Origin of the sequence: Paenibacillus sp. ACRRX, assembly GCF_022346885.1 — a bacterium.
GTDB lineage: Bacteria > Bacillota > Bacilli > Paenibacillales > Paenibacillaceae > Paenibacillus_B.
The window spans coordinates 346,028-403,698 of sequence record NZ_JAKRNK010000005.1; the positions used below are offsets into that span (position 1 = coordinate 346,028).

General features: G+C 45.8%; 49 protein-coding genes and 1 other annotated feature (2 of these 50 running past the window's edge). Of the genes, 6 read left to right on the top strand and 43 right to left on the bottom strand.

The features are described from left to right. The 4 genes from MH117_RS17070 to MH117_RS17085 form a co-directional block, all read right to left on the bottom strand. Nucleotides 1-2,615, bottom strand: the beginning of a protein-coding gene (locus MH117_RS17070) for a type I polyketide synthase (protein ID WP_239330435.1). The gene continues 3,619 nt to the left of window position 1, outside the view; 2,615 of the gene's 6,234 nt are visible here — the first part of the coding sequence; its start codon is at nt 2,613-2,615; its stop codon lies off the left edge, out of view. Between the two features lie 154 nt (nt 2,616-2,769). Further along, nucleotides 2,770-3,834: a histidinol-phosphate transaminase gene (gene hisC / locus MH117_RS17075; protein WP_239330436.1), complete on the bottom strand. Its 1,065-nt coding sequence runs from the start codon at nt 3,832-3,834 to the stop codon at nt 2,770-2,772. An 82-nt stretch (nt 3,835-3,916) separates the two neighbouring features. Beyond that, entirely contained in the window at nt 3,917-7,276 is a 3,360-nt protein-coding gene (gene fabD, locus MH117_RS17080; protein WP_239330437.1) for an ACP S-malonyltransferase, read from the bottom strand. 51 nt (nt 7,277-7,327) lie between these two features. After that, on the bottom strand, nt 7,328-8,140 hold the full coding sequence (locus tag MH117_RS17085) for a 4'-phosphopantetheinyl transferase family protein (RefSeq protein ID WP_239330438.1): 813 nt from the start codon (nt 8,138-8,140) through the stop codon (nt 7,328-7,330). Nucleotides 8,141-8,526: 386 nt separating this feature from the next. Here MH117_RS17085 and loaP point away from each other — a divergent pair, with 386 nt between their 5' ends. Continuing rightward, a complete protein-coding gene (gene loaP, locus MH117_RS17090) occupies nt 8,527-9,084 on the top strand; it encodes an antiterminator LoaP (RefSeq protein WP_239330439.1) in 558 nt (185 codons plus the stop codon). Nucleotides 9,085-9,103: 19 nt separating this feature from the next. Here the strand turns inward: loaP and MH117_RS17095 are convergent, their stop codons facing one another. The 9 genes from MH117_RS17095 to MH117_RS17135 are packed head-to-tail and all read right to left on the bottom strand — an operon-like array spanning nt 9,104 to nt 17,862. Continuing rightward, on the bottom strand, nt 9,104-10,708 hold the full coding sequence (locus MH117_RS17095) for an amino acid adenylation domain-containing protein (RefSeq protein WP_239330440.1): 1,605 nt from the start codon (nt 10,706-10,708) through the stop codon (nt 9,104-9,106). Between the two features lie 41 nt (nt 10,709-10,749). Continuing rightward, nucleotides 10,750-11,712 carry a hypothetical protein gene (locus MH117_RS17100; protein ID WP_239330441.1) on the bottom strand — a complete coding sequence of 321 codons (963 nt, stop codon included), beginning with the start codon at nt 11,710-11,712 and terminating at the stop codon, nt 10,750-10,752. A 20-nt stretch (nt 11,713-11,732) separates the two neighbouring features. Then, nucleotides 11,733-11,996 carry an acyl carrier protein gene (locus tag MH117_RS17105; protein WP_239330442.1) on the bottom strand — a complete coding sequence of 88 codons (264 nt, stop codon included), beginning with the start codon at nt 11,994-11,996 and terminating at the stop codon, nt 11,733-11,735. Between the two features lie 44 nt (nt 11,997-12,040). Beyond that, nucleotides 12,041-13,267 carry a DUF6421 family protein gene (locus MH117_RS17110; protein WP_239330445.1) on the bottom strand — a complete coding sequence of 409 codons (1,227 nt, stop codon included), beginning with the start codon at nt 13,265-13,267 and terminating at the stop codon, nt 12,041-12,043. Nucleotides 13,268-13,297: 30 nt separating this feature from the next. Continuing rightward, complete coding sequence (locus MH117_RS17115) at nt 13,298-14,095, bottom strand: ABC transporter permease (RefSeq protein ID WP_239330447.1); 798 nt, start codon at nt 14,093-14,095, stop codon at nt 13,298-13,300. A gap of 3 nt (nt 14,096-14,098) precedes the next feature. Continuing rightward, nucleotides 14,099-14,893, bottom strand: a complete 795-nt coding sequence (locus tag MH117_RS17120) for an ABC transporter permease (RefSeq protein ID WP_239330449.1) — start codon at nt 14,891-14,893, stop codon at nt 14,099-14,101. Next, entirely contained in the window at nt 14,865-15,884 is a 1,020-nt protein-coding gene (locus MH117_RS17125) for an ABC transporter ATP-binding protein (protein ID WP_239330451.1), read from the bottom strand. Before MH117_RS17125 ends, MH117_RS17120 begins: the two co-directional genes overlap by 29 nt. Before the next feature lie 55 nt (nt 15,885-15,939). Next, complete coding sequence (locus MH117_RS17130) at nt 15,940-17,226, bottom strand: valine--pyruvate transaminase (protein WP_239330453.1); 1,287 nt, start codon at nt 17,224-17,226, stop codon at nt 15,940-15,942. A 15-nt stretch (nt 17,227-17,241) separates the two neighbouring features. Further along, nucleotides 17,242-17,862 carry a type 2 periplasmic-binding domain-containing protein gene (locus MH117_RS17135; RefSeq protein WP_239330455.1) on the bottom strand — a complete coding sequence of 207 codons (621 nt, stop codon included), beginning with the start codon at nt 17,860-17,862 and terminating at the stop codon, nt 17,242-17,244. A 285-nt stretch (nt 17,863-18,147) separates the two neighbouring features. Then, nucleotides 18,148-18,363 (top strand) — a binding site (T-box leader). A gap of 89 nt (nt 18,364-18,452) precedes the next feature. Between MH117_RS17135 and MH117_RS17140 the strand changes: the two genes are divergently transcribed. After that, nucleotides 18,453-19,625: an aminotransferase class I/II-fold pyridoxal phosphate-dependent enzyme gene (locus MH117_RS17140; RefSeq protein ID WP_239330457.1), complete on the top strand. Its 1,173-nt coding sequence runs from the start codon at nt 18,453-18,455 to the stop codon at nt 19,623-19,625. Nucleotides 19,626-19,820: 195 nt separating this feature from the next. Here MH117_RS17140 and MH117_RS17145 read toward each other — a convergent pair whose 3' ends face one another. Further along, the gene (locus tag MH117_RS17145; RefSeq protein ID WP_239330459.1) at nt 19,821-20,690 is read right to left on the bottom strand and encodes an AraC family transcriptional regulator; all 870 of its coding nucleotides are present in this window, start codon (nt 20,688-20,690) and stop codon (nt 19,821-19,823) included. Nucleotides 20,691-21,015: 325 nt separating this feature from the next. On the opposite strand from MH117_RS17145, the gene MH117_RS17150 reads away from it, so the two are divergent. After that, nucleotides 21,016-23,223 carry a GH92 family glycosyl hydrolase gene (locus MH117_RS17150; protein WP_239330461.1) on the top strand — a complete coding sequence of 736 codons (2,208 nt, stop codon included), beginning with the start codon at nt 21,016-21,018 and terminating at the stop codon, nt 23,221-23,223. Nucleotides 23,224-23,402: 179 nt separating this feature from the next. On the opposite strand, the gene MH117_RS17155 is transcribed toward MH117_RS17150, so the two are convergent. Further along, the gene (locus MH117_RS17155; protein WP_239330463.1) at nt 23,403-23,600 is read right to left on the bottom strand and encodes a hypothetical protein; all 198 of its coding nucleotides are present in this window, start codon (nt 23,598-23,600) and stop codon (nt 23,403-23,405) included. Between the two features lie 169 nt (nt 23,601-23,769). Between MH117_RS17155 and MH117_RS17160 the strand changes: the two genes are divergently transcribed. Both MH117_RS17160 and MH117_RS17165 read left to right on the top strand, forming a co-directional pair. Continuing rightward, nucleotides 23,770-24,192, top strand: a complete 423-nt coding sequence (locus tag MH117_RS17160; protein WP_239330465.1) for an SRPBCC family protein — start codon at nt 23,770-23,772, stop codon at nt 24,190-24,192. Next, complete coding sequence (locus tag MH117_RS17165) at nt 24,192-24,548, top strand: ArsR/SmtB family transcription factor (RefSeq protein WP_239330468.1); 357 nt, start codon at nt 24,192-24,194, stop codon at nt 24,546-24,548. Before MH117_RS17160 ends, MH117_RS17165 begins: the two co-directional genes overlap by 1 nt. A 93-nt stretch (nt 24,549-24,641) precedes the next feature. Here MH117_RS17165 and MH117_RS17170 read toward each other — a convergent pair whose 3' ends face one another. The 25 genes from MH117_RS17170 to MH117_RS17290 all read right to left on the bottom strand — a co-directional run bounded on the left by MH117_RS17170 (nt 24,642) and on the right by MH117_RS17290 (nt 52,347). Next, entirely contained in the window at nt 24,642-27,974 is a 3,333-nt protein-coding gene (locus MH117_RS17170) for a DUF5704 domain-containing protein (protein ID WP_239330471.1), read from the bottom strand. A 252-nt stretch (nt 27,975-28,226) separates the two neighbouring features. After that, entirely contained in the window at nt 28,227-29,438 is a 1,212-nt protein-coding gene (locus MH117_RS17175) for an S-layer homology domain-containing protein (RefSeq protein ID WP_239330473.1), read from the bottom strand. A 168-nt stretch (nt 29,439-29,606) separates the two neighbouring features. Next, nucleotides 29,607-30,116 carry an S-layer homology domain-containing protein gene (locus tag MH117_RS17180; RefSeq protein ID WP_239330475.1) on the bottom strand — a complete coding sequence of 170 codons (510 nt, stop codon included), beginning with the start codon at nt 30,114-30,116 and terminating at the stop codon, nt 29,607-29,609. A gap of 2 nt (nt 30,117-30,118) precedes the next feature. Beyond that, complete coding sequence (locus MH117_RS17185; protein ID WP_239330477.1) at nt 30,119-30,793, bottom strand: hypothetical protein; 675 nt, start codon at nt 30,791-30,793, stop codon at nt 30,119-30,121. 34 nt (nt 30,794-30,827) lie between these two features. Continuing rightward, nucleotides 30,828-32,318 (bottom strand): protein kinase domain-containing protein, encoded by a 1,491-nt coding sequence (locus MH117_RS17190; RefSeq protein ID WP_239330479.1) that lies wholly within the window; start codon nt 32,316-32,318, stop codon nt 30,828-30,830. Nucleotides 32,319-32,344: 26 nt separating this feature from the next. Further along, complete coding sequence (locus MH117_RS17195) at nt 32,345-32,971, bottom strand: TadE/TadG family type IV pilus assembly protein (RefSeq protein ID WP_239330481.1); 627 nt, start codon at nt 32,969-32,971, stop codon at nt 32,345-32,347. A gap of 31 nt (nt 32,972-33,002) precedes the next feature. Further along, nucleotides 33,003-35,126: a hypothetical protein gene (locus tag MH117_RS17200; protein ID WP_239330483.1), complete on the bottom strand. Its 2,124-nt coding sequence runs from the start codon at nt 35,124-35,126 to the stop codon at nt 33,003-33,005. Nucleotides 35,127-35,156: 30 nt separating this feature from the next. Next, nucleotides 35,157-35,933: a TadE/TadG family type IV pilus assembly protein gene (locus tag MH117_RS17205; RefSeq protein ID WP_239330485.1), complete on the bottom strand. Its 777-nt coding sequence runs from the start codon at nt 35,931-35,933 to the stop codon at nt 35,157-35,159. Then, nucleotides 35,933-36,787, bottom strand: coding sequence for a PP2C family protein-serine/threonine phosphatase (locus tag MH117_RS17210; RefSeq protein ID WP_239330488.1), 855 nt, complete (start codon nt 36,785-36,787; stop codon nt 35,933-35,935). The genes MH117_RS17205 and MH117_RS17210 overlap by 1 nt, the downstream gene beginning before the upstream one ends. Nucleotide 36,788: 1 nt before the next feature. Next, nucleotides 36,789-38,282: a DUF6382 domain-containing protein gene (locus tag MH117_RS17215; RefSeq protein ID WP_239330491.1), complete on the bottom strand. Its 1,494-nt coding sequence runs from the start codon at nt 38,280-38,282 to the stop codon at nt 36,789-36,791. Between the two features lie 13 nt (nt 38,283-38,295). Beyond that, nucleotides 38,296-38,811, bottom strand: a complete 516-nt coding sequence (locus MH117_RS17220; RefSeq protein ID WP_239330493.1) for an A24 family peptidase — start codon at nt 38,809-38,811, stop codon at nt 38,296-38,298. A 32-nt stretch (nt 38,812-38,843) separates the two neighbouring features. Then, the gene (locus MH117_RS17225) at nt 38,844-39,020 is read right to left on the bottom strand and encodes a Flp1 family type IVb pilin (protein ID WP_239330495.1); all 177 of its coding nucleotides are present in this window, start codon (nt 39,018-39,020) and stop codon (nt 38,844-38,846) included. A gap of 44 nt (nt 39,021-39,064) precedes the next feature. Further along, nucleotides 39,065-39,928: a type II secretion system F family protein gene (locus MH117_RS17230; protein ID WP_239330497.1), complete on the bottom strand. Its 864-nt coding sequence runs from the start codon at nt 39,926-39,928 to the stop codon at nt 39,065-39,067. 5 nt (nt 39,929-39,933) lie between these two features. After that, complete coding sequence (locus MH117_RS17235; protein ID WP_239330499.1) at nt 39,934-40,887, bottom strand: type II secretion system F family protein; 954 nt, start codon at nt 40,885-40,887, stop codon at nt 39,934-39,936. Nucleotides 40,888-40,891: 4 nt separating this feature from the next. Next, the gene (locus MH117_RS17240) at nt 40,892-42,142 is read right to left on the bottom strand and encodes a TadA family conjugal transfer-associated ATPase (RefSeq protein WP_239330501.1); all 1,251 of its coding nucleotides are present in this window, start codon (nt 42,140-42,142) and stop codon (nt 40,892-40,894) included. After that, the gene (locus MH117_RS17245) at nt 42,139-43,248 is read right to left on the bottom strand and encodes a P-loop NTPase family protein (protein WP_239330503.1); all 1,110 of its coding nucleotides are present in this window, start codon (nt 43,246-43,248) and stop codon (nt 42,139-42,141) included. Before MH117_RS17245 ends, MH117_RS17240 begins: the two co-directional genes overlap by 4 nt. Nucleotides 43,249-43,389: 141 nt before the next feature. Further along, nucleotides 43,390-44,370 (bottom strand): hypothetical protein, encoded by a 981-nt coding sequence (locus MH117_RS17250; protein ID WP_239330505.1) that lies wholly within the window; start codon nt 44,368-44,370, stop codon nt 43,390-43,392. Beyond that, nucleotides 44,357-44,908: a hypothetical protein gene (locus tag MH117_RS17255; RefSeq protein ID WP_239330507.1), complete on the bottom strand. Its 552-nt coding sequence runs from the start codon at nt 44,906-44,908 to the stop codon at nt 44,357-44,359. The genes MH117_RS17250 and MH117_RS17255 overlap by 14 nt, the downstream gene beginning before the upstream one ends. A 13-nt stretch (nt 44,909-44,921) precedes the next feature. Then, complete coding sequence (locus MH117_RS17260; protein ID WP_239330510.1) at nt 44,922-45,215, bottom strand: hypothetical protein; 294 nt, start codon at nt 45,213-45,215, stop codon at nt 44,922-44,924. 98 nt (nt 45,216-45,313) lie between these two features. Beyond that, nucleotides 45,314-45,793, bottom strand: coding sequence for an ABC transporter permease (locus tag MH117_RS17265; RefSeq protein ID WP_239330513.1), 480 nt, complete (start codon nt 45,791-45,793; stop codon nt 45,314-45,316). 16 nt (nt 45,794-45,809) lie between these two features. Continuing rightward, nucleotides 45,810-47,876 (bottom strand): hypothetical protein, encoded by a 2,067-nt coding sequence (locus tag MH117_RS17270; RefSeq protein WP_239330516.1) that lies wholly within the window; start codon nt 47,874-47,876, stop codon nt 45,810-45,812. Continuing rightward, the gene (locus MH117_RS17275) at nt 47,866-49,758 is read right to left on the bottom strand and encodes an ATPase, T2SS/T4P/T4SS family (RefSeq protein WP_239330519.1); all 1,893 of its coding nucleotides are present in this window, start codon (nt 49,756-49,758) and stop codon (nt 47,866-47,868) included. The genes MH117_RS17270 and MH117_RS17275 overlap by 11 nt, the downstream gene beginning before the upstream one ends. Further along, nucleotides 49,759-50,601, bottom strand: a complete 843-nt coding sequence (locus MH117_RS17280; RefSeq protein ID WP_239330521.1) for a chromosome partitioning protein ParA — start codon at nt 50,599-50,601, stop codon at nt 49,759-49,761. It lies immediately after the preceding gene. Next, a complete protein-coding gene (locus MH117_RS17285; RefSeq protein WP_239330523.1) occupies nt 50,576-51,298 on the bottom strand; it encodes a hypothetical protein in 723 nt (240 codons plus the stop codon). Before MH117_RS17285 ends, MH117_RS17280 begins: the two co-directional genes overlap by 26 nt. After that, nucleotides 51,295-52,347 (bottom strand): SAF domain-containing protein, encoded by a 1,053-nt coding sequence (locus MH117_RS17290; RefSeq protein ID WP_239330525.1) that lies wholly within the window; start codon nt 52,345-52,347, stop codon nt 51,295-51,297. The genes MH117_RS17285 and MH117_RS17290 overlap by 4 nt, the downstream gene beginning before the upstream one ends. A 373-nt stretch (nt 52,348-52,720) precedes the next feature. On the opposite strand from MH117_RS17290, the gene MH117_RS17295 reads away from it, so the two are divergent. Then, on the top strand, nt 52,721-53,050 hold the full coding sequence (locus MH117_RS17295) for a helix-turn-helix domain-containing protein (protein WP_239330527.1): 330 nt from the start codon (nt 52,721-52,723) through the stop codon (nt 53,048-53,050). A gap of 174 nt (nt 53,051-53,224) precedes the next feature. Here MH117_RS17295 and MH117_RS17300 read toward each other — a convergent pair whose 3' ends face one another. The 3 genes from MH117_RS17300 to MH117_RS17310 form a co-directional block, all read right to left on the bottom strand. Continuing rightward, the gene (locus MH117_RS17300; protein WP_239330529.1) at nt 53,225-54,154 is read right to left on the bottom strand and encodes a manganese-dependent inorganic pyrophosphatase; all 930 of its coding nucleotides are present in this window, start codon (nt 54,152-54,154) and stop codon (nt 53,225-53,227) included. A gap of 128 nt (nt 54,155-54,282) precedes the next feature. Next, entirely contained in the window at nt 54,283-56,187 is a 1,905-nt protein-coding gene (locus MH117_RS17305) for an S-layer homology domain-containing protein (protein ID WP_239330531.1), read from the bottom strand. A gap of 313 nt (nt 56,188-56,500) precedes the next feature. Continuing rightward, nucleotides 56,501-57,671: the 3' portion of a glycosyl hydrolase family 18 protein gene (locus MH117_RS17310; RefSeq protein ID WP_239330533.1), read on the bottom strand. The gene runs 1,283 nt beyond the window's last position; the window shows 1,171 of its 2,454 coding nt (coding positions 1,284-2,454); its start codon lies off the right edge, out of view; it ends in the stop codon at nt 56,501-56,503.

Sequence of the window (57,671 nt, forward strand, 5' to 3'; positions counted from 1 at the left end):
AGTTCATGTAATGCCATGGGTAACCCGCCCCCACGCCAAGTGAATTGTCCGGATAGCGCAATATCACTTTCTACCGCGCTCTCAATCGCTGCCTCCAGCAATTCGGGATGGAGCATAATCGAGTCTTTTGTTGTGTTGATTGACGGTAATTGTATGCGAGCAAGATGCTTTCCGTCTTGATGATAAGCCGCCTTAATATAAGGCATGTGAGCAGGGATACTTAACACCTTCCAGCTTAGACCCAACTCCGTCACGACTAATGATGCTTCTTTCTCCGCCGCTGTATGAGACAGCCACTGCACCTGACCCTGACAGTAAATAGAATCCTGGCCATTCGCCGGAGCATCCCGATATATTTCGTATCCAATATCCCCGTCTGCGAGTGGCACTAGTGCAGTATGCACCTCATGCTGCTCTGTATCAGCGCTGATCGATTCAGGCCATATCACATCATGCAGCCGAATATAAAATGATTCGGCATTGCGCGCTGCCGTCGTGTCTGACAGCGACAGTGCAGCACGGGCCATTTCCAGGCACGACAGTGCAGAGAAGCTTGAGCCGGAGCTGGGACATTTTGATATGGCTGTCAGTAAACCGCCTTCCTGACCTGACCATATCGAGCTGTATCGATGCTCCTGCAGGTTGGAAGTGTTGCGATGCAAGTAGGGATGGAGAAAATCGTGTTTTGGAAGCTCAAGAAGCGTAGTGGAATGCTGCGCTTCGTTCGCCTGCACAGGTCGTGGCAGCCAGTATCTCTCTTTTGCGAATGGGTATGTCGGCAATGCCAGCCGTTTGTATGCAGTATGTTCAAACAGAGCAGCTGTGTCCCAATGTTCACCTTCTACATATCGCTCCGCAAGTTTAATCAGCTTATCTCTGTAGGCTGCACTGCTGTTCCCTTTGCTTGAGATCCCTTTGCGAACATGTATCGCGGTGCTGTCTTTCACCGTTGTATGTACATCTTCTTGTCCCACATAACAACCTTCCGCATCTTCTCCAGCGATGATTCGTGCTAACTTTTGCCTAAGCTCTTCGTTACTTGAAACAACAAGGGCTGATCTTACCCCGAAATGCTCTCTGCCGACGAGCAATGTCGCGCTTATATCCAGCAAACTTTCCTGCTCTTCATCCTGTTTCAGCCAAGCCGCTAATGCTATTTGCTTCGCCTTTAGCGCCTCAGCCGTCTTCGCCGACAAGCAAATCAAGTAATATGGATAACTGTTCTTTCGCCCTTTCTTACGCTGCTGTTCGGGGGCTTCTTCTAGTAAAATATGTGCATTGGTGCCACCAAACCCGAACGAGCTGACGCCTGCTCGCCGCGGTAACGCATTTCCTTCATTATCTCTGAGCGCTTTCCATGGCTTGTGTGTATCCAGCATATAAAAAGGGGTATGACGAAGCTTAATTCGATGATTCAGACGCTGAAAATGATGGAGCTTGGGCAGCTGCTTATGTTTAAAGGCGAGCAGTGTCTTCATAACCCCAGCCATACCAGCTGCCGCTTCCAGATGCCCGATGTTGGACTTCACCGCACCTAGTCCGCAATAGCCTTTCTTAAGTACAGCTCCTTCCTCTGTCGCAAGCTGCTGAAACGCCGTACACAGCCCCTGAAACTCAAGGGGGTCCCCTTTAGGTGTGCCTGTTCCATGAGCTTCGATGTAACTAACACTCAATGGGGATACGCCTGCTCGGCGATAAGCCTCACAAATGACCTCTGCTTGTGCTTCTGGATTTGGATACGTTAACGTATGCGTCTTGCCGTTATGATTTATGGCACTGCCTTTAACAATTCCATAAATTCGATCTCCGTCAGCGAGAGCCTGAGCTAATGGCTTGAGCACCACCATGCCTGCGCCTTCGCTGCGAACGTAGCCATCTGCGCTGTCGTCAAACGTCTTGCAGGAGCCTGTCGGAGACAGCATGCCTGTCTTGGCGAACGAGATATGGCGAGTCGGTGTCAGCAGCAGGTTGACGCCGCCGGCAAGCGCTACTTTACACTCGCCCGCTTGCAGCGACTGCACAGCTGCATGAATAGCATTCAATGAGCTGGAACAAGCAGTATCGATCGGAAGGCTTGGTCCTTTAAAATTAAAAAAGTAGGAGATTCGATTGGCGATAACTGCAGAAGCAGTTCCTGTGGAATGATACGTCTGAATGACTAACGAAGGATGTTCTTGAAGTTCTTTATAGTCGTAATTAAATACGCCGATGTACACGCCTACATTGGAGCCTGATAAGCGCGAGGGGGTAATTCCCGCATCCTCAAAGCTGTTCCAGGCCAGCTCCAACATGATGCGCTGTTGAGGATCCATCGTCTCCGCTTCCCGGGCCGACAGACCAAAGAATTGAGGATCGAAGGCATCCACATCGTCTATAAATCCCCCCCATTTGCTGTAACTTGTATTTCCTTCTCCATGCGTATCTCCCCAATAGGATGTCCAATCCCAACGATCATGCGGTATCTCATTTACACTGGAGCGGTCTTCTGCGAGCAGTTCCCAGAATGCATCGTAATGTGCGGCTCCCGGGAATCGACAAGCCATGCCAACGATGGCAATCTCCTTTCCCTCCACAACTTGCTCTGGCGCATCAACTTCGCCACTTGTATGGTCCATACTGTACATCCGCCTCCTGAACAGAATTAAGACACGCCAAACAGACTGAACAATAAAAACGTTCAGTCTGTGCTTATCCCTTGCTTGCGCATTTCGATGTGAATGTGACCTGCTCATCCGGTCTTATCTAAGACTCACGTCACCCACGGCTTCGTTATGTCGACCTTACTTGAGCGAACTCATGCAGATACTTCAACAGCACATCCATTTCTGCATCTGTACCGATGGTAATTCGCAGCTTGTCCGACAGTCGCGGAGCGTCAAAATGGCGAACGTAAACTTGTCTGCCCTTCAAATACTCGTAAATATCAATCGCGCTGTCATGCACTGGCTTACATAATACAAAGTTGGCCTCTGAAGGCAGCACTTCAAAACCAAGGTCTGTCAGCGCCGCTGTTACCCGTGCGCGAGTAGCCACTATCCGCTTGACAGTGCTTTGCAAGTAAGTTTGATCTTTAAAGGCTGCTTCCGCCAGTAATTGGCTTAAATGACTCACGTTATAGGAATCTCTGCATTTGTCCAATGCATGCACAAGTGCAGGATCGGCCAAACTGTAGCCTACACGGATTCCACATAATGAGTAGGATTTGGAAAAAGTACGCAGCACAACCAGATTAGGATATCTTCCAACAAGCTCGCATGCAGAGGCTTCTGCGGGTGCGAAGTCCATATAGGCCTCATCAATGACTACAAGCCCATCATAACGCTGCAGCAATTCCTCAATCTCGGCCAAGGGCAGCATCAATCCGGTCTGTGCGTTAGGATTGGCAATAAATATGCCCTTCGCTCCTGTCTGTACTAATGCCTGTATATCGATTGTGAAGTCATCTCTTGTTGGCACGTATTCCGTGTGAACACGGTGGATATCAGCAATCGTTTTGTATAACGTATACGTAGGGTAAGGCGTAGCAATGGAGTCTTGTTCCTCAAAACAAACTTGGAAAATGTAAGAAATAATCTCATCAGAACCGTTTCCACAAAATAGATGATCAGAGGACAACTGGTAATGTGCCGCGATCAACTGCCGCAAGCTTTGGCTAGTCGCGTCAGGATAATAACGGAGCTGAGCATAATCAAATCCACCCAGCACTTCTTGTACTTGAGGCGAGGGAGGATAAGGATTCTCGTTGGCGTTGATCTTGATAACGCGGCCGTCCATCTGAGGTTGAATTCCCGGCACATAGGGTGCAAGCTGCTCTATCGACTGTTTAATATACATAGACTACCTCCAAGCCTGCAAATTGAGATGCTCCCAAAATCATAGCAATTAATGGTAAACATTTCAATTCAAATCCTACGATTTATGTCGCATATTGCAACACTTGTCGACGCAGCAGTTCAGCGGTCTCGTCGCATAGTTTGCGGCCAATCTCATCAACATGACGCTGCTGCCAATGCTCTAGATTAGTACCTTTCACCCATTGATTAAAGGCACCTAGTGCTGGTCCGCAATGAATCTGATAGTTTACACGCTGTGCTGGATCTCCGTTAATCGCTGCCAGATTCGACATCGCAAAATACCATTTAAAAATAAGCGCCATCTTATGCTTCGAATCCCGTTCCGCTTTTTCGGTTTCTGCCTTCGATTTGTAAGCTCGAACTGCAGCGTACACTTCATCAAACGTCTTCTGAAAAAACTTCTCCTCAATCATCTGCCGTGTGCGCTCATCGATCTGTTCAATCGAATCGAAATTACGATAAAGCTCATATAATTTATTTGCCCGAGCAGAAAAAAATCCGCCCTTCTTTAATACTTGAACCTTTGCACCAAGCTCAAACATATCACCTGCCGGAGCATAATCCATATCTTGAATATCCGCCTGCTGCAGCAGTTCTTTAACCGATTCGCTAGTATTTGCCTCGACTGTGCATTGATTGATCGATCCTGTTACCAAGTAATCTGCTCCCATCATGTAAGCGGCGAGTGCTGCCTCAGGAGTTCCTATCCCCCCAGCTGCCCCTATTCGAATTCGCTTGTTGTAACCAAAGCGCTTCATATAGTCATCCCGCAGACGGATCATAGCCGGCAGCAGTGTATAAGGAGAACGATGATCTGTATGTCCACCAGAATCAGCCTCTACCGAAATGTCATCCGCCATTGGAACTTCCCTTAACAGCGCAGCTGACTCAGGTGTGATGCTTCCTGCAAGCAGCAGCTTGGATATGATGCGTTCTGGAGCGGGGCTTAAAAATGAAGTCGCCACCTCCGGTCGTGATACTTTTGCGATGATACAATTTCTAATCTGCACACTCCCATCTGAATGACGACTTAATCCGCAAGCACGGTAGCGAACCAGAGCAGCATTTACACTCATATAAGCAGAAGCCTCGACAAGTTTCACACCATATTGGACATACAGATCAACCAGCTGCTCTTCCTTCTCTGGGTGCTCTGGATCATGCAGAAGATTGATCCCGTAAGACTCCCCGCTCGACAATTGTTGTTGAATGGTGCGAATCGCTGCTTCGACTCGATCAAGGCTGAGTCCCCCAGCTCCGAACACACCCAGCATACCTGCTTGGCCTGCTCGCACGACCATTTGTTCAGAGGCGATCCCTTTGTACATGGCTCCAACCATATAAGCATATTGAAGCCCATAATCCCGCTTGAATTGAGGATCACCAAGTGTCATCCCGATCGTATCTTGTACCCATCGTGATTCGTCCGGCTGATCAAGCTGCCGAACTTCCTCAGCAGGAATATCGTTCGGAACAAGAAGCGGGGTCGCTTCCTTCCGAATGGATGCGATCAGCTTCGTTAATACATTGCCAGGTCCAATCTCCCGATATTCCTCTACCCCCAGTCCCATCAAATACCGAATCGTATCGGTCCACCTTACCGAATGTGTAATCTGACTTGCTAAATGCTGTTTCAGTTGATGCTGTTCATATGGTCTTGCCGTCACGTTTGATACAACAGGAATAGTCAGAGTGCCAAAGGAGAATTCACTTAGAAAAACGCCAAAACTATCGTAAGCTGCTGTCATCATACGAGAGTGGAATGCACCACTCACCTTTAGCGGAATAACGAGGCGGGCACCAGCTGCCTCGCACGCCTGCTGTGCTTGCAGCATATCCGCCTGCGGACCTGAGATCACAATTTGCGTTAAATTGTTGTAATTGGCGATATCGATCTGATCAAGACCGTGATCCTCAAGTGCTTGTCGAAGTTTGTCCTCGTCTAGTCCGATTACTGCAGCCATTCCCCCACCGCTAGCCTGGCTCATTAAAACACCGCGGCGCTGCACAAGACGAAGCCCGGTTTCAAAGTCAAAGGCTCCCGCGGCGTATAGCGCATTGTACTCCCCTAAGCTGTGACCGGCGACAATATTCGGGAGACCAAACTCGTTTAACGCCTTCAAATAATGCAGCGCATTAACAACATATAGCGCAGGTTGCGTATACTGAGTCTGACCAAGCAAGTTATTTGGGTCCTGCACACACAGTTCCTTGATTGAATACCCCAAAATGCGGTCGGCCAGAGCCGTCATTTCCGAATATTCGTCAAATAATCCCTCTCCCATACCGCGCTGCTGAGAACCCTGCCCGGGAAATACATATGCCCTCATTGATTTCGCCTCCTTATGATTCGACTTATGATTCGAAGTATAGTCCGGCTTGGATATTTTCTTATTGTCCGACTTATGAGGCGACGCGTACTCCCCTTTATCCGCCGACTTATGATTTGATGTGATTCTTGTTCGAGTATGCTTTTGCATTTGCTTCAGACTGTCCCAATTAGCAGCATCTTGTCGAAAACGAGACATAATTGTCTTCATTTCCGACTCGGATTGTGTCGCAAGGCACCGCTTGGCCATATTCGCCATTCCCCCGGAAGGACCTAGATCGATAAACACAGCTGGTCCTTCATGCTCAAGTGTCTCAAAGCTTTTCTGGAGCGAAATAGGCTGGCGGATAACTTGCCACAAGTAATCCGTTTGCAGCTCCTGCAGCGGTCTGCCGTCTACTCCTGATACGAGGGTAAGGTTCCCAGGCATGAATTTCTTTTGTGACAAATAGTGTTTATAGGGTGCTGCTGCATGGTCGATAAATCTGGAATGAAAAGCATGGGACACGGGGAGAAGTTCACGTACAATATACTGTTGATGCAAGTAAGTCTGAACAGCCTGAATTGCTGCTTGGTTCCCTGTAATGACGAAGTGGGTGTCCGACAGCTGAGCAGCAAGCTCACTATGTTCATGCAGAAGGCCGTTATCCGTATAGATCGATACATTATCCAAAATTGCAAGCATGCCGCCTGCTGCACAATAGTTGTCAAGGGTCTTTGCCTGCTCGATAACCATCTCTAGGCCATCTTGCCACCCCATCATCCCTGCCGCAGTCGCAGCAGCAAATTCACCCATACTTTCGCCCAGCACATAATCTGGATATATACCGTACGAGAACATGAGCTGAGTCATCGCAGTCTCAATCATATAAATAGCAGGATGCGTAAACAAAGTACGATCAAACGGCTCTGACTGCTTTTGCTTCGGATCATACAGCTTGTCGAGTAACGATTCACCAATCATCGCAGCGGCAGCTTGATCAAGTCGAAGCATCCAGTCGCGGAACACTGGCTCCTGCTCGAATAATGCTCGTCCCATCCCATAATATTGAGACCCTTGTCCAGCGTACATAAACACAATCGATTTGCTCATAAGTTATCTCCTAAACTAATTCCTGGCTTTCGAAAATGAGCGGCGGATGTCTCAGATGTCTATACGTAATTGCTGTGCAAATGCGGGAATTAGAAGTGGTGAGTCAACAAAAGGAGCTGCCAGCGTGGCATGACGAGGATACGTTATGGCATACGCATACGGACCTGCGATGAAGGAAAGGAAGCGGTACTGCGGAAAAAAAGCGTAGCGACCGTAAACAGAAGAAGCGCTAGCTTTCACATCAACTGTTTCATAAAAATGAGGCGGAACAGTTAATCCCGTCTTTAGCACTTTGGAAAGTGATTCTTTGGCAGTCCACAGCAGTGTTAAAGAAGCTGCTTGAGCAAATGGGAGCTGCTTGACGGTGTTACACTCACTTGCTGTAAGCTGGCTCTTCAACACATCCGTTTTCTCCTGTTGGACAAGCTCCATATCAATACCTAGCGGATTCGCTTCATGAAACGCGATTGCTGCTGCACCACCGTCACAATGCGTGATGCTGACCTGAATGTTAGAATGACCATCCACTGTGACGATCGGCTGCTCGAACTGACCGTGCCGGATCGCTATTCGCTGCAACGGAATATCAATGCCGATCCATGCTGCTACAGCGTGCTTGGCCGCGTAACGCCCAGCCAAATAACTTTGTCGGCGCTTTACGAATCGCAGCTTGTCGAGATATGCCGCTTCGCTGGGATGGAGCCACTCCGCAGCTCTTTCTCTCTTGCCAGCCAGGCCGCATACTGTCATGATCGCTCGCTCATACCGGTTTGCTGTATGCAGCCTTAAATGACAAGTGATGCGCTCCGGACTGGAACGAATGTGATTCAATCGCGTCCGTTTAACCCTATCCACGCTAACCATAGCAGGCAGTACCTCCCTGAGTCTACAATGAACGCAAACATAACAAACACGCCTGCGGACACACCCTCCCCCGTTCGTCTGCAGACATGCACACTACCTGTTTACGCTTATATGAACTAGTGTCACCTTAACGCGCCGCAACGTCGATTAAGGGAGACCTAGTCTATCAACTTCCAAAACAAATACATACGCTTATACTTTTTGATACATATAAACCTACTCTTACACACTTTTGCACACCTAATCTTTCACCCATACCAAAATACACGATTATCGTAGCGGATAACAAAAATAATGTCAATTTATTTTATTTATTCTACAATTCGACTTTTTTTTCATTTTATAGAAGGTATACTACTTCCAAGTCAAGCCAATCCAAAAAAGGAATGATTCTATTGCACTGGTACGCCCTTTTTGTTGAAACAGGCCAAGAAGAAACGGTCCAGCGATCGCTTAAACAGCAATTTGATCCAACCATACTGATGTCATTAGTACCTAAACGTAAAGTTCCCGAAAAGAAGATGGGACACACTCAGCATGTACTAAGAAAGATGTTTCCTGGGTACGTCCTTATCCAGACAAGCATGAATGCTGATCGCTACCATTCCTTAAGACGCATACCTCATGTTCTACGTATGTTGACAAATGGTCGAAAGAACGAGCACAACCCCGAATCCTTTCAACTCTCCTCCATCCACGATGTTGAAATCGCACACTTACTAAAACTGCTCGATGCCACGGAAATTCTTGAGTACTCTACCTTACAAATACTTTCAAATTCGAATATTCATGTCGTCGCCGGTCCTTTGCAAGGGATGGAAAATCTCATCAAGAAAGTAGATCGACACAAAAATCGGGCAACGCTTCAGCTTCCTTTTCTTGGCGAACCCAGATCTATCGAAGTGGGCATCCATATTATGTATCCGCCTCGAACTAGCGAATGACATCCCATAAAATGCTGCCTCATTCATCTCGTTCTACGTAGATTAAAATACCGCTGTTGTTCATCTTAGAAGATTGTACGAATCGGATTAACTTCTGCTTGTCCGTTTTGTCTGAAGGCAGCTTCGGCAATTGCTTCGTTAATACGAGTCGCCTCGGTACCATATAGGATGGAAGCTGTTTCTCCATGCCTACCAATACCTCTTCGCCTGCAGCTTCCGTCAGTGGGGCGTCCACTTCAACAGCTACTGTCAGCAGCTTGCCTTGGATGTGATCCTCTACAACAAATATCGTTGCATCCAATACAATCGACTGAGCAAACAAAGCCTGTCTAATCTCATTCAGATTAATGCGGCGTCCCCATATTTTGATCTCATCGTCAGCTCTGCCTATATAATGAACATCCCCTCCATGATCAAAATAACAAATATCACCTGTTCGATAATACTGCAGGCCAGACATAGACACGATTCTCCTACGAGTCTCCTCCGCATTATCCCAATACTCGTCTAGAATCTGGATGCCGCTTACAAGCAATTCTCCTGCCTCTCCGTGCGGGAGGGGCTGCAAATGCTCGTCCACGATTCGGATATGAATACCAGCTAATGGCTTTCCGATTGGATAAGGCTCTACTCGATCTGGCTCCAGCTCCGTAATGGGATACGCCAAGCACGCACAAGTTGCTTCAGTCGGACCATACCCATTTACAATTTTAAGACCGGGAATTCGGCTTAACCACTGCTGGGTGGCTTTGACATTTAACACATCTGCCCCTGTCCATATCGTCTTAACGCTGCTCAAATTGTAATCGTCCATCGTACCACTGTCCGCAATCATCGTGAGTATCGGAGCCACCGCCGTAAACTGCGTGATTCCTTCTTCTTCCACGATGCCCATCACCGTTGTTGGCAGAATCAAGCCATCATATAAATAAACAGTTGCCCCCCGATACAAAGGATAGAAAGTGTCCACAACTACAGCATCAAAGAAAAATGGCGCCAAGTTCAAACATTTGGAGCTCTCGTTTAAGCTCATATGCGCGTTAGCCGCTTCAAAGAAAGCGACTAGACTATCATGTCGAATGACTACGCCTTTAGGGGAGCCTGTTGATCCAGAGGTGAACATACAGTAAGCAGGCGCATCCAGACTTACAGCCGGCAATGCAATTGCTGGGCTCATATGCATCTGAGCACTCCATTGTTCTGTATGCGAATAAGCCAGCAGCTCTTCTGACGGAATATGCTTTAATCCAGGCGCCAGATCGGCTATACGCTCGCCATCCTCTTCAGGCGCGACTACAGCGCACGGCTGCGCACTGTCGAGGATATACTTGATGCGTGCGTCGGGATTCCCCGCATCAAGCGGTACAAAGACGGCGCCCGCCTTAAAGCAGCCATAAATAGCAATCATCAGACGCACATCTTTGTAGGTCATTACACATACTCGCTCGCCCTGCTTCATGCCCATGCTGACCAAGCGCCTTGCAAACTGCTCACTCCAATAGTTAAGCTGCATGTATGTTAAGCTTGTTTCATCATGTACAACAGCAGCTCGATCCGGCAGCCTAACGGCCAATTCAGATAAACGCTGCCCCACACAGCATGGCTTCAACTGACTAATCGTCATATAACGGCCTCCTCTCCCCTATCCTTTGCTGTATCACCCTCTTATCCAGATATGAAGGCTTGTTGACGCGCGGCAAACAACGCTTCCTGATCCAGCTCTTTCATCCGTTTGCATTCCTCTACTAGCTCCTCACTGTCGACTTCGTCAATTAGTCCATATCGTCTATACATATTCGATAGACTTTCTGCTTGCTCGCCAGCTTCATAGTAAGCCTCACCTGCTGCTTGAAATCCCATAATCTTCAGGAATCTAGCGTACAAATAACGGGAGCCTGCCAGAAAGGTATACGCCATGTCCAAATGGTACAGCCGTTCCTGATGATCTGTGAACCAATCAAAGCTATCAAATCCAGAAATCACTTGATCATGCAGCGCGCAGCTGTCGGTGTGCTGCCTCAGATGACTACTATATGCGTCCAATATTTGTTCCTTTTGAATGCGGCTGTCCTGTCCAATGTCAAAGTATGCTACGGCGCGATTCGTTGGCAGGCTGCACTCATACATTTGCTTCAAATCCGACGCAGCGTATGGGAAGTCCCCATAATCATCTATGACAATATCCACCAAGTTATAGACTGTATCCTGTAGTATGTCATCGTACTGATAAGATGTAATAACGTAAGAGTGAGGGGTATGAGCGGTTTGGTAATGTTCTTTGTGCGGAACATAGAAAGAATCCAGCAGCAGCAAGATCGAACTCGAGTTATCTGTTACCTTCGGAACAAGTGCAGCAAGTTGTTCGAACGTTTCAAATTGTTTCCGTACTAGGCTGACGCCAATGAGGTGCAGCTGTGCTTCGTCGCGCAAGCATGACGTGTCATATATCCAACGGTTTTTCTTCTGCTGCATGATTTGGGCAAGCACTTGATCCGAGCTTTCTAATGCATTGTAAAATAAATAATCGACAGGCAGCCCTCTACCATTCAAATAGCCGCTCAGTTCATATTTCCAGCAATTAAAATATTTGCCTGCATGCTCAACTGCTTTCAGCAAGCTGCTGCTCAATTGGATCACCTCGTTCTATCTTATTCTGGCACTCTAATAGCACCTTGCTGCTTGTTCAACACTAGCTTCATAATCTCACCAATAGAAGTAAAGTTGCGTTCTAGCAGGTCCCTACCTTTAAACTTCACACCAAATCGCTTCTCCACAGCAACCGCCAGCCGAATCATAGCGACAGAATCCATGCCATACTGTTTAAGCGGGATATTCTCATCCGGCATGTGCTGATCTGTATCTATCACTAATATTTCTAGAACAACCTGTCTGATCTCATCCGCAAGGTTCATAAGTAATCCCCCACACCTACTTAATGGTAATACCCTAGCATCCGTTAATACGGCAATTGAGAAAAGTCTAACAGTTTGGGTTCCCCGAATGTATGACCAATATAGCGGGCATACATGTCCGGTATAGCAAACTTCTCCTTGCCAATACCCTCCGGCAAATACTGCCTTACATACCGCTTTGCTTCCGTCTTAAACTGCTCATCATCCTCAATACGTTCAATGTCCTCTATTTCGTTTACTAGCCGCTTAATATCCTTCACACATTGTTCCAGACTTAACCGCAATCCCTGCTCAGAAACTTCGAAACAGGTGCCATTTCGAATTAACCATTCAAACAAAAATAGTCCTGTCCCCGCATCAAAGTTGGTCTTTGCATCCGGCTGATTCGGATAACGAAGCATCCGCTCAAATAATATATACTCTGCAATCTCTCTTCCAAAGGGCACATCCAACTCACAAGCAGCTACTACGGACTGACAATCCACCTTAATTTCTTCCAAAATACCAACGAAAAAGTTCAACTTCACCTGTAAATTGGTATCAAACGGGCGAGGGCCATTATGATGGTAATAATCGTGCAGATATCCCCATACGGATCGAGCACGATACACCGATTCAGTGGAAAGAGCATCAGACACCCATCCCGTACCAAACAACTGCATTACTCGCGGGAACGTTTCCGTCAAGTAAATAAGCTGGAATTTGTTAAAGAAAAACATGGCAAATGATTGACTCTCTACCTTTTCCTTAGTTTTAATATTTTCCGGAAAAAACACGATGCAGTTGCCCATCATAATACCTGTCGAACCTGTAATCAGTCGACAAGACTGACATCCATTTTTCGGATGCGGGAGCATCGCCGCAACGCCTTCCAATTCAACTGGTTCTTCGCGCAGGACCAGAAAGCATTCGAGAAAATGTCCTTTCGGTGCAGGCCCATTTGTCGCTACTAACGGCGCAATAATAAAAGAAAAGGTTTGCGCAGCAGGTGGTACAAAACATTTTAATGAATGATCGAAATATGGAATGGATTCAAGCCCATTTTGCCGCCACTCTGCAATGTCGGCTTCAAACGCCTCTGCCATCTCTGGCATTAGCAAGATCTCATATATATGTCGAACAGACGGCAGAAGCTTGTCCAACCATTCATCTGCTATTTCATAATTCGCTTTGACACGGCCATCGGGCTGTTGTAGTTTACGGAACTCATTCACAATAGGCACAATATGCTGCCTCACATATTGTGCGGGCTCTACTGCTGTTAATAACATGTTTAACACCTCCATCAATGTATGTGGCTGCTAACTGCCCGCGCCGTCATAACGTTTGACGCCGTAATTAAATAACAGACAAGATAACGTAACCAACATCGGGCCGATCACATACGTCACCCACAGCAGCGGCTCACTGTTTACGCCTCGCGTCAAGATGACGACTGGGTAATAAGAAACAAAAATATATGGAACAACAAAGCTGACGATAAACTGCAACCCTTGGTGATAAATTGAAACAGGGTAGCGTGAAATAACTTGTAGATCAACCACAACCATCATCGAAAATACGAGCGGCTTTTTGACAAAAAAGTTCAGTGAGCTAAGTGCGATCAAGATGGCGGATTGTACAAGCACGGAGTTGATTAACAGATAGATGCCATTGAGGATAAACAAAGGTGTCAACCATATGGACAGGTGCTGCAGGGAGTAGTACAGCAGACCCATGCCAACCAGGGTCTGACCGAGAAACGTATGCTGGAAGTGACGGAACATCAGGTGGAGCAGTGGATGCAGCGGCTTTAATAGAAAATGGTCAAACTGCCCTGTAATAATCAACTGTTCCAATTGCATGACCGGAGCCCAAAATAGCATGCCAGCCAATCCCCAGGATAGCAATCCAAAGCCAAACATCAGCATGACCTCGTTCAGCTGCCAATCATCAAGCGTACTAAAATGGTTCATTAAAAAATAAACGACGGAGACAAAGCTGAGCGAATTCACGATGTTGGCTACGATATCTAACGTAAGCGGGATTTTGTATTCCAGCTTGGCTTTTGCATATTTCATAATAAATTTACGGTACAATGCTGCATGATCGCGAATCACGGCTTACCCTCCTTGAATGACAATCCGAGATTTGCAAAAATGCCACATCAGCATAATAACGCCTACAAGACCGATACTCCAAGACAGCCCGATAAGAGTAAGCGACAGAAAGCTCGCGTGATCTACATTGCCCAGCAGCACGTTAATGGGATAGAAGTATAAATAAGGATATGGGAGTAAATTGGCTATCCAAAGAAAGGTATCCGAGAAAAACCAAAGTGGAATAAACACGCCGGAAAATACGTTGCCGATGTCTTGAATGAGAAATCGAAGCTGCCAAGTTTCGATAATCCAAAAGGCCATAAGTCCGATGATGTAATCCATACAAAAAGCGATTAACACCGCATTCATACAGCAGAATCCGAAGTAAAGCCAGTTGGATAGATTATAGGGAATCTGTATGAAAGGAGATAAAAACAATAGGCTGATGAATAGTAAAGGGAGGCCTTTGCTAATAAAATCAACCACGATCCGCGCCAACTGCTTCGCGAAGAAAAACAAAAACAAATTATACGGCCTGATCAGCATAAGCTCAATCTTCCCCTCCCTGATCTCCTGAGACAGTTGATCGGAAGCAGAAGCCGTCGTTAGAAAACGGATCATCATGCCGATAAAAATATAGGTCATCATCTGCGAAATCGTAGTGCCCTTCGGTTCGTTTAAGGCAAATACAGCAGACCAGAGTGAGTACTGAAGGAATACAAATACAAAGTACGCCAGCATCGGCATATACAAATTAGATCTATACACAAAAGAAGTGGAAATCGTTTTATGAAAAATGCGAATATACGACTTCATGGACGACATCCTTTTTTCCCGTCTGATACACATGCTTGATGATGCTTTCCAAATCTGCTCCACGGATCTGAATATCCGTAACCTCATAACTGTTAACGATACGCTTGATCACTTCCTGCACGTCTTCACTTCGTTCTACCGCAAAGCATAGCTGGTTGCCTTCCCGACGCTGTACAGTCGTACGCAGCAATGGCGGCAGTCGATCGATTGCTTCTTTAAACGTGACGATAATTTGCTTCTCCTTGCTATACAGCTGCTCCAGCTCTTTCGCCGAACCGTCAAACGCCATCTCGCCGCTGTTAATAATTAGAATCCGATTGCACAGCCGCTCGATGTCAATCACGTCGTGCGTCGTCAAGATAACTGTCGTCTTGCGTTGTTTGTTCCACTGCAGGATAAAGTCCCTGATCTTTTCCTTCACCATAATATCAAGACCAATAGTTGGTTCATCCAGAAACAAAATTTGAGGGTGATGCAGCATAGCGGCAGCAAGCTCCATCCGCATACGCTGGCCTAAACTTAGCTGACGCACAGGTGTATGCGCAAATTCGTGCAGGTCTAACAATTCGTTAAACTCGTCGAGACTTCGCTTATAGCTTGTTGAAGACACTTTATAGATGTCTTTGTAGAGCTCCAACGAGTCAATTGCAGGCAAATCCCACCACAATTGACTTCGTTGGCCAAAAACAACCCCAATTGCCATTGAGTACTTACGACGCTCGATGTAGGGGGTGCAGCCATTGACCCGAATATGACCGGAGCTTGGATGAAGGATGCCGCACAGCATCTTGATCATCGTAGATTTGCCGGCGCCGTTGGGACCCAAATATCCAATAATCTCTCCCTCGTCTACAGAGAAAGAAATATTACGAACGGCCTGGCGAGTAACAATATGTGGACGAACAAGGCTGCGCAGCTTGCCCATGACACCTCGCTGCTTCACTTCCACCTGGAACTCCTTCGACACGGAATCCACTGTCATAAATGCCATGGCTTCATCCCCTTCCATCAATCGTGATCTTACTTAAACGTTCTCTCTCATTGTGCTATCTGGTCGTAATACCAGCCTGTTGATATACACGAGCAATGACTTTAGCCAAAATAGCCACGCCTCGCTCCAATTCTTCTTCGCTTGCCGTCAAGCTGATTCGGATGCACTCCTTGATATGGCTCCACGGTTCGTTAAGCCCGCTGAAGAACGTAGAGCCTGGAACCACGATCATGCCTTCCTGCTTCAGCTCAACATAGAGCTCCGCATCGCTGATCGGCAAATCTTTAAACCACATCCATGCGAAGATGGATCCCTCGCCTACATGCAGATGCCAAGGTACTTCGTCTGGCATCAGGCGGTCTAATGCCGATTCCCAGATCAGGAATCGCTTATGGTAGAACGTCTTAATGACGTTCGTAGACACCTCTGCCAATTCACCTGTCATAATGGCTCTGGCTGCGAGCGCCTGACCAAATCGCGATGAATGAATATTCATGTTCGATTGGAACGCTTCCAGCAGTTGAATGTACTTCTCGCTTGCAATCGCTACCCCGATACGTTCACCTGGGAGCCCTACTTTTGACAAGCTGACACAGTGGATCACGTTCTCTCCCCATACCGGTGTCATATCGGTAAATACCATGTCCGGAAATGGCGGCGCATAAGCCGAGTCGATAATGACCGGCACATCCTGCTCCGCGCACATCGCTACAATCCGATCAACTTCCTGCTCTGTCATTAAATTCCCACTTGGATTGCAAGGACGGGAGAACAAGACGGCACCTACAGACTTGTCAATCTTCAACTTATCGATATCCGGCCGATATTTAAAGCGATGCTTCTCTTGGATATCAAGCGTTGGCTTATACGTCTTCAGCACGTCCTTGGACAACACTACGCCGCCATAGCCCGTGTAGTCAGGACATAGTGGCAGCACTAGCGAACGCTGGTTGCCCTCTTCATCAGGGCCGCTGAAAGCATTGGCCGCCATAAAGTACAACGACTGACTGCCTGGCGTGACGAGTACATTATGCTTCGTCAAGTTCCAGCCGTACTCCACATTAAACCAGTGAACAATGGCATCAATGAACGGTTCATACCCTTGGCTGGAGCCGTAACGTCCGATAATTTCTCCGAATTCCTGACCCTCAAGCAACTCATGTGCATATTTGCGCCACAACGCCTCTACCTCAGGCAATACTAACGGATTGCCCGCACTTACGTTGACATAGTCTCTTGGCGTATCCGTTTCATTTGTCTCCTTGATATCTTTCATGATCGAACGAACGCCTGTCAGTTCTGACATTTTTAATCCTGTTTTGCTAAGCTGTACGTTGGACATCGTGAACCTCCCCATTTACCCATAATCTGTGGTCGTGTGGGCATGTATCGTAAATCCCATGGGTATTTCGCCGTAATCGTGCATGATGTGCAAACCTTGTCGTTCTGCTGCTGAAATAGTCGTAATGCACGCATCTGCAAACCCTGCTGCGCAATCAATCGCAGCTTGGGCATTGCTCGGGACAAGGCGAATATCGGTAGTGTGCTGTGCGGCAAGTCCTGAAGGGGCAGGATGAGTTGCAATAGAAGGGTCTCGGTGCAGGCTGCTTGTATTGGAGGCAAGAACCATCTTGTAAGTGGGCATTATAAAGCAGTCCATTAACACTAGCTTATCCAGGTTGGAAAATACGATTTTGTGCAAATCGGGGTACACCACGCACCCTAATAGGGCTGTGCCCGGCTGTTCCCTTACATCAACAACCGCCTCTTCCAAAGTTGGATATAATAATATGGCGCCTGACTTTCCCATCCGATCAAACCAGGTTCTTGCGGCAAGCTCACAATTGGTATTCTCAGGTCCTAACGTGCAGATGGTATGAATACTCTTCAGAACAGACGAATGGGTAACGTTGTGCAGCGCATACGTCATGGACGGGTCAACCTCACTTTCTAAGTCAAGAGTAGAGGTATAACCCATTGATTTACAAAAAATATGCATACCCGTATAATAGATTTACGATCTTTTTTTGTTAAATCAATAGGTCGTAACCAGACGTTTGCTAAGATTCCTCGCCAAAGTGTGTCTTAGCAAACGTTTATTTATTAACACTATAAAATAATTATGCAATGAATAAATATTGAATAAATAGTATTTTTTAGTCACAGACTCAAATATTACTAGAAATTTATCACACTTTATCCCAATAGTAAAGATTGACAATACAAATCTTTTCGTGATATATTTTTCCTCAACTTATAACCGATATGAACGTTGATGGGAAAAGTAAGTAAGGCTGTTGATTGCAAAGCGACCGGAGATAGTGAGAGCCCGGGAATCCTCCTTATTGAAAGCCCTCCCTGAGTTGCACTCTGAACTTGAGTAGGAGATTGCCGGCTGCCCGCCGTTATCGGGATCGAGGTGGGCTGAATCTGTCAGCCAACTAGGGTGGTACCGCGTGAGCATGCTCTCGTCCCTTTCAGGGATGAGGGCTTTTTTTGTTGTCTTTGGGTCCTTAGCTCCGTAAATGAACATCGTTAATTCTATTATTGAGAAGGTTGGTGGGTCACTTGTCATTAAAATGGAATGCCTTGATATCGCCTGTTATTTTGGATTTGCCGCCCTCTGGCATCCGGCGTTTTTTCGATCTGGCTACAGAGGTAACAGGCATCATCTCGCTTGGTGTGGGCGAGCCAGACTTTGTTACGCCGCGATTGATCCGAGAATCGGCTTGTTATTCTCTGGAGAAAGGGTATACGATGTATACGGCAAATGCAGGTCTGCTGGAGCTCCGTGAAGAGATTTCCAGCCATCTGCAGGATAACTATAGCGTTCAATACGAACCACGAGACGAGGTATTGGTCACGGTTGGTACCAGTGAAGCGTTGGATCTGGCGCTGCGCGCCATCATATGTCCTGGTGATGAGGTGCTTATCCCGGAGCCGTGCTACGTATCATACTCTTCTTGCACCATTATGGCGGGAGGCGTGCCCGTTCCGATTCGCACTACGGCGGAACAGCATTTTCAACTAACAGCAGAGCAGGTAGAAGCGGCGATTACTCCGCGTACCAAAGCAATCATCATCAATTATCCGAACAATCCGACTGGGGCCATTATGGGAAAAGTCGAGCTTGAGCGAATTGCTGCCGTCGTGCAGCAGCACGGTCTGATCGTGCTTTCTGACGAAGTATACGATAAGTTAACTTATGAAGGAACACATACTTGCTTTGCAGCACTTCCCGGTATGAAGGATTACACCATTCTGCTCAATGGTTTCTCCAAAGGATACGCCATGACCGGTTGGAGACTCGGTTATGTGTGCGGCAACCGCGAGGTGATCGCAGCCATGACCAAGATCCATCAATATACGATGCTGTGTGCGCCGATTACAGCCCAGAAAGCTGCCATTGATGCGCTGAGACGAGGTCAGGATGATATTACGACGATGGTCGATTCATACAATCAACGTAGAAGATTGGTAGTCAAAGGCTTGTCTGACATTGGCTTGCCATGCTTTGAACCAAAAGGAGCGTTCTACGCCTTCCCTTCTATTACACATACAGGCCTTTCCTCCGAGCAGTTTGCAGAGCGAGTATTAAGGGAAGCTAAAGTTGCCGTTGTGCCAGGCAATGCGCTAGGTGCAAGCGGCGAGGGGCATATCCGTATCTCCTATGCCTCTTCAACAGAAAATCTCGTAGAAGCACTGGATCGAATCGGGAAGTTTATGAAGTCGGTTCTCTAGAGGAAAATCGTTCTGCTATTCTGCCATATCAACAATCAGACAGCCCTATTCAACAATATTCATATTGTATATACGATAAGAAGTTATTGCTCATTTTACCGAATAGAGCTTGGAATTTCAACTACTTCATAATATCCTAACAAGCCTGTCGCCATCTGCGGCAGGCTGTTCGTTTTGGGCGCAAATTCGCCCCTCTTATGCCAATGCAATCCCTTTGTTCTTACGATACGCGGTTGGCGCCATGTTCATTCTAGACTGAAATACCCTAATAAAAGTTGGATAAGACTTGAACCCTGCTTCGTATGCAATGTCCGTAATTTTCATATCCGTACCAATAAGCAAATTGCAGGCATGGGCGATCCGAATACGTTCTAAGAATGAATAATAGTTCTCCCCAACAACCTGCTTAAAGGATGCGCTTATATAGGACACGCTGTAATTGAACTGTCGGGCAAGCGTCTCCAGTGTAATATCCTCTTTAAAGTTCTGATACAAGTACGAAATAATCTCCCACATTCCCTTCAACGGCGCACCTTCGTGTACGCCCCCCTCTGACTGCACAGCAGCCTGCCGATAGCGGTCGAACAGTACAAACACCTGTACCAGCTTGGACAGAAACATCACACGACTCCAAGGCTTCTCCTCCTGCACTTCTTCATGCATTTGCTGCAGCAAAGGCAGCATTTCAGCCGCAGTCTGCTCGTCCAGCTTGTAGGTAGTATTGGCATCTGACTCAGCCTGCTTTAACAATTGGTGCAGATCGAAGACGGTATCACCGCCAAAATACGCCTTGAGCCCGATCGCACCAACATACAGAAACAGCTCTTCCCCAGGCTCGATGTCTATCTCGTGTACTTGATGGGGAAACAGTAAAGTAAACGTGCCAGGTACCAGCTCTTTCTTCATGCCATTAATAATCTCTGTACCTCTGCCCTTAAAAGCATACGTATACTCGATAAAGTGGTGAACATGCGCAGGTACTGGTACGCCAAGCTGATGTATTTTTAAAGTGAACGGGAATTCCCCATGAATCTCTTCGTCACCATGTAAATTGTATGGAAACATGATAAATCCTCTTTCTGTCATGCCTTTAAATGTGCCATCTGATGTTATTTATTTCGGGCTTGGCATTTCCTTTTCATTTTATCATCAAAAGTGATAGATATTCTAAAAAATTGATAGGTACACCTACCTGTTGTTATCTACAATGAAGGTGCAACTTATGACAGCCTGCAATTATAAGCAAACACTAAACAAAGCAAAGTACAATAGTGTGCGAATTTGGGTGTGATTACATGGGTCGCGCTTCATGGCAATGAAAAGAAATGTCATGAATGGTTATGGATGTTATCCGCATAAAAGACTTTATTTTACTGAAGGAGCGATATAGATGAGCTTGATCAAATATGTAAATCCGCTGCAAGGCACAGACTCCATTTATCCTTATTCAAATGGAAACACACTGCCGCTAATCTCGATGCCATTTGCCATGAACGCATGGGCGCCGCAAACAACCGAAGCCGGTGGCGGTTGGTGGTTCAGTCCGCATCATAACCGTTTGGAAGGCATACGCGTCACACATCAGCCTAGCCCTTGGATTGGTGATTACGGCCATATGACCTTTATGCCGCAAACAGGGCCTTTAAAAGTGTGGGCGCCTGAGCGTTCTTCTTCGTTCCGCAAACAGGACATGATCGTCCGTCCTGATTACTTTAAAGTTCGCCTGCTTCGTTATCAGACGACGATGGAACTTGCGCCAACTGAGCGCTGCTCCAGCATTCGCCTGTCTTACGACCGTCGCGATGAAGCCCGCTTTATTTTGTCGCCGTTCCCAGGCGAATCAGCAATGCTGATCGATCCGGCTAACAGCACATTGACAGGCTATACGACTGCCAAAGCTGGCGGAACGCCTGACAACTATCGCATGTATTTTGTTGTGAAGTTTAACTGTCCAATCGATGCTGCTAATAGCGGTTTATCCGATAACGACAATAAGCCGGTCGCTTCTTTGATGGGCATGGGTGAACGCATGGGCGCACATGTTGGTCTCGTCCTGCCTGAGAATGGCATTGTCGAGGTTAATATCAGTACATCCTTCATCAGCCAAGAACAGGCCTTTACGAATCTGGATCGTGAAATTGGCGCACGCAGCTTTGATGAAGTGCACCAATTGGCAACAGCCGCTTGGGAAAAACAGCTCGGTGTCATTGAAGTCGAAGACCAAAGTGAAGACAAACTAAAAACTTTCTATACTTGCTTGTATCGCACATCGCTATTTCCGCATGCGATTCACGAATACGATGCTGAAGGCAAGCAGATTCACTACAGTCCGTACAATGGCAAGATCGAAGCAGGCCCGTTGTTTGCAGACATCGGCTTCTGGGATACTTACCGTACGTCATTCCCGTTATATAACCTGCTCTATCCTTCCTTTGTTAATGAAATGATGCAGGGTTGGGTAAATGCATATAATGAGGCTGGTTGGATGCCAAAATGGGCCTCCCCAGGCGAACGCAGCATGATGCCGGGCACACTGATTGACGTCTCTTTTGCAGATGCAATCGTGAAAGGCAATACGGATTTTGACGTAGAGGCAGCATTTGAAGGCTTGCTTAAGCACGCTACAACGGTATCTGAGGACAACCGATATGGTCGCAAAGGCATGGGTGAATACTTGAAATTCAACTATATGCCAGCCGATATTCATACACATGAAAGTGTATGCAATACGCTGGACTACGTATATGGTGATTTCTGTGTAGCGCAAATTGCAAAACATCTTGGCCGTGAAGCAGATTACGAGCAGCTGATGGAACGGGCAAAAAATTATAAAAACCTGTACGATCCATCTGTTGGCTTTATGCGCGGCAAGCTGCAAGATGGCAGTTGGTTGGAACCGTTTGATCCAACGTTATGGGGCGGACCTTACACAGAAGGCGGCGCTTATCAGAGCAGTTGGGCAGTTCAGCATGACTTCCTCGGACTCGCTGAGCTAATGGGCGGTCGTGCAGGCGGTAAAGAACGTCTGGATGCGCTGTTTGCCGCAGACCCAGCGTTCAAAGTCGGTTCCTACGGCTTCGAGATTCACGAGATGTCCGAGATGGCGATGATCGATTTTGGCCAATTTGCAATCAGCAATCAGCCAAGTTTCCATTTCCCGTACATCTACACGGCGCTGGGCTACCCAGCCTTGACGCAGCAATGGGTGCGCAAGACGATGGACGAGTTGTTCAGCTCCCGTCCTGACGGCTTGCCTGGTGACGAGGACAACGGCAGCTTGTGCGGCTGGTACGTATTCGGTGCCATGGGCTTGTACCCGCTCAGCCCTGGTGTCCCTGAATACGTGATCGGTACGCCGTACTTCGATAAGATGACCGTTCATCTGGAAAGCGGCAAGCAGATCGTCATTCAAGCGGACAATAATTCCGCGGACAACAAGTACGTTGCTGGCGTCAAGCTGAACGGCACGGACGTTGAGAAGCTGTACTTCACGCACGAGCAGCTGACGGCTGGCGGCACGATCCAGTTCAGTATGAGCGACAAAGCGCAAGCGGAAGTGGCCGAGATCGAGAAGCTGCCTTACTCGATGTCGAAGTAAATTTCAGTATAAAGCATAAACGAGGAGATAGCGCTCCCTATCCTAATGGTAGGGCGCTATCTCTTTTTTTATATGTTGATAGCAGTTTTGTCTTTTCCACATATTCAGTTCGTTTACGCCATCGCTATTATGGATTACAGCTCATTAACCATAAACAGTTTGATCATGCGACTTCATGTTTATTTGCCCCAATCTTGAGGGAGACTTAGTAGAACAACATCTTCTTGCAGCGATGAATAATAACTTTTCCCCATCTTAATTTTATTTTTCAACATCCATGCTTCAAGTGTAATTGAATCAAATTTCCATGTTTGAGCCTTACTCCATACTCCTAAAAAATTTACCAGAGCCATTAACTTGAAACCAAATGGTTTCATATTATATCATATAATAAGCACACTAATAAGAAAGTTTGTATTTGATCGCGGTTAGCACGAATTTCAGAGCACCCATCCGTCATTTTTTAAATGATGGAACATGGAACATTCAACTGTAGCCACACTTCATCACCTTATTTTTCCACTACATTTAAAATGGAGGTTCATCATGACACAGCAGCAATCACTTCCCGATATTATCAAGACCATTACATTAAACGCCCCCATCCAAAAAGTGTGGGAGACCGTAGCCACTGGTGCAAATATCGCAGCCTGGTTTATGCCTAATGACTTCGAACCTGTGCTTGGGCATCCATTCTCGATTCACTCCCCTTACGGTGTGTCACCATGCAAGGTGACAGTAATTGACCCGCCGCACAAGCTGGAATTTACGTGGGGACCGGATTGGATCATTACATTTGAATTAAAGGAAGGCGCAGATGGCACGACAGAATTCACGCTTACCCACGGAGGATGGAAAGAAAATACCAGCACTGAAGTGGGTATGTCGCACGCTGAAGTTCGCAACCGGATGAACAACGGTTGGGAATCAGCTGTGCTGCCAAGATTGCGCGAATTGGTGGAGGCTTAATGACTTCCGCACCAAAACATGATGTCTTTCAAGCGATCGCCGATCCAACTCGGCGTAAGCTGCTGCGTCTGTTAGCGGATCAGGAGATGCCTGTCACTGCGATCAGCAGTCACTTTCCAATGAGTCGCACAGCCGTGTCGAAGCATTTGCGTGTGCTGGCAGAAGCAGGCCTTGTCAAAGACAAGAAGATCGGTCGCGAGACGCGCTACCATCTGCAGCCGGAGCCGCTGCGCGAGCTCAAGGATTGGCTTGCTTATTACGAGCGCTTCTGGGATAACAAGCTGAACCTGCTAAAGCTGCTTGTAGAAGCAGACGACCTGGATAACATTAAGCCTACAAGGCCGAAGTCGCTGTAGCCTATTGAAGGTATTAGAAAAAGGACAGTCTCTACTCGCGAGACTGTCCTTTTTCTTGTGCCGAAGCCTTGTTGTTCATGACCCATTCCGTGCCTAATGCGGCACCTGTGCATCAAAGTCATCCCGACTTGACTTGTCACCATGGTAGAATATGATATCCCCATCTGACAGACTAAAGCGGTTACCATAAGGATCTGTGTAGCTGTTACGGTATCCTTCCAGCTGCCATTGGTTCATCAATGGTCCGTAGATGTACTGTAAATGCGGTGCATTTACGTTGCCGTCCCGGATCGATTCCAAGTTAAAGTTAACAACGATATAACCGTTACGCAGGAAAATGGGCGACTTCTCGTCCAGCTTGTTCTTCCGTCCATACTCTGCTAGGTTCGTCCCTCTCGACACCGCATACACGTCTGCTGGAAGACTGTAGTCCCCGTACCATTTCTGCACCGAGGCATACGCCCGCTGGTAGTCAACTCCTGTTGGAATCTGTTTCGGACCAATCAACGTCCTCACCTGATAAGGAAGGATCATCCAATTGTACTTTCCAACGAGCGTCTTCTCCTTGGCTTTTCGGATATACTCCTGTACGAATTGCGTTCGGCTCATATGTCCGATCTGACCAAACGTGTAGTAGTGATCATAAATATACAAAGCCGTATCCGTCATTTCCTGCTCCGACACATTACGCATCCTGTCATTCAAGATGACATATCGTCGTTCCGTATCATCTGGCGATCCGATTCGCACAAACCGCTTGGTGTTCGAGTGGTAATACAAGTCTACCGCTTGGCGTTTCGTGCCTGTCTTGTCCACAAAGTAGAAATTGGGCGTAATTCTAACGCCATCCTTGCTGTCGAACATATTCCCCTTTGACTTTAGCTCGAACTTAAAATGGTAACCTGTCTTAACAGCCACGTTCTTGTAGCCGCTATTGGGATGACTGCCTGGGGCTATGCTGAGCACATACGGATTGTTGTTGCCTCGCGGTTCACCATCGATATCCCCTTTGCCTACCCAATAGGAGGTTCCTTTTGGTGTTGTTCCATTGTTCTGGCGGAACACAGAGGACCAGTTATAATCGGCGATGTCCGTAATCTTGAAGTCGTACAGCCGTCCGATCACTTCAATCGGAATCGTATCCGAAGCCCTGTGATGCTGCAAATCCGTATTGGCATTGCGCTGATCTGTCACATCTGACGGAGCATTCTCCGCCGTGCTCCGGAATTCGACCGTATAATCGCCTTCGTCTACCCACACCGGAAGAAAAAAGTCGGCCCGTTCCTGCGTAACTGGAATGGTAATCCAGGTCTGCTTCGGATAGAAAGTTCCTCGATCCGCCGTATACACGTCAAATGGGAACCGTACTTCTTTCATCCGGAAGTACTTGGCATAGTCCCGATTCCCGTACCCAGGGATATTGCGATGCTGCCCGCTTGTTGGCATAAACACGGAAAACGGTCGATCCAGAATAAACGCGGCTCGATTGGGATTCGGCTTAGTCTTCTGATTGTGCGGCTTGTCATCCGTGGCTTTCGCATAAATAACGACAGGCGTGTGGACAGTGACCGTGTTCATGCCGTTAATGTCAAAGCTCTTGTCTGCCCCACCTTTAATGTTGCCTGGGATGAGCTCGTAATAGATCTTGCCTGTTGTAGGTTGATTCAGTTTATTAACAAGTGTGTTACTAATGACCAATCTATCTTTATATAGGACGTTCTCATCAATCATAACAGGCTGAGGTATTCCTATTGGTGTGGGTGCTGTCTTATCCACCAAATTATTATTCATGATCGTAGTTCCATTAAACACCACCTTATCATTATTTACTTTGTTCTCCTTGACTTCTGCCTCTGCTTTTGATTTAAATAACGAGTCTTCTGTTGGTGTTAGGGGTTCAGTTGCCCCACCGGGTACAGTTTGCTTACCTAGATTGACCTTACCGCAAGGCTGCGGATGGACGTGGCTATCGACAGCCTCTTTGTTGTCCGATTCCAAATTCGGAGGTGTGTACCCTTGCGGATTTAGAGTTATTAAAGTACCGTATCCGCCCAGCGCATAATTAGACACGGTAGCACGATTCAATTTATAAACCTCAAGATTATCGATCTGCCAGTAGTTGTACTCGCGTTTTATAACGATATTCTTCGTAACAGGGACATCAAGTTCCATAGGCTGAGCTGGTATTCCAGGCACTCCAGGCACTGTAGATGGAACTGCTGGAATTGTCCATGTTTTATGATAAACTTTCGTTACAGTTACAGTGTATGTAACCTGCCCTGTCATATTGGCCCACTTGCTTTGATATAAATAATTCATCCCCAATACATTTGCAAAGAGGCTTTCAGATGTAGGTATTCCCTGGTTTACATTAAATACTTCTGCTCCACGGTTATCAGCCCTTAACATCCCGGTCACTGATGGTACCATTACCCCCTCAGAAGTTATACTCCTTTTACTCGGCGCACCTATAATGTATGTGCATTCTCCGTCTTCTTTAGGATCACAATCTTCCACTGTAACAGTGCTGGTTTTCAATTCGTCTATGTTTTGAGTAGGATCTTTAAAATGTGCGGTTATGGTGCTGCTTCCTTCAACTCCTTGTGAAGTAACTCTCCCTGATTGATCGATTGAGACAATTGACTTATTAGAGCTACTCCAACTTAAATTCGTATGGGAAGTTAGATCATACGTTCTCCCATCCGCCTTAGTTAGATGGGCTTTTAGTTGAAACGTAGCGGCACCATCTGATACACAAAATTTATGAGAATCCACAGTTAGGCCAGGTTCTTGTGTAACTTTTATAATGGCATCATCAGATATCCGATATGTACCATTATCCCAAATAGCCCTTATTCTTACCGTTCCGGACTTTTGGCCCGTCACTTCACCTTTTGCATCAACCGTTGCAATTGATTCATCTTCTGAGGACCATTTCGTTTCTGAACGTGTTCGGATATCATACCAAATCCCCCATTCATCAGACCCCCATGCTTTAGTTCTCACACTGCCATTTAATTGTTTCTGTTCCCCTACACCAATAGTGGAATCAGGGTTAACATCAATTTCTTTTTCTTCATAAATCTCACCCTTCCAGACAATGTTAACTGGTGTTTCATACATGACACTCATTTTAGGACATCCGTTAGGCCGTTTCATAAACTCATCATATTGGCTTTTCTCTCTGTCCCCCCCAGTTTTAGTCGTAATCTTAGCTGTTTTTTTCCCGATAACTATAGGATCTCCAACGGGATAGTATGTATCTGTATAAATCCACATGACTGTATCTAACTCTACGTTATCTACCGCACTACTAGATATAACATTCCCATTATAGGACCATGATGTAGCTGGCCATCGCGATAAATCTACCTCATCTGGAATTTCACTCAAAACGGGATAGGGTGCTTCACACGTCCCTCCCATATTAACAATGGCACTAGATCCCGTATAATCAGCCTTAAATTTACCATTGTCTAATTGATACCAATAGACCCCAGGAACTGATCTCCTTTTATCAGACTTAATTATTTTTGGTTTTGGACTTACTTGTTTTTTGGGAGGGTTAGGCAATGCAAAAATTTGATTTATCGGCATCACATATATAATAGTGTTTGCTAAAAGGGCTAAAATAACAATCATGCTTATATATTGCCTATTCTTCATGTTTTCCCCCAATTATTTATAAATTCCAACAAAATCTCCATTGTCCGATTTCAAGCTATAAGATGCTGTCCCATTTTTATCAATAACAGACATCGTCCATACTTTCTTCGTTGTTCCTTTTGAAAAGAATTCGGACACATTGCTTAAAGGGATTGTAGGAATATGATTAATAGTAGATATATCATCTTTTATCCTTGAAGCAGAAACCAATGAACTTTCGATGCTATTATTCATACTGTTTACCGTTATTTTGTTAGAATTGGAGGTTATAGAAATTTCATTAAATATTAAATAGTAATCTTTCATATTTTCCGAGATAGATTTCACAAACAATTTGGCATAGACTCCTGATCCCTTATTAGCTGTATCCACCACGATCATTCGGTGTAACTTCATGATGGCGATATTATTTCTCAACGAGATCTGCTTATCTGTTATAACAGAAAAATTATTCTTGATTCCATTATTCTTAAGATATCTATAAGGAGTAAGCGACTCAATATTGGTTCCCGTTGTTCCCACTTCTCTTAATTCGTTTAACGCCTTATAATTACGAGCATTAGTTCCTTCCACATCGGCATATCGTAATAGAATAGAAGTAACTTCGGCTCTAGTCGTTGTTTTGTCCAGCCTAAAAGTTCCATCCTCGAAGCCTTCACTTATCCCCGTACCTTTAACTAAAGCAATATAAGGAATTTGTGATTCAGCGATTTTACCAGTAAAAATTTCAGGAGTAGGCAATAAGGTTTTTTTTGTATTATCTAGCGCTTCCTCAAAACTTGGTTCTGATTTTACCAGTCCATTCGAGAGCCATTTCATCATTTCGTACCTTGTTAATGAACGATCTGCTCCAAAATTGTTGGGATAATCAGAAGCCTGAATAAAACCTAATTCAGCTAACTTCATTACACTTTCTTGGCTCCAATGTCCTTTAATATCTGGAAACATAACATGACTATTTTTATTTTCTAGCTTTGTAACACGACTTAAAATAGTTGCATATTCGGCTCTTGTTATTGTTGCATTAGGACGAAACGTGCCATCGGGATACCCACCAATATATCCATGTTGAATAGCTTTCTTAATATCTGATTCCGCCCAATGCCCTGTTATATCCGAGAATGATACCGATTGTGCATTCGCATGTGAGGGCTCCTGTGAATGAATAAGTACGCTCCCCATAAACAGAAACGCAACTAGAAAAGTAGATAAAAGTTTTTTCAAATGAAATGCCTCCTTCTAAATTCATTGTATCCAAATGTTAAAAATAACATCGAGTCAACTGAGAAGGATGATTTCAATCCCCCTTTCAGTTAACTGTGTTTCCCACCAGGGAACCATTACGAAAATTTGCTTGTAAATTTCCAAGTGTACTTCCTTTAGGCCCTATTATTAAAAGTGTCTTTCACCCTTTCCTAAATGTGGTACCTGTGCATCGAAGTCATCCCGACTTGACATGTCACCATGGTAGAATACGACATCCCCATCTGTCAGACTAAAGCGGTTGCCATAAGGATCTGTGTAGCTGTTGTGGTATCCTTCTAGCTGCCATTGGTTCATCAAGGGTCCATGGATGTACTTGTAAATGAGGTGCATTTGTCCCTGCTGTGCATCTGGGACTGGCAATGACATCGATCCTACTGCCATTCGAATAAGCTCGGCCTTTGTCACATTCCCATTCGGCTTAAACGTCTGATTGGGATATCCATTTACATAGCCAGCTTGGATCGCCTTTGCAATCGCTGCTTCGCCCCAATGTCCCTTCGTATCCACTAGCTGTGTTGCTTGTGGCTCCGCATAAGCCGCTTCCTGTCGGGGATATTCACCTATCATACTTGCCAGCAAAATCAATGCTGTTAAGGTTGCAATTAACTTCCTCCTAACGTCGATATTACTCGCCAATCTTACTTGACCTCTTTTAATTGAGCGATTATATTCGGTTGATCTTTTTTATTGTTTCGCAGCGTAATTTGCAAATCTTGTGGATCATTCTTGAGATACGCATATTCGAAGCTTACCAGTGTTTCACCCGGTTTAATTTCCCGCCCCAACAACTCAAAATGGGAGTGATATTTATCGCCCAATCCTTCTTCCAACTGATCAAAGCGTATATGTGTAATCTCACCCTTCTCGTAAGTGTTGTTACCTATTGCAAGCCAAGGTTGCTGAGAACTTAGCGGCATATCAAATTCATTGTTGGGGCTGGCCGTCACCGTTGTCTTTAAGGCAAGCAGGTAAGGATTCGCGCTTTGATCAGGTGTATGTTTAGCGTCAAAAAAATCAGGCTTTAAGATGTAAACTCGATTGAGTTGTACTTTGATGTCACCTTGATCCCCAGTATCCGGACCTACGATTTCGTATTCCTTCACAGTATAATCTTTTAATTTCTGTTCAAAATCCTGGTCTGTTGCGACAGCGTCGGATGGCTCAACTTCCTTAGTTGCTTGTTCAGCAGATTTCCCCGCGGTTGACTGCTCGCCTGCTGTATTCGATGATACAGGGTCAGACGACTCCTTTCCTGAGCATCCCGCTAACACCATTACAGAAATAGCGATGATCACCAGCCATATTTTCTTCATCTAAACATTCTCCTTATCTATAAATTAGTCGTAATTACCTTCTTTTGAACCATCTTTTCATCAAAGATTCCGACTCTTGTGTCATTAATGGAACAAACTCCATCAGCCGTGTCTCTACATCCTCACTTGCATGGAACGGGTCTGGACTATAGGGAATGGGTTTTACTCTTAACTTAGGCACTCGCTTTTGAATATCTTGCAAGACTTGTTTAGAAGCAAAGGGAACGCCCAATATCCATCTGCCATAGTCAGCATTTTGCTGCTCTTGATAGAATTGCATAATATGAGGCTGTCTCCACTCACTGCCTGCCCCAACCACGATAGGGATATGGGCACGAAGAAATTCTCCGTAGTAATCTGAGCGCTGATAATAGCCTATATCATAGATAATATAATCCGGCTTTGCAGCCAATAGCTCTGCCATACTTGGAATATCGCAAGACTTGATATATTCGACGCCGCGCATTTTAAAGCGCTTTGTACTCATTGGTCCATAGTCCACACCTTCATATACACATTCAATCTTCTCATAATCAGACGCTGTGCTTGCCTCCACCAGACAGACCGAATATTTTTTCTCTGCCAGCATATGAGCAATCATGATCGAGGTGTGGGTACTGCCAACTCCGCTAGCAATTCCTGCAACTGCGATCACGATGCTGCCCAGTCCATTTGTTCGAGACGTCCCCCCTATTGGTGTTGAATCTGAACGTTCTAACGATATGTCCAAATTTCTGAGGTCACTCTTTAATTCGGCTGCAGACTGATAACGATCCGTGGGATTCATTTGCAGCAGCTTATGCACGATACGATTAAGCTCATCAGGTGAATCGGGGTTGAATTCAGATACGCTCTTCTGCTGGATATAATAATACTGGCCCCCGCTTAACAAGTAATACATCACCGCACCCAGCGCATACAAATCGGTTCTATGATCGGTTTGCCGATTCTCGAACTGCTCCGGCGCAGCAAAGCCGATTGTGCCTAATTGAACGGTGTCTGTCTGCTGCCCTTCCTTAAAGCTTCTGGCAATTCCAAAATCAATAATTCGAACATTGTCATTTTCATCAATCATAATATTAGAAGGTTTCATATCCCGATAAATAATCGGTTCCGGCAGCTCATGATGGAGGTAATGGTACAAATCGCATACTTGCAACGTGTACTTGAGGATAAGAGATAGTGCCATCCTTCCTCCAGCCCGTTCATATCGTCTGGAGAGTGTCTCGCCGCGTATATAATCCATAACCAAATAGCTGAATCCATCAGCATCAGGCGGATAATAGTCTACAATTTGCGGCAAATAAGGATGACTTAATTGGGTGAGTAAATCTGCTTCTGCAATCAGATGTTCCATATTGGCATGTTTTAAACGAGTCTCTTTGACAGCCCATTTCTTACCTTTCAGCTTCATATCTTCTGCTAGGTAGACGGTGCCCATGCCCCCACGTCCAATAATGGAAATAATTTGATATCTATTACCTAACATATCGGCAATTTGGAGTTTATTTGTTAGTTCGTTCACCTTAGTCACTCCTAATCAAGTAAAGATTATGTATTGCCTATCCATACTCGTTCATAGGCCTTCTTGCGCACATTAATCTCTATTGTAAAAAAAGGAATCAGCAGCTTTTGTTTGTATTGAGCTTCAATGCCTAGATAGGCTTTGCTTTTGTCAAGAAAATTAGGAACATCTAAGTGTATGATTTCGAGCCTGCCGGGATCTAAAATAGACTTGTCCGCATATTGAGTCATAAAAGACTTTAAGGGGCCACGAGCGTATTGAATAACTTTTTGATTCGCCCATTGTTCTCCTTGGTTGTATGCATTGTTAGCCATCCCTCGCAATTGAAACGCTAGATCCAACATCTCTTTTGGAATTAATGCTGCGGGTCCCCCCAGCACCTGCCCATTGCTCTCCATACTCGTCAACGTATCATTCGCCTTTGACACAACATCCGCAATTACTGTAATTTTGCTAGTCTGTAACGTCTTTTCCACCGCATACATGTAAACTGCCAGTTGTTTTGAGGACTGGGATACTGTAGAGCGCAAAGACATGTCTACAATCGATAACTGAATTAGTGCGATTAATGCTAGCACAAAGGCAAGAAACCACGGCAGTATGAGCGCAGCTTCTAAAGTTAGGCTTCCTTCCTCATCTCGTGTGAGCTTCATCTCTTTTCAGCCCCCTGTTCGTATTATGAGTTTAATAAGAAGAGGCCGCCGATTTTGTAATATGGAATCTATTCTTCTGAACTTCCCCACTAGCGATTCCGGTCAAATTCAGCACACGAATTATCCCCGGCAGGAACCACAACTTGACAGATGTTTGTGAGTTCCCCTCTGTATAGGTAGCCAGCTTAGATAAATCCTTATCCGTATTTAATTGAATAAGTGCCTGCATGCGGGCCATCATCTTTGTTTCATTGCCATGTATCAACATAAAAAGACGCAGATAGTCCTTATAAGTTAGCATGATCTTATCAAAGCCTGGCCTATTCATGATCTCTACGCCGTCAGGATGATTTTCAGGGCTCAGCAGTTCCACAATATCTGTGGCTGCATGCAAGGCTGCGTACGAGATGGCCCCTAAAACAAAAGTCCAGGGTGTTGCTTTTAAAGGAGCGTTTGTTGGATCTAATATAAACTCTGTCATTCTTAACAGAAAACGAGCAGAAAAAAGTTCTGCGGAAGCGGCGCTTAAGTTTCCTTCACATGAATTAAAACCATACAAGATGTATTCCGCTTCTTGATTTTTCAGCTTGTGTTTACTAAGATTAGGCTCAACAATCCCCTTCTTTACATAAGCAAAATGGTTGAACTTTGATAAACCGTACTCATCTACATATAACTTATCTCTGAAGTCTAATAATTTATCACCGATACTTCCCATCAATAGATCACTGAAGCCTGCGCTGTGCTCCTGCATTTCTTCAGGGTCCTGGGGGATTTCCTGAGGATATTGTACAAGACTGTCTGTTGTTGGTAGATAGGCACTATAATAGGATTGCACCTTATCGTACTTTGCTCCTGAATTTACACAAGCCACCGTTACACGCTTAGCAATTCTTAAGCTGGCTTCAGCCAGATTTTGCTTTGCTTTCTTCTCTAGCTTTTTTCTTTCCGCTTGGTTGCCTTGGTGCTCTGACGTCATCTCATTTAACTTCTGTAAAAGTGACCCCATCTCGCTTAGTTGTGTGGAATCCAGTTGACCTAACGAACTTAAGTTAAAGCTGGAATGAAAACGATCATATGCAGACGACACTTTTAGGACATGTTGCTTTAGTTGATTGAAAAAGGCATCTCCATACACTTTGACACTGGCAAAGTCAGTCGTATCACGTTGATTCATTTGCCGAAGCTTTGATACTAGTTGCTCTTTTTGCACCTTGATCTCATGATCCAGCTTCATAGCCGGCTGCACATTCTTATCAAAGGACTCTTTATCCTTTTGAATTTTCCCTCGCAATTTATCCATACTTTTTTTTGTTTCGATCAGCAGTCTCAGCAGTTCTTCCCACTTTTCTCTCTCCGCTCTTTTGGCACTTGCCTCATTTTGCAAGGCTACGATTTGACGGGCCAGACTTGCAGATGTAGCCGGATTGTTGGAGGTTTGCATCGCAACAAAGCTGATTTGTCTTTCAATATCCCCAATCTGTTGATTTAAGTTCCGTATTTTATCGTTTAACGACGTTTCAGTCTCATTGCCAATTCTGTTCAGGTTCGCTCGATAAGTAGGCAAGTTACTGTCCAAGCCTTCTTTAATGGATTTGGCTGCCGTTAGCAGCTTATCAATATGATCCTGTCTCTTCTCTATTTTCTTTTCAAGCTTCTTCGCCTCTCTTGCAAATGCTACCGAACCGTGCATCATGGCATCGGCTTTGCTGCTCGTAAAAGCATCAATAATCCCCATCGTCAGCTCAAGCGGGGCACGATATTTCATTTCCTCTAGTATTTGCTGCTTTAATACTGGGTGCTCTTTTAGCGTATGACTAGCTGCGGCACTTATCGATTCCAACATCGTATCGGTATAGGTGTAACTGTTATTGTCCAGCCCTTGTGGTAAATTATTTTTGATAACCGTCTGCATGATCGTATCCATACTGGTTTGACCCGCATCCATCCCGTACAGTCCGTAATCTTGCACCTTTACGTCAAACGAGGACATAACAGAGTCAAGGGCTGTCTTCAGAGCCAATTCCGACTCCCTTTCCGCAAGCTTTATCCTTGCAAAATCGATGAGCACAGCGTTAAAGAAAAAAATAGGAGCTATTAGCACGATCAAGAACACGGAAACCGCTCCCCGGTCCCCTTTAACAAAACGCTTCATATAACCCCTCATTCCCGTACAGTCCCTAGCTTATTTCCCTGTGAACATATTAAACACAGTGATAAGATCTGTATAACTAAATACTTTGCCTGGCTTATGCACTTTGTTCCGCTCTACAAAAAAATAGGTCAACCGCTCAGTAAAATATGTAGCAAAGTCAACCGTTCTCATAAACTCTGCCGGCTCAGCAATTCTAGCAATGGCTTGCTGCTTCACAATTCCATTCCCAAGAAAACTGGCTACAAAAGAGGGGAGCTTTAATTGGGTTTGAAGACAAACCGTAATTTTGCGGTCAACTATTTTATTTTGGTAATTGATATTCCCCTGAAAATAGCTTAAATTTGCGGATGCATACTTGTTTATCTTCTGTTGCACCAGCCCACTCCCCCCTTTACCTGTCGGAAGCGAGACATTGGTGCCCTCATTCGGGATCTGGCATAACCCACTATCACTGTCGCTGTTTACGCTTCCCGTGATTCGATGCATCAAAAATACGAATGAATCCGTTGCGTTATCATCAAACAATCGCCAATATAATTGATTTTCTTTGCCGCCATGCTGCGCATCGATCGCGTACTTGCCCGTAATGGGCTCTCGCTTAGAATTGTCCCAGTTATGTGCAATTCTTTCAGCCGCCGTTGTTGCTGCATAATATAAGCTGACTTTTTGATACACGTACAGACTAAAAAAGATAAACATAATGGTTATAAGAAAAATGATAGGAAACAGCATTGAAGCCTCGATCGTAAAATTTCCTTGCTCGTTTCTGTACAGTGATGCTCGGGGTGAATGACACTTTGCTGACATTAGCATCCCCCTCTCTTCATTCGGATCCGGAGCAGCATTTTTTCAAAAGCAGACCCCGTCTTTCTACTGGGACCGATCATAAGCAAAGTTAAGTTATCCGCAGCTCCCGCCTGATAAGCTTTATGGATGAGCTTCTCGCTTATTGCTTGATACTTATTGCTTGTTCTGCACGCTAACTCCGTATGCCCCTGTAATTCCTCTTCCGCAAAGGCATGGTGAAATCCATCCGTGCTTAATAGAAACAAGTCGTTCGCACCATACTTTCCTGTTCGTAGAAATGGCTGTATCGTACCTTCCATTCCAATACATTGAAGTAGGACATTACGCTTGGGGTGCGTCCTTGCTTCCTCTCGGCTTAAGAGCCCATCTCTTAGCTGAGCAGCAACCCAAGCATGATCCTCAGTCAACTGTGCAAGTAGGACCGTATCCAGCGACATTTGATATACTCTGCTATCTCCAATATGTACAATTGCATAATCTCCATCGCACAGGAAGACAATGCTCATCGTCGTGCCCATGTGATGGCCTCTTTTTTGTTGTTCAAGCTGCAGCATACGCTGCGCCTCAAAGCAGAAATTATAAAGGCCTGTCCCGATGCGCCCAAAAGGATTATGTTCCCTCCACATGGGATCCAGTTCATGATCCAGCCAGCGCTTAAAGTCTTGAACAACTAGTTCACTTGCTATTGCACCTTCTTGAAGCCCCCCCATCCCGTCAGCCACGATTGCAGCGCCATAAGGCTGACCTGATGGGGCAATACCCAGGCGCAGCCAAGCCCTATCCTCATTTTGTTGCTTCTTCCCAATGTGTGTGGCGAGTCCATACACGTACGGGACACGGTGCGCCCGTTTCACGTCAGCCCCTTATATGGAAGGTAAATTCCGTCTTCACCGTACGGAACGTGTCTCCCTCTTTCAACACGTACATTTTAAATGGCACCATTGTCTCCCCATTTAACGTTGTTCCGTTTTTGGAACCTAAGTCTTTAGCCATGTATTCAGATCCCATTCTTAGCAGTTCTACATGTGTCCGTGACACGCCTACCGTATCATCTACATAATTAACTTGGTCCGCATCACGGCCGATCATATACCGATCCACATTCAAGCCCAACTCGGAGCGATGTCCGTCCTTTGTAATCTCGAGATAAACAGTGGGCTGTCCCATTGTAGCCCCTATTCCTATGCCGTTTAAGAGCACCGTTTCCTCCACCGGTGTTAACAGCACCGTCTGATCAGTCAACTGCGGCTTTGCGGAGAGCTCCTGAGGCAGCTCTTTCCCTTTTTTACTTTTCTTTTGCTTGACAGGCTTGATGGATGCCGCATTACGTGCTTCCACATCTAAGGGAGCATTTGCTGTCTTGCCCCCCCCAATAGGCTTATTCATTTTGGCGAAGTTCGGGCGATACACCTTCGCATAGGTATACACAAGATTAACGCAAAGTACAGTGACACCTAATGCCACAAGCATTGCAGGCTCTGTGTTCACGTCGAGATACCACTTCCATATGGCCGCTGCGCCAAGTACCGCAATAGCGTAGAGATAGATTTTCTCGCGCTGTGTGAGTGGCGGCAGCTCAGTTGGCGCAGCGGCCGATGCAGCGGCTCCGTCAGCTGCCGTCGCACTTGATGCAGGCGTCTCCTTCGCAGCCCGCGGCTTCGCTTTAACTGACGGCACCGATTCGTGCCGTAACGGCGGTATCGGCTGAGGCACCGCTGCGGCTGCAGGCGCCTCCATGCGAGCTGCTGCCGACTGCTGGGCAGACGTCTGCCCATGCTTAGCTGCATGCAGCAGCTGCTTCATTTCGCTCCAGCGGAACTGATTCTTGCTGAGCAGCTCCATCATCGGCTGGAAGCCATAGCCTTGGAACGGCTTTACATGCCCGATGAGGCGCAGACACAGCTGCTTGAACGCTTCTCCCGTACCAGGCTTGTCAGGAATCGACTGGAAAGGCAAATATGTCAAGTACACATCCTCCATACTGGAGCCAATGTATATCAGTTGTTCGTCTAGTATGAAGTGCTCCTCCATCAGCATATATTTGCCACTGTCATCCAAAGCACTGGCAATACCGTATAATAATCCGTAATAATCGGACTCGGATAAACCTCTGATGTTGATCGTATCCAACAATTGGGTGCGAGAACCGATGTCGTATCGAATCTTCATCTGCATATCCATCTGTTCGAATGTAGCCGGCAGCAGCTTCGGAATCGTGTTGGACTGCAGCATCCGAACCTGAATTGCGGCCATATGCTGGACAGTTAGCTCCTGCTGCTGACCGAATTCAATATAATTTCCGTTGTCATTTTTGTAATTGTAATGTAATTGATAAATAACGTTCTCCATACGGTTCTCCCTCTCACATTAAGAAATAGTACCAAGTGGTTGTAATCCCCGGTAACACGGCATACATAAACGGAAACTGTAAGTTTTTCTGTTTGGCGATGCTGGTCACGGCTTCTTTATCCCGAAACGCGGCAACACGAAACAAATAGCCGAATAAGCCCCGGATACGTATGAAGAACTGTTGCTTCCAGAGCAGAATAACAAGACCGATTAGACCACCATATACGATGGAATACATAATGCTGTATAAAGAGAATTCCATGCCCGTGATCCCGCCAATAGCAACAAACAGCTTAACATCACCTGCGCCAATCGCTTTAAACGCATAGAGCAGCACAAGCACAACGAATGCGACACCCGCACCAAGCAATGAGAAAAGGAGGCCGTCCCAGCCATTTCCTATCAAATGGAAGGCCACTCCTACAACGAATCCAGTAAGTGTTAGCCAGTTTGGAATTCTCTGTTTCGTTGCGTCTGTATAAAATGCGATGAGTGCGAATACCACCAAAAGATAGTATTGAAACGGCATAAAGAGACCCCCTGTAACATTTTTATTACTTTCTACTTATCTATCGTTTTAATCTTGGTATCAGAAGACCTGAGTAAATCTTCAACCCATTTCACGATTTTTTCTTTAAACAGTAAAACGATGATAACAATAATCGCAATAATCAAAATAATTTCCAACGTCCCAATCCCATCTTCATCTTTCCACAGCTTTTTAAAGAAGTTTGCCATGTTCAATTCCTCCCCTAAATATGGTTTACAATCTCGTGTTTCCACTACTTCATCATCATCATGGCTGGCGCTCCGACGATAATCATGACAACCAAGAAAATTATCATCATCGGAAACACCATCTTGGACGAGGCCTCTTCGCCCAGCGTCTTCGTCACCGCCTTGCGCTTGGCCCATAAGTCCTGCGACAAACCTTGCAGCGATGCGACGAACTCCTCACCTCCTCTGCGGTAATTCATCAAGACGGTAGTAACAAATATGGATATCTCCTGCATGGCGCATCGCTTGCTGAAATCCTCCATCGCCTGCGGGAACGAGTAGTTGTTGCTCACTTCCGAAGATACTTGCTGAAGCTCCGCATACAAAGGATGATCATGCATATGCTTCTTCTGTTCAACGCAGCGAATGATTGCCTTTTGAACCGTCTCACCAGCATTTACGAGCAATGTGATGCGACTAAGAAATTCCGGCAGCTCCAACGTAATCGCCTGCTTGCGCTTTTGTATTTTTTTGTCCAAGTCCTTCACCATCGAAAATGGAACCAATACAGTAAGGAGCAAACCGATGAATAAATAGGTCGTATCTCCTTCTGCAACCGCAGGAAGCACAAAACTGATTACGAGCAGCAAAAGGACAAAGGACACCATCTGGGCTAAAAACATTCTCGTATGGCTAATACCTTTACGACTGCCGTATAACTGCACAATCTTCTGATGAATGTGCAAATAAAATCTCGAAGAACGTTCCACGATACGAAGTCGATCGATCAGGGCCAATGAGGAAGGAGCAAATGCGTTTAACTGAAAACCTTGTCCATTCTCCTTCACGAATTCGTCATACTGCTTTCCAGCCATCAGCTTCAGTCCCAAAATAAGCAGAACGACGATACCTGCACCTGCAAGCATCATTCCTATCACACCTTTATGTTCATAATGCGCTGTATAAGGAACAACGCTCCGATTAAGATAACAAGCGCCACCGTCATAATGACATAACCTACTCCCGTATACAGTGGTGCCATATAGTCAGCCGACATATATCCAAGCAGAGCCACCAACCCGAAAGGAATGATGCCAAGCGCCCTTGCTTCGAATTTTTTCTGTGCAATCATGACCGAGATATCCTGCTTGATCTCCAACTTTTCCCCGATAATATTTGCCGTTCTGCGAATGACTTCGACTATATCGCCACCGGAACGCTTACAGGTAACGAACACATCGGCAAAATTGGCTATATCCTCAATATCCGCTCGTGCGCTAAAGTCCTGAAGCGCCGCTTCAATCGGCTCCCCCGTTGCAACCCGGTTATTGATAATCTCGAACTCTCTCAAAATATAAGTGCTAGGATCGGGATACAGCAGTCTTAGATCCTTTAACACCTCCCGGAAAGCGTTCTCTACCGATTTGCCTGCCGCAAGCGACGAAGATAGGGAATATAGAGCTTGTTTAAACTGCAAGCTTAATTCGTCCTTCCGTTTCTGCATCAATTGCTTCCTTCGCAGCTTGGGATACAATAAGCCCAACAAGGCGAGCAGCACAGCCATAATGACATTTTTATAGAAAATGATGCCGATCGCACCTAACATGACGCCAGCAAGTATTATGGCAGACAATCGTTCTACTAGCGACAATCGGTAAATGGAATAATCGATTACCCCGCCTGCCTTAGCCAGTATACTGTCTTTGTCGGATTTGCTGCCTGACTTAGATGCAGCACGTCCCTCACGATCCGGTTTGTCTTTCCCCTGGTGAGTCACTTGACCTGCTGTATTTACATCTTGATCAACTTTTCGCTTCCGCTTGTCGACCATTACAAATACCACCCAGAGAACAAGGCCAATTGCAACAGCTATTCCGATAACTTGCATGGACTTAAGACCTCCCTTCCATGACTAGATCGATATCTTTGAAGCCAGCCATCTGCAGCTTCATGGCTTCTCGCAATCGATTGCCGGTAGATACGAGCCCGCCGATAATTTTGCCTTCTGGCGTTTCCCCTGTCTCTACGAATTGATAGAGCGGATTCAACTCGATCTCACCGTTAACAACGCCGATAATTTCGGATATTTCTACGACCTTGCGTGACTTGTCCCGCAGCCGCGAGAGATGGACCATGATGTCAATCGCTGAACTGATCTGCTTCCGTACAACTTCAACTGGTAGATGCGCTCCGCTCAGCACCATAGTTTCAAGTCGACTCAACATATCAACCGTTGAGTTCGCATGCCCTGTTGACAGCGATCCATCATGACCAGTATTCATCGCCTGCAGCATATCAAGAGCTTCGGCGCCCCGTACCTCTCCGACGACAATTCGATTAGGCCGCATCCGCAGCGAGCTTTTGATCAGTTCGCGGATCGAAATCTCGCCTTTGCCTTCCGTATTGGCGTTTCGAGTTTCCAGACTAACGAGATTGGGGACGCTGCGAATCTGCAGTTCAGCCGAATCTTCAATGGTAATAATCCGTTCATCGTCCGGTATATAGTTGGATAACGCGTTCAGGAAGGTAGTCTTCCCCGATCCTGTACCTCCGCCAATGAAAATATTGTATCGGGCCTGCACAAGCATCTTCAGGAATTGAGCCGCCTCTCCAGTCAAGGAGCCGATCTTGACCAGATCTTCAACATCAAGTGGCTTCTCTGGAAATTTTCGGATTGTCATCGTTGGCCCTTTTAGTGCAATAGGAGGCAACACCACGTTAACCCGTGATCCATCCTCCAGACGCGCATCCACAATTGGCGAGGATTCATTTACGACACGGTTCACTTTGCCAACGATAATCTGGATAATATCTTCCAGCTTCTCCTTACTTTCAAATGCTGCATCATAACGCAGCACCCGGCCGTCACGCTCAATAAATATTTCATCGTGACCATTAATCATTATTTCTGTAATCGATTTGTTGTTAATGAGAGGCTGCAGTACATCCAGCCCACGGAAAGAATCATAAATACGCTGAATAAAAGTCTGTTTCTGCGATGCGGTCAAATAGTGCTGTTCCGAATAGCGGAACACGGTATCCTCAACGAACTCAAGCAGCTTCTCGTCAGACACCTCACTTGTCACGTCCAGATCGCGTCGAATCTGCTCCTTCAGCTGAGCTACAAGCTGCTCGTCGTTCATATTGATGCCCCCTGCGCCCCGAACGAACGAGCAAGCTGCGCAATTTGATCGTTAAATGGCTTACTCGACAGCAGTTGCTCGCCATCCGTAACCGCTTTCCATTGGGGTACATACGGTAGCCGGAACAGAGACGGATAGGACTGCAGAAGGTCCGCATTCATGTCACTACCCAGGTGCTTATTTAAGAGGAAACGACTCTTATCCATCAGCTGACTAACAACTGCATGCTGTTGAAGCATGATACGCGTCTTCGTCAAACAAGACAGATCGTCTAGCAGCAGCCACAGCACCGTATCGCAGCGCCTTAATAGCTCGACTGTTCGGGCATCTGTTCCGGTATCCAAATCCACAACGATAAACTCGTACAATCCCAGGTTCGCAATCGTTTCTACTAATAGTGTCGCACCCTCAGCTGACAATTCCTCAATCTCACGTATATGACGATGAGAATTGAAGTAATCAAAGCCCAAGTTGGATTCACTCGCCTTTAACGTTTCAAAACGAGCAGCAAATTTCTGATGATCCGTATTCATAAAATAGAGAAGCTGCGAAAAGTTCTGGTTGTCCATCGTCTGCATGTACGCTTCGCTTGAATTGAGCAGCTCCAGGTTCAAATAAAATACGCTGTGCGCTTGCGAAGCCAGTCCAGCAGCCAGATTCACGGCCGTGACTGTCTTGCCGCTGTTGCCAATTGCCGAATAAACAGCTATCACAGATGTCGTGGTGCTGGCGCTTTGCTCCGCTGCATAGCGGCCATTGTTATCCACATAAGCTTCAAACACTTTGGATAACAGCTGATTTAACGGCTGATATTTGTAAAATACCGGGACAGATGTCACCTGATCTTCCAACAGCACATTAGTCTCTGTAAGATGCAGCAGCAGATGTCCAGATGATAGGTCTAACGATGTCATCTCAATAGCGCCCGGATTAATGAGAAAAATGACACTGCCTTGCATGGTGCTGGTAAATTGCTTCAACGTCCCTTCATTGGAGAAGGTACGGATGACAAAGCGGCCCGCAAATTCCGAAGTGTGTATGTAATGCGACAGCATTTCCAAATACTGCTTATCCTGATCCGCAACGACCAGCTCTAATTTGGCCAAGGATGTCTCCTCCTTTCGGCTATTACATTTGCATAAAACCGCCAATAATTAAGATAAGTGATATAACACCTAAAATGATGGATATCCGCTGCTGTTGCTTCAATGCCTTACACCCCAATCCCAGATACGATCTGATGCAACTTATGGAACATTCAAACAGCGCTTCGGATAATATCCGTGTGCCGCTGCTTCCTTCTCGCTTACAAAGGTCTCCTCAATCGTCGCCGTAAATGCGCAATCGCTCCGATAATAATACTTAATGCCGTTCTCTTGAACGCCATACACGACAGGCTTGCGGACCAGTCTGCCCCCGCCCAGTGCATAATTGTTATACGCTTGATCGCCAATCGGAATGCCCTGCAAAAATGCAATCATGCCGATGTCGTTAATCGTGTTGTTCCATTCCTCTTGGGAGATGGACGGAAGTGAGAACATATAAGTAATGCCATACCGAGTCACATATTGATTGTGCTTATTGATAACACGTGCGAGGTCTTGCTGAATAGTATCCACAATAACCCGCTGCCGTACCTGCTCGAAAGTATCTGCTTGTTGCAATAAGTCAACGCTTACACTAGTACTTAGATCAGCTCGATAACCCTCGTACCAAGTACGTAAAGTAGGATCGTAGACGCGTACATAGTCGTCCAGCGTAAACGCATAGCTGCGGCCTACTGAGTCACTATAAGCGTAAGGTTTCTTCGGGCTGAACACATGTTTGGCTTCAAGCACCCCTCTTGCATTGCGATATTCCTCAACCGCATACGTATAATACCCGTCATAATCAACAATCACGATCGCCGGAATATAAGCCTTTAATACGCCTTGTCCAATCGGATCTTCCTTCAGACGAAAGTTCAACACCAACGTCTTAAAAAAGGTGTCCACAGCCATTTCCTTGTTAGCCCGAAAATATTTGAGCGATTGATACTGCACTTCGAAGTCTTGCTTCTCATTCAAGCTGAGCATCTTGGCAGCATCCTGTGCTGCCGTGCGGAGAGCAGCGTCATACTGCAGTTCTAGACGATTCACGGTCTTCTGATCGTCAATCCGAAAGCCCATAATGAGGAACATAGGAACAACGATTAAGACAAAAATAAGGGCAAGATTAGTAATCTTCATTTAATACCATGCCCCCGTAATTTGCCGTAATCACAGCCGCGTTACCAGTGTTGGAGCCGTTGAGCCAATCCCGAATCAAAGTGCCCTGCGTCCGGTTGCGGTTTGCGACCTTAACGGTAAAAAAGTCTCCGGCTGTTAGTTTGTACCGCCGCCTACTATCTCTCTGGTCCCACGTATTATCTGGGAACAAAATCGCCTTTACCTCTGCCGAGTAGAACCCGTCGTAATGTACCTCGAACTCATTCTGGAACGTGCCCGGATCTGTCGGATTCGTATACACCGGATCGTATTTCTTGTGCAGATGCTCAAGTTCCACGTCATACAGGTTGCCAGTTGACGCTAACGTACGCTCAAATTCGTTATACATCGTCGGAGTGATATAGCCTTTGCTGCGCACCGCATCTACGAACTGAACGGCAGCCCCGTGCGCCACTAATGCAGACAAGTCATCCTGACGCTCTGACGCTTCAGATGCTGGGTATACGTACAGCAACAACACTGCGATCAGAATGGCAAATAATTTAGAGATAGCGTTCATTTGTCATTTCTCCTTACACCCGTACAAAGCGAATGCGCTGCAAACCGCCGTCCGTACCTCGGACATACTCCGACCGATAGGTGCTCCGCACTTGAATCATTGACAAATCGGTCGTATGAAGGTCAAGATCGGGGCGAAACGTAACGCCCCCTAGCTCAATCTCAACGCCGATGGACCGGATTAAAGCTACTGTTTGCAGCACCTGCGTCCCCGAATACGTCTCATTCGAATTGTCTTCGTTTCCAACCATCGTATTTTTATCAAACTGCTTTGCCTGATTATGAGCAGCTTGTACTGCCTGCTCCATGCTTCTTAATAGCATGATGCAAGCTGTTAGCGCCCCGAGAAACAAGATGAAGGCAGCACTAAATATAAGCATTTTCTGAAATGAATTGTCCATAACTGCTAAGGTGCTTGTTGAAATTGAATTCCACGAACGACATTATTTCCATCCCGAATGACCGTCCCCTTAAATTTTCCGGAGGGGTTAATATATGAATTTAATGTCTCGTCCAAAGCTGTGTCCAACTTAACGTTACGATCTTGGGGATTATTGATTTCACCTGTATCCGTAAACGTATTCCCATAAAATGTTGAGCTGTTGCCAGATGATCCGGCCGATTTTGCGGTCGTAACTTGCACGCCAAACTGATCCTTCTTCATATATTTTCGAATTGTATTTAATACCTGACTGCCGGAAAGGGTTGTATTGTCATAAATGCTGAATTCTGTCTGTGATAGCTCCGTCTGCAGATCCGAAAATTTGCTTTGCGCTTCCTTAGAGGCATCCTGTGCCGATGTAAACAAATTTACCACTAGTGTAATCAAGGCAATCGTCAAAAATAGTCCCGCTGCCACCAACAGCGCTCTTTGTGCATTACTCATGCTTCATCCTTCTCCTTTACACCTTTTGAATTTGGTTAACAAAGTCGTCCATCTGCATGACGCTCATATAAAGGAGCGGCAGCACCAGATACAGGAAAACCAATACATACATCGGCGCAAAGCCGATCATATTCCCCCAGCTGACCTTCTGGCTGATCACCCGCTCATGATGTTCTTTCTTCTTCTCTTTGTAATACTCTTGCTCCAGCTCCAGGTCGTCGAACGCCTCCTTGATCGGAATCTTCTCGACTGCGTTCAGCAGCCGCTCCACGATACGGACAAAAGGTACAAATGGCGAATCCTCTTTCAGCTGTTCGAGAGATGCGGTAGCACCGCTATCATAATGCAGAAGACAGGATTGCAAGGATGGCCTAAAAATGATCGCAAATCGCTCCATCCATTCCAATATCTGTTCCACAGACATCCGCTCAAATTCGGACAGTATTAAAATAATGGCATGGAACTGATCGACCTCATTCTGCATGTCCATCGCCCGTAGGCGCCGCTGGAACTGCAGCACCCATATCGGAACCGAATAACCGACCACGCCTACAGCTATGGCGAGCAGTAGTTCCCACCACTTGTAGTACTCCTGCTCTAAGGTTTCGAATTTATCACCGATTCGGCTTGCAGCAATATTTAACGCCACCGTATCCATTGGTGAATATGCTAATTCTCCTATTTTGTGGACAATCATATCTCTGCTGTGTTCCTTTTCCTGCTTCACAGCCTCAATCACCTTGCGATCGAAATCGGTTATCTGCTGCGCCTTCTCCATATCCTCTCCGTTCATCGCACCAAACAAGAGGCTCGACGAATAAGGAGTATGTAAGAGTTGATACGAGCTGTAAATGTGAAGGTAGAAAGAAAAAATAACGGTAGCGGCAAACAACAAAGTACCAAAAACGATTCTGCGCAGCGTCAGCCACTCCAGCGTTAAGCGTGAATTTGCCTGTTTCAATAGCAGAACTAGACTGAAATGCTCTCGTGTGTGTGCGCCTGGTACCAACTTTTCAATCAGAGCACGAATGGGCCTCCAACCATACAGCTTCTTTTCCCATATAACTCCGGGTGCCTTGGCGATATAATGGCCTTCATCGTTTTCCAACATTTTGCGGATGAGCACGTAGGCTACGACAATGACCGCATATACCATAATCTTCATCACTATACCCAACTTGCTGTCATAGAACTGCTGGATAGCAGGAAAGTAAGTTCTTGCCCAGTTCTCCAGTGGGACTGTAAAGAAAATAGGCGCGATAGCAACCCCCGTTAATCCCTTAAGCAAATAATTGAGTTTTTCTCTGCGCAGCAGGTCAAAGTTCATCTCCTGAACCAGCTTGCTGACAGCATTCAGGTACATCGAGCCTTTAGCGATCATACGATCGCCGTGTTCCATGACAAGATGTGAGATTCCGGCGAAAGCTTTCAAATATTGGTTCGGAGCCACATCATAATAACGCTCCAGTTTAGCGGCTGGATTCTTGGCTGTTAGCATATCGTGAATGCGTTCTGCATGCATCTGTGCTTCATACGATGCAGCTTGAGCTGCATCGTAGATGGCTTCATCCACCATTCGGTGCTGCTGATACTCATGACGGACATCGCCCAGATAATGAACAAAGTGCCTGAGCAGACGATCTTCCAGCCGATTGATAAACAAGTCAATAAGCAAGCCGTTCATAATTAATGCACCCAGGATAACCCACAACATAAACACGATATCCTGCGTTACAACGGCTAACACAACGACGATACTCCAAGTAATGCCTAACGTAAGAAAGACAATTTTCATCGTTTGCTTACGCATCGTATATTCATCGTAAGCGTGAATCGTTTCTAAACGCCGTCTAATTTTCAGCGTATATCCATGCAGGCCAGGAAACCTTAGACACAAAACATAAGCACGAAGATAGAAGTTCCGCAGCGCCAACTTTCGTTTGTGCGAGGGGAAGAAATCTTCCATCATCCCTTTGGTCTCATACCGATGCTTCTGCTTCCGGCCCAGTAGTGTATAGACACATAAGAAGAGCAGAGACAATGATATGCTTACGAGCACGACCAGCCATCCGTTAATCGACATGGCCATCCCTCCAATGATCAGCAACAAATCGTTTAAATGCCTCACCGTCAGCTTTATTCATGTGGAATAGCATTTCACGTTTGTTGTGATCCGTTATCGGGAATACAGCTTCATAATGACCATCCCTATATTCGATCACATTGCGGTAAGTAAATGGCTTTCGATCCGTACTTCGTCGGAAAAACTCTGCAGAAGCGTCCATAAATCGGTCCAACTTGCCTTCCAGGCTTGTCTCTTGCTGCCATTGAGCCGGATAAGGATCATGTTCCTCTATTGGGATACACTCCGTAATTCGCTCGATATATCGATGTCCGTCCTGCCTTTTGACCAGATGAATATCAAAATTAATGACGCTCGCAACTTGCTGTTCAGCAATACGCTCATTCTGGAAAACCCCTGTCTTCAACAAAGAGTTGCGAAGTGACCATATGAGATCTTTGAACGTCTTTGCATGGTGGGAGAAGATCGTAAATAAGCTGGCGACCTGTCCCATCTGAATCATCCATGCAGCTACAGGATCGGTAGCCACTTCCCCCAGGATATTTACTGAGCCGTCCGTCTTCTTCTGTACGTCAAGGCCCTGCTGACCTGATATATGATCCGTTTCCCGGAATGACAAAATGTTCCTCATCGGGAACAACTTTCTCAGATGGAGCTCAAAGGACATCTCCTGTATACGCAGTGTTAAAGGTCCCGGAATATATTGCACCATAGCCATAAGTAATGTTGTTTTTCCTGAACCCTGCGACCCTGTTACTGCAGTGATACGAGCCCCCTTCATCAAAAACTTAATCATGTCTTGGACAAGCTCGCCATTCTCATCCGAGATCAGTGTTTGCAAACTCAAGTTAGGCAGCTCGAACTTTCTCACAAAGAATGCCCACGATTCAGCAAATGGCGGTCTGACCACAACTACCCGCGAGCCGTCCTTCATCTCATTGACTTTATACCCATTGCTTTCTGTTAATTGTCCTGGATTGTTATATTTATATATGTTCTGACATACACGCTTCAGTTCCAGATCACTGCCAAAGCTGAGAAAGGATAGATGAATCGACTTTCCGCGATAAAAAATCCACACGCTCTCATACCCACATGGAGCACCTCTTCGCATGTCTTCCATCATTAATGCATCATCTTCCATATCCTTTATGGAGGACGGAACGCCCGACACCCCACCTGATACACCATCTATCGCCATATCCCGAATTTCATCAATAACGCCAAATCCTTTGTAATACTGGTACACACGCTGAACAATAATTCGTATCTTGTCATCCAGTGTTAATGGTTCGGCTTCCAATTGATAGATACGTGCAATTTCCTCGGCTGTGATCAGATAGGATTCAGTCTGTCCTTTCTCAATGAATTGCCGCGGACGATCAAGTTCGTGGCTTGCAATGAGTCGACTCAAGCCATTTGTACCGAATCGCTGCTTATATTGGTGCAGTAAAATATCGAATTGATCTTGAACGGATAGCCGCGTTGGATCATCAAAAGAAATGGCAACATTAGCAGTTGCTTCTGTGAAGCCATATGCTTTATAAAGCAGATCAATGATATATTCCTTGACGTAAGTCTTGTCATTCACATCACCGGTAGTACATCCCTTTAATGCACGTTTTAACTCTGCACGCTTATTACGCCGTCGCTCAAATTCAACTTCAGATAACCCCATGTCGTACAGGTTGGCCCCCGTCACTTCATTTAAAGTCTTCTTCACAAATGATGTAATCGCATCAATTGTATAAGCGTCGGCGTCAGGTAGTTCAACGCTTCTAACCGGAACCGTTCGTTTGGACAGTTTAAGATACAAATAAGCGATGCCCATTAACAGAATTAGCGTAATTAAAATAAAATTAAGCATCCCATAGCCAAACATCTACGAGACCCCTCTTTCAATGGCTTTTACGCTGACATTAATTCCGATCTCCGTTAAGATAGCCTTCGATAGCTTTCGCACCTCGTTCATAAAGTAAGTCGTATCTGTATCTTTGGCAGAGTGCTGCATCCGCATAAAAAAGCTTCTAACATCCCGATCATTACAGGCATCTCGGAAAGGAGTACAATATGGCACCGTATACATAGGAACCCGTACATTGTATTTCCTCGCAATGTTGGATAATTTGTATTTGGAGTGCGGATCATACTGCCCTAGTAGAATCATATAGGGCTTATCGTTCAGTGCTTGTGGCCAATCCTTTTTCGCAAAGAATCGATCCAGCACCTGAACATTCTGATTCAGACACACAACAATCAGCTCCGATTGTGCTAATAGTTGATTCGTAACCGGATTGCCGCAGCCACTGTGGACATCCAAAAGCACCGTGTTGTAGTACCGTTTAGCATAGTCAAAAATAGGCTGTAATGTATCGTTCATCGCATGATACGTCGCTTCATCCGCTTTCTCCGTACCGCTTAACAGATCCAACCGTTCTTGTATTATCGGCTGCGTATAGTCCCTCACACCCTCCGAGGTGAGCCTGTTGCTGCGGATCATCCGATCGAGCGCATCAAGACCTTTATCATCGAACGTCGGTTTACTTACCGAGCCTCCTCCTGACAATTTGGAGAAAGCCGTTTCTAGTGTCGAGCGCGTATGCTGTGTCTGAGCAACTAAAGTGCGAGTTGAATATTCCAGTCCGATCATACAAGCTGCAGCAATAACGTTAGATGTCGTGCCGACCTGCCCATGCACGCTACCCCAGAATGCGACTTGTCCCATACTTCCTCACCTTCCCCGCCTTCTTCCATATTCGGTGAACCTCTTTATCCGGAAGCTCTAATATCATTTTCAGAACTCCTATCAAAGCTTTGCGGTATGTACGTGTTAAGCCTTTTAGCTGGATGACGCTTCGGTACTGGTTATCAATCTTTATCGCATAATCTCGTTCGTCTGGTATCAAATAGTGTGTAGGCTCATCCCATTGGATCGGGTATCCGTCATACAGACTATCGATATACTCCTCGTTAATAGAGCAAACAACCCCGTTCATTATTTTTGAAACAAGAACCAACTCATCCTTCACGTACTTGGAAAAATATTGATCCAAAATACCTAGATTGCGAATATTATGAATATTCTCCATCGTGTTATACAAAATGAGTCTATCGGCCTCCCAACCATCTACGTGCAAAGAATTATTGTTGTCTATGATCATATATTCATAGTTAAAATCGGCTTCTTTCTGCATAAAATAATTCTGGACGTCTGCTGCACTGCCGCAGCCGTGGATCACATCAAAATCATCGTACTCGTGAACCTGCAAGTCCCCTTCGACACGAGGAAAGGCAAATTCATAATCTTGAAGTAGTGTTGCATCTACAAGAAGCACTTTGTGACCATTAGACGCAATGAGCTTGCATATATAGAGCAGAAAGTCCGTTTTGTCGGAAGCCCCTATAAATTGAACGATCTTCATGGTTTCTCTCCCTCCCGTTCTGGAACAGCAGGGTTGGTTCCGTCAGGAGATGAATGAAAAATGTCTATTTGGCTTAAAGCTTGTTTGGGTATCGAGTCTGAGGTGTCTGAAGGTGTGACTGAAGGGTGGTCTGTCTCTTGTTGTTCTTGCTTCAATGGTGAGGTATTTTCCAACGTTGCGTCAGGTGGCTGCTGAACAGCAGCTTGTCCCTTTTTGCTCTGGAAATTGTGACGTTTTGTCACATCCATGGCCGCAAGATCCTTGTCCAATCGAACTCGAAGTCTCTTTTCCAACTCCATTGATGCTACTTTTACAATGTTGGGGTCAGATTCGATCAGATCAAGTACTCTTGGATTAGCTGGGTAAGTAGGTATTGCATGATTCTGCATGTAAGGGTCAACGTATGTAAGGGAGTAAATTTCGGCATTCTCTATGTATGCATCTACAATAGCGCTCGACATCGTCAATATTTCTTGTTCGTTCATTTCATGCCATACTGTACCGTTCATTAAATCTTTAACCTTCTTTTTGGAAAGAACAATAAAGTCGTGTCCTGTCGGAAACTTGATACGCACATCGACAAAATCTTCTTTTTTGAGCTTTATAGGAAGGTTGATTAAAGAGAATTCTTGTAATCTGAGATCGTTAGGCGTTATCCCTTCTTCAAACAGCATGCCTTTGGAAAGAGGAGTGTTCATTTGCAATGAAATTTTTGTATACTTGCCAACTGCTTCGGTAATATCTACCGGATGCTGAGGCGCAGCTTTCTTTGAAATACTGACTTTCGTTAAGCTCTTCTCCGTAAGTAAGGTACCAGCAGGAATATCCTTACTTAATACGTAAATGCTCGTAGTCTGGGACTGCTGCTCCTTCATCTGCTTCTCGTAGAGCGTGATTCGCTTCTCGTACTCTTCACTCTTTGCTTCCTCGGAATCCTTCATCCATTGATAGCCGAAATAAATGGCGAAGCAGGCAAATAACAGTACGATCATCGCCCCAATACCACCAGCAAGCAACAAATTCCGGGTTCTTTGGCGGATGATTGACATAACATCCCTCCTAAAAAAATGATAATTGTTTACTCAAACTGGAAATGATATCATTGAACTACATTTTAATAGTTCATAAGAACTATTAAATATAATTATAGATCAAATTCAGGTAACACGATTCACCTCAATTACTACATTTTAGGAATATAGAATTACATCCCTATAATATTCCAATTCAGATATGATGTAAATGCTTATATCTAAAAAAAGATATTTTCATCGAAACAAAACTTTTTTTGTCATATAAAGGTATCACTTACATAAGTGATCATTCATAATTTTTTCAGAGGTGTCTGATGTACTACGACTTAAGATTCATTACTATAACGGTTGGATAGTTGGAAAGAATGACGATAAGGAGGAATGAGCTTTGAAAATTGGCGAGAAACTTCGCAACATCCGTCATGCGCAGGGGCTCACATCTACAGAACTTTCTAAAAGATCAGGTGTTACACAATCCACGATTAGCGACATCGAGAACGACAACCGCTCACCCCAGATCGATACCTTAATTAAATTGTGTAAAGCCTTAAGTATAAACATTAGTGCACTGCTAACCGTAGAAGAAATGATAGAAAATACTCCCTCTTTGCGAGAAAATGAAACCGAATTCATACGCTTGTTCCACGAAATAAATGAATCCCAAAAAGAAGCTCTTGTATCGTTGCTGCATTCATTTGTACATCATAAAGCGAAATAAAAATGCATACGAAAAAGTGGCCCCTCTCAAAAGGAATGACCACTCTAAAAACTCATCTCTTTTATTCATATAATTGCTCCATAACCCGAATGTGGAGCTCAGCAGGATCATGTGCTTTTCGCTAGAGAAGACTGTATCCACAATGGGAAACAGCCTTCTCTTCCAGCTTATACATTAGTTCTTGAATGTTTCTGTCAGCACAGGAACAACTTGTGACTTGCGAGATACAACACCCTTCAGCAGCGCTTTATTGTCGCTCAAGGTAACGTTGTATGCTTTCTCAACTGCGTTAGCGGAAGCGCCAAGCGCAAGTGCTACGGAATCGTTGTTCAAAATGTCAGTTACCACAAATACGAACAAATCCAAGCCCTTGGTCGCAATAATGTCAGACAAAGCCGCTTCAATGTCTGATTGGCGGGAATAGACATCGTTAATGTCTACGACATTTACTTGTGCAATCTCGACCTTCGCGCTGCCCATTGTGAACTCTTTCGAGTCCAGTGAGATCAGCTCTGCAATCGATTTGCTGCTAACGTCTGCACCAGCTTTGAGCATATCCAATCCGTACTGCTCAGCATCCACACCAGCAATCTCTGCCAGCTCGCGAGCCGCAGCAACGTCTTCAGGCGTACATGTCGGGGATTTGAACAACAGCGAGTCCGAAATGATAGCGGACAGCATTAAGCCAGCCACGTTCTTCTTAATCTCCACACCGTGTTCTTTATAGAGCTTCTTCAAGATAGTTGCTGTGCAGCCAACAGGCTCTGCGCGATAGTATAAAGGCGCGCTTGTCTCAAAGTTCGCGATACGGTGATGGTCAATCACCTCTAGCACTTGAACTTGATCAATGTCGCTAACGCTTTGCTGACGCTCGTTATGGTCAACAAGAATAACCCCTTTGACCTCATTAGCCACCGTCTCTACAAGACGTGGTGCTTCTGCTTGGAACGTGTCCAGCGCGAATTGAGTTTCGCCGTTCACGGTACCGAGACGTACCGGTTCTGCGTCGTAACCAAGTTGCTGCTTTAAGTCCGCATAAGCAATAGCGGAGCAAATCGTGTCTGTGTCTGGATTTTTATGTCCGAAAATAAGTACTTTTTCCATTCTCTTATCCCCTTAAACATTATTTTGGCGAGAAAAGTATACCTTACAAAAGCAATTACAATCAAGATTATAACGCAAACCAGAACTAATTCCTATGCCTTTAGTAGGAATAAGGTGCTTCTTTTTCATTATTTTTCCTCACTTAACTTCGACAATACCTGTTGTAAGATGACAAATGTCTGCTCTCTTGTTAACAGTTCAAGTGGCGCAAACTTGTTGCCTCCGACACCTTGCAGCAACCCCCGATCGACAGCTCCATATACACTTGCAGCTGCCCACGGTGCTATTCGCTTGTCATCGGCAAACACCGCTTGTCTGCTAGGCCTTTCCTCCGAATGTACAGCCACCGCCTGGTCAAGCTTGGAATACAATTGAAGCAGCAGTACCGCAGCTTCCTGCCTAGATATATTGCTCCATGGGGAGAACGTTTTAGCTGAGGTTCCTTTAATGATTCCAAAATGATAAGCTTTGGCTATCCATGGGTCTGTCGTATCTTCGAACGGTGATGGTCCGGTAGGCAGCGGCCGCCCCAAGCTGGACTCAGCGACATGAACTGCCATCAAGGCAAAACCGTATCGATCCATAGGCTTGCGATAATCTCTGTCATAATTGGTGTCTACGATGCCGCTGTTCTTCGCGAGATTGTAATCATTCAGCGCCCAGGCGCTTACCTTGTCCTTGGGATCGGCTGGATTGACTTGAAAACGAATGCTTGTATCCGGCTGCAAATAAGACTTCACCGTCACTGTAGCAGAACCCACTTGCTGCGCTTTTATACGACCGGATGAATCCACAGCCACGATGTTAGGATTGCTGCTCTCAAACATCATTCCCGTCGCAGCAGCATCTGCTGGAGATAACGTATATTTGATCTGAAAACCTTCTCCTTGAGTAAGGCGGACATAATCTCCTGTGTACACCTTTGCGTTTGGTATCATATCAAAAAAAGCAGTCTCGTACTCTATTTCCACAGGGGCTCCTTTACGGTCAAATAACCCCTTAATATGTACGTTGTAGGTGTCAGTGTCAGATAACTCGGGTAGTCCTTCTGGTCTGAAAATAAGGCAGAACGGTATGCCAAAACCACCCGTGTTGATGTTAAAGTAGCTGCCCTTCTTGTCTTTATGTTCCTTGTCTAAAGTCCATGACTTCCCGTCGGCAGTACGCGTAATCGTAACCTCCACTTGATCCAGCTTGGTATTATCATATTTCTCAGGATTCAAAGATACCGACCAAGCGTCATGCGAGTTAAACATTTCAATCGGGAAATAATGCGCAGAAGGCCATGCTATATAATCATAACTGACTTCTGACGCCGCACGACTGCGATCAAAGGCATACATAGAAGAATAAGGGTAATCAAACCCACTCTTTGATCTATTGACCATACCAAACATCGTTTTAGACATCGCAGGGTTTATAATCCAGCGCCGATGGCCCACCCGATCGATGTTTGACGTATCACTATCAGACATGTAGCCCAATACACTAGCATAAAAATTCGGACTTCCGGCATACAGATTACTTGTGGTTGTCCCCTTATAACCTAGTCGAAAGAGTTCCTCCTCCATACCTTCGGGTCTTGAAGGATAGTGTGTAAGCTCATTATTTAGCGCATTAACCAAAGCTGCCGCCTGTGCCTGATCCTGAAGGCCCCATTCGGGCTGCACATCATACGGCAATCCGGACAAGTATCGGACAAAGTTTACGGCGTTTATACCATCTTTAATATATTCCCGCTTCACTATGCCCGGTTCATAAGGCTGTGTCATCTTAGGCTCTTTCTCGTAAATATGAAGTCCAGCCATGTACTCATTCCCTGCCGCCATCGGCTTGTAGGCAAGCCAACGCTGCCTGATTTCTTCCTTGCTGCGCGCAGCCACACTGACCTGCACATCACCTTCACTTACGGCTGATGCAATCTCTCCATGCCATATGCCGACCATTATAGCTGCTGTCAGCAAGGTGCTTAAACATACGCAACCTATTCGAAGTAAACGTCTATCCCGCATTTGATCCCTTCTACCACGCATCAAGCTTTCAACTCCTGCAGCTAGTATAAGATATGAATCTGCTTTCACTCTATCATAAGCTGAGAGCATTTCCTATCCGACTAGTGGATAAAATCAGGAGCGAGTAATACGATGTTCTCTATTCCACCCTAAGGACAAGCTTTTTGCCATAAAAGAGGCCAAGCCGGCATCTTCCCCCAGCTGGCCTCTGTACACGAAACTATTTAGGGTTTAAGGATTTAAGTCACGCGCTTACTTCTTCCAGGGAATTCATGCAGCAAGCATACTCTCATTTTGGAGTAGATGCCTAACAAGCCACATCCTATCCGGTAGTCTACTTCTTCTTCCAAAGTGCCGGGACTGCAGGAGGCTCCCACCCTACAAGCGAGGTATGGGCAATATTGCAGACATACGTTACACCGTTATAGGTCACTTCATTGCCGACCGCATATGCCTTATTAGGTGCCCATGCCCCACCGACTGGCACTGGATCAGTCGTGACCGTAATAGCCGGGCTGCCCGCCGACTTGTTGCCTGCCCCATCTCTGGCTGCGACCGAAATCGTATAGTTCGTCGACGGCGCCAGACCTGTTAACGTATATGATGTACCCGTGCCCGATGTCACAGCAGCCGCAGCCCCATTTACCATGACTACATATCCAGTCACGCCAACGTTGTCCGCAGAAGCGCTCCACGAAAGCGTAATCGTGGTATCCGTATGCCCTGCAGCCGTGACATTAGCTGGTGGGGTTGGCGCTTGTGTATCATTCTGCGCAAGCGTCTTAACCGTCAGCTTCTTACTGAGCGGTGACGCATTTCCTGCTGCGTCCCGCGCCTTCACTTGAAAGCTGTACGATGTATTGGGCGCTAGGCCAATTAACGTGTAAGTCGTGTCAGTAACCGTTGCAGCAAGCGCGCTGCCATTGTATAGTTCATAAGCTGCGATGCCCACATTGTCCGTCGCTCCGCTCCAAGCGAGGGTAACGCTACTATCCGTGACGCTTGAGGATGTTAGCGTCTTGGGAGCCGTGGGCGGTGATGTATCCGACGAAGCCGGAAGTGTCTGCACTGCCACAGAGCTGCTAGAAGGCGATACGTTGCCTGCTGCGTCTTTCGCCCTCACACTAAACGTGTAAGTTGTATCTGGTAACAAGCCGCTCACCGTGTATGTTATGCCATTTGCTGTCCCGATTAACACCGTACCGTTGTATACATCGTAGCCACTCACACCAACGTTGTCCTGGGAAGCACTCCAGGATAATTTGGTCGACACACTTGTGATCGAACTAGCCGACAAGTTGGATGGCGTAGTAGGGGGCAATAGATCGCTGCCGGAAGGTACGATGCCAAGATCACTGGCTACACGGCCAAGCAGCGATTCACCTGCACATTGGTATTTGGGACTTGTGTGACAATCCAAACTTAAATCCCACAGCATTGCCCCGCCAAGCCCTTGGCTCTTCATGTAAGCAGTCTTGTAACTAGTTGAATCCAGGTCATCATAG

Coding starts and splice junctions, on each gene's coding strand:
- hisC (WP_239330436.1), bottom strand. CDS start 3,834: ATGTATATTAAACAGTCGATAGAGCAGCTTGCACCCTATGTGCCGGGA.
- MH117_RS17135 (WP_239330455.1), bottom strand. CDS start 17,862: ATGGGTTATACCTCTACTCTTGACTTAGAAAGTGAGGTTGACCCGTCC.
- MH117_RS17205 (WP_239330485.1), bottom strand. CDS start 35,933: ATGTCAGCAAAGTGTCATTCACCCCGAGCATCACTGTACAGAAACGAG.
- MH117_RS17285 (WP_239330523.1), bottom strand. CDS start 51,298: ATGAAGATCGTTCAATTTATAGGGGCTTCCGACAAAACGGACTTTCTG.
- MH117_RS17215 (WP_239330491.1), bottom strand. CDS start 38,282: ATGGAGAACGTTATTTATCAATTACATTACAATTACAAAAATGACAAC.
- MH117_RS17260 (WP_239330510.1), bottom strand. CDS start 45,215: ATGGAGCAGGCAGTACAAGCTGCTCATAATCAGGCAAAGCAGTTTGAT.
- MH117_RS17085 (WP_239330438.1), bottom strand. CDS start 8,140: ATGGTTAGCGTGGATAGGGTTAAACGGACGCGATTGAATCACATTCGT.
- MH117_RS17105 (WP_239330442.1), bottom strand. CDS start 11,996: ATGAACCTTGCGGATGAGATCAGACAGGTTGTTCTAGAAATATTAGTG.
- MH117_RS17170 (WP_239330471.1), bottom strand. CDS start 27,974: ATGGGAGGGACGTGTGAAGCACCCTATCCCGTTTTGAGTGAAATTCCA.
- MH117_RS17185 (WP_239330477.1), bottom strand. CDS start 30,793: ATGAAGAAAATATGGCTGGTGATCATCGCTATTTCTGTAATGGTGTTA.
- MH117_RS17230 (WP_239330497.1), bottom strand. CDS start 39,928: ATGATGCTTGCAGGTGCAGGTATCGTCGTTCTGCTTATTTTGGGACTG.
- MH117_RS17270 (WP_239330516.1), bottom strand. CDS start 47,876: ATGTCGATTAACGGATGGCTGGTCGTGCTCGTAAGCATATCATTGTCT.
- MH117_RS17280 (WP_239330521.1), bottom strand. CDS start 50,601: ATGGGACAAGTCGCATTCTGGGGTAGCGTGCATGGGCAGGTCGGCACG.
- MH117_RS17235 (WP_239330499.1), bottom strand. CDS start 40,887: ATGCAAGTTATCGGAATAGCTGTTGCAATTGGCCTTGTTCTCTGGGTG.
- MH117_RS17095 (WP_239330440.1), bottom strand. CDS start 10,708: ATGACGATTAGTCAGTTGAAGCCATGCTGTGTGGGGCAGCGTTTATCT.
- MH117_RS17290 (WP_239330525.1), bottom strand. CDS start 52,347: ATGTCAATCATCCGCCAAAGAACCCGGAATTTGTTGCTTGCTGGTGGT.
- MH117_RS17250 (WP_239330505.1), bottom strand. CDS start 44,370: ATGAAGATTACTAATCTTGCCCTTATTTTTGTCTTAATCGTTGTTCCT.
- fabD (WP_239330437.1), bottom strand. CDS start 7,276: ATGAGCAAATCGATTGTGTTTATGTACGCTGGACAAGGGTCTCAATAT.
- MH117_RS17110 (WP_239330445.1), bottom strand. CDS start 13,267: ATGTTATTAACAGCAGTAGAGCCCGCACAATATGTGAGGCAGCATATT.
- MH117_RS17160 (WP_239330465.1), top strand. CDS start 23,770: ATGACACAGCAGCAATCACTTCCCGATATTATCAAGACCATTACATTA.
- MH117_RS17165 (WP_239330468.1), top strand. CDS start 24,192: ATGACTTCCGCACCAAAACATGATGTCTTTCAAGCGATCGCCGATCCA.
- MH117_RS17220 (WP_239330493.1), bottom strand. CDS start 38,811: ATGCCGTTTCAATACTATCTTTTGGTGGTATTCGCACTCATCGCATTT.
- MH117_RS17225 (WP_239330495.1), bottom strand. CDS start 39,020: ATGGCAAACTTCTTTAAAAAGCTGTGGAAAGATGAAGATGGGATTGGG.
- MH117_RS17130 (WP_239330453.1), bottom strand. CDS start 17,226: ATGTCCAACGTACAGCTTAGCAAAACAGGATTAAAAATGTCAGAACTG.
- MH117_RS17150 (WP_239330461.1), top strand. CDS start 21,016: ATGAGCTTGATCAAATATGTAAATCCGCTGCAAGGCACAGACTCCATT.
- MH117_RS17200 (WP_239330483.1), bottom strand. CDS start 35,126: ATGAAGCGTTTTGTTAAAGGGGACCGGGGAGCGGTTTCCGTGTTCTTG.
- MH117_RS17125 (WP_239330451.1), bottom strand. CDS start 15,884: ATGGCATTTATGACAGTGGATTCCGTGTCGAAGGAGTTCCAGGTGGAA.
- MH117_RS17240 (WP_239330501.1), bottom strand. CDS start 42,142: ATGAACGACGAGCAGCTTGTAGCTCAGCTGAAGGAGCAGATTCGACGC.
- MH117_RS17255 (WP_239330507.1), bottom strand. CDS start 44,908: ATGAACGCTATCTCTAAATTATTTGCCATTCTGATCGCAGTGTTGTTG.
- MH117_RS17155 (WP_239330463.1), bottom strand. CDS start 23,600: ATGAAACCATTTGGTTTCAAGTTAATGGCTCTGGTAAATTTTTTAGGA.
- MH117_RS17145 (WP_239330459.1), bottom strand. CDS start 20,690: ATGTTTCCATACAATTTACATGGTGACGAAGAGATTCATGGGGAATTC.
- MH117_RS17305 (WP_239330531.1), bottom strand. CDS start 56,187: ATGCGTGGTAGAAGGGATCAAATGCGGGATAGACGTTTACTTCGAATA.
- MH117_RS17195 (WP_239330481.1), bottom strand. CDS start 32,971: ATGAAGCTCACACGAGATGAGGAAGGAAGCCTAACTTTAGAAGCTGCG.
- MH117_RS17120 (WP_239330449.1), bottom strand. CDS start 14,893: ATGAAGTCGTATATTCGCATTTTTCATAAAACGATTTCCACTTCTTTT.
- MH117_RS17265 (WP_239330513.1), bottom strand. CDS start 45,793: ATGAGTAATGCACAAAGAGCGCTGTTGGTGGCAGCGGGACTATTTTTG.
- MH117_RS17275 (WP_239330519.1), bottom strand. CDS start 49,758: ATGTTTGGCTATGGGATGCTTAATTTTATTTTAATTACGCTAATTCTG.
- MH117_RS17300 (WP_239330529.1), bottom strand. CDS start 54,154: ATGGAAAAAGTACTTATTTTCGGACATAAAAATCCAGACACAGACACG.
- loaP (WP_239330439.1), top strand. CDS start 8,527: ATGATTCTATTGCACTGGTACGCCCTTTTTGTTGAAACAGGCCAAGAA.